45 protein-coding genes, 1 pseudogene and 1 riboswitch (1 of these 47 running past the window's edge) are annotated in these 57671 nt (G+C 64.9%); of the genes and pseudogenes, 22 read left to right on the plus strand and 24 right to left on the minus strand.

All coding sequences use genetic code 11. From position 1 onward, the window contains the following. Positions 1 to 52: 52 nt before the first annotated feature. Positions 53 to 149: riboswitch (TPP riboswitch) on the plus strand. A gap of 58 nt (positions 150 to 207) precedes the next feature. Continuing rightward, complete coding sequence (locus tag SR858_RS17465) at positions 208 to 2343, plus strand: TonB-dependent siderophore receptor (RefSeq protein WP_019920275.1); 2136 nt, start codon at positions 208 to 210, stop codon at positions 2341 to 2343. 114 nt (positions 2344 to 2457) lie between these two features. Here the strand turns inward: SR858_RS17465 and SR858_RS17470 are convergent, their stop codons facing one another. From SR858_RS17470 to SR858_RS17510, 9 genes are all read right to left on the minus strand, one after another. Beyond that, a complete protein-coding gene (locus SR858_RS17470) occupies positions 2458 to 2997 on the minus strand; it encodes an AAA family ATPase (protein ID WP_019920276.1) in 540 nt (179 codons plus the stop codon). Continuing rightward, complete coding sequence (gene pnuC / locus SR858_RS17475; protein ID WP_019920277.1) at positions 2994 to 3638, minus strand: nicotinamide riboside transporter PnuC; 645 nt, start codon at positions 3636 to 3638, stop codon at positions 2994 to 2996. The genes SR858_RS17470 and pnuC overlap by 4 nt, the downstream gene beginning before the upstream one ends. Positions 3639 to 3671: 33 nt before the next feature. Then, the gene (locus tag SR858_RS17480; RefSeq protein ID WP_154819725.1) at positions 3672 to 5804 is read right to left on the minus strand and encodes a S46 family peptidase; all 2133 of its coding nucleotides are present in this window, start codon (positions 5802 to 5804) and stop codon (positions 3672 to 3674) included. Positions 5805 to 5871: 67 nt separating this feature from the next. Beyond that, positions 5872 to 7641: a PAS domain-containing sensor histidine kinase gene (locus SR858_RS17485; protein ID WP_019920279.1), complete on the minus strand. Its 1770-nt coding sequence runs from the start codon at positions 7639 to 7641 to the stop codon at positions 5872 to 5874. Then, a complete protein-coding gene (locus SR858_RS17490; protein ID WP_084669794.1) occupies positions 7628 to 10213 on the minus strand; it encodes a CheR family methyltransferase in 2586 nt (861 codons plus the stop codon). Before SR858_RS17490 ends, SR858_RS17485 begins: the two co-directional genes overlap by 14 nt. Before the next feature lie 122 nt (positions 10214 to 10335). Next, complete coding sequence (locus SR858_RS17495) at positions 10336 to 11772, minus strand: efflux transporter outer membrane subunit (protein WP_019920281.1); 1437 nt, start codon at positions 11770 to 11772, stop codon at positions 10336 to 10338. Then, a complete protein-coding gene (locus SR858_RS17500; protein ID WP_019920282.1) occupies positions 11769 to 15065 on the minus strand; it encodes an efflux RND transporter permease subunit in 3297 nt (1098 codons plus the stop codon). The genes SR858_RS17495 and SR858_RS17500 overlap by 4 nt, the downstream gene beginning before the upstream one ends. Further along, the gene (locus tag SR858_RS17505; RefSeq protein ID WP_019920283.1) at positions 15062 to 18193 is read right to left on the minus strand and encodes an efflux RND transporter permease subunit; all 3132 of its coding nucleotides are present in this window, start codon (positions 18191 to 18193) and stop codon (positions 15062 to 15064) included. The genes SR858_RS17500 and SR858_RS17505 overlap by 4 nt, the downstream gene beginning before the upstream one ends. A gap of 10 nt (positions 18194 to 18203) precedes the next feature. After that, complete coding sequence (locus tag SR858_RS17510; RefSeq protein WP_019920284.1) at positions 18204 to 19541, minus strand: MdtA/MuxA family multidrug efflux RND transporter periplasmic adaptor subunit; 1338 nt, start codon at positions 19539 to 19541, stop codon at positions 18204 to 18206. Between the two features lie 247 nt (positions 19542 to 19788). Between SR858_RS17510 and SR858_RS17515 the strand changes: the two genes are divergently transcribed. Both SR858_RS17515 and SR858_RS17520 read left to right on the plus strand, forming a co-directional pair. After that, on the plus strand, positions 19789 to 20532 hold the full coding sequence (locus SR858_RS17515; RefSeq protein WP_019920285.1) for a response regulator: 744 nt from the start codon (positions 19789 to 19791) through the stop codon (positions 20530 to 20532). Next, positions 20529 to 21848 carry a sensor histidine kinase gene (locus SR858_RS17520; RefSeq protein ID WP_019920286.1) on the plus strand — a complete coding sequence of 440 codons (1320 nt, stop codon included), beginning with the start codon at positions 20529 to 20531 and terminating at the stop codon, positions 21846 to 21848. The genes SR858_RS17515 and SR858_RS17520 overlap by 4 nt, the downstream gene beginning before the upstream one ends. A gap of 55 nt (positions 21849 to 21903) precedes the next feature. On the opposite strand, the gene sppA is transcribed toward SR858_RS17520, so the two are convergent. The 3 genes from sppA to SR858_RS17535 all read right to left on the minus strand — a co-directional run bounded on the left by sppA (position 21904) and on the right by SR858_RS17535 (position 28469). Further along, a complete protein-coding gene (sppA, locus tag SR858_RS17525) occupies positions 21904 to 23787 on the minus strand; it encodes a signal peptide peptidase SppA (RefSeq protein WP_019920287.1) in 1884 nt (627 codons plus the stop codon). 24 nt (positions 23788 to 23811) lie between these two features. Beyond that, positions 23812 to 25284, minus strand: a complete 1473-nt coding sequence (locus SR858_RS17530; RefSeq protein WP_019920288.1) for a sodium:solute symporter — start codon at positions 25282 to 25284, stop codon at positions 23812 to 23814. Positions 25285 to 25370: 86 nt separating this feature from the next. Then, positions 25371 to 28469, minus strand: a complete 3099-nt coding sequence (locus SR858_RS17535) for a TonB-dependent receptor (RefSeq protein ID WP_019920289.1) — start codon at positions 28467 to 28469, stop codon at positions 25371 to 25373. Positions 28470 to 28855: 386 nt separating this feature from the next. On the opposite strand from SR858_RS17535, the gene SR858_RS17540 reads away from it, so the two are divergent. The 4 genes from SR858_RS17540 to SR858_RS17555 are packed head-to-tail and all read left to right on the plus strand — an operon-like array spanning position 28856 to position 36081. Continuing rightward, on the plus strand, positions 28856 to 30334 hold the full coding sequence (locus SR858_RS17540) for a hypothetical protein (protein WP_019920290.1): 1479 nt from the start codon (positions 28856 to 28858) through the stop codon (positions 30332 to 30334). Beyond that, on the plus strand, positions 30331 to 31806 hold the full coding sequence (locus SR858_RS17545; RefSeq protein WP_026636995.1) for a hypothetical protein: 1476 nt from the start codon (positions 30331 to 30333) through the stop codon (positions 31804 to 31806). The genes SR858_RS17540 and SR858_RS17545 overlap by 4 nt, the downstream gene beginning before the upstream one ends. 39 nt (positions 31807 to 31845) lie before the next feature. Further along, the gene (locus SR858_RS17550; protein ID WP_019920292.1) at positions 31846 to 32283 is read left to right on the plus strand and encodes a hypothetical protein; all 438 of its coding nucleotides are present in this window, start codon (positions 31846 to 31848) and stop codon (positions 32281 to 32283) included. A 33-nt stretch (positions 32284 to 32316) separates the two neighbouring features. Then, positions 32317 to 36081 carry a tubulin-like doman-containing protein gene (locus tag SR858_RS17555; protein WP_019920293.1) on the plus strand — a complete coding sequence of 1255 codons (3765 nt, stop codon included), beginning with the start codon at positions 32317 to 32319 and terminating at the stop codon, positions 36079 to 36081. A 39-nt stretch (positions 36082 to 36120) separates the two neighbouring features. Here SR858_RS17555 and SR858_RS17560 read toward each other — a convergent pair whose 3' ends face one another. Beyond that, positions 36121 to 36261 carry a hypothetical protein gene (locus SR858_RS17560; protein WP_157094822.1) on the minus strand — a complete coding sequence of 47 codons (141 nt, stop codon included), beginning with the start codon at positions 36259 to 36261 and terminating at the stop codon, positions 36121 to 36123. Positions 36262 to 36291: 30 nt separating this feature from the next. Between SR858_RS17560 and SR858_RS17565 the strand changes: the two genes are divergently transcribed. Then, a complete protein-coding gene (locus SR858_RS17565; protein ID WP_019920294.1) occupies positions 36292 to 37749 on the plus strand; it encodes a hypothetical protein in 1458 nt (485 codons plus the stop codon). Positions 37750 to 37780: 31 nt separating this feature from the next. Here SR858_RS17565 and SR858_RS17570 read toward each other — a convergent pair whose 3' ends face one another. Together SR858_RS17570 and SR858_RS17575 are read right to left on the minus strand one after the other, a co-directional pair. Continuing rightward, a complete protein-coding gene (locus tag SR858_RS17570) occupies positions 37781 to 39415 on the minus strand; it encodes an ATP-binding domain-containing protein (RefSeq protein ID WP_019920295.1) in 1635 nt (544 codons plus the stop codon). An 83-nt stretch (positions 39416 to 39498) separates the two neighbouring features. Further along, positions 39499 to 40710, minus strand: coding sequence for an MFS transporter (locus tag SR858_RS17575; protein ID WP_019920296.1), 1212 nt, complete (start codon positions 40708 to 40710; stop codon positions 39499 to 39501). 21 nt (positions 40711 to 40731) lie between these two features. Between SR858_RS17575 and SR858_RS17580 the strand changes: the two genes are divergently transcribed. The 3 genes from SR858_RS17580 to SR858_RS17590 are packed head-to-tail and all read left to right on the plus strand — an operon-like array spanning position 40732 to position 43322. Beyond that, complete coding sequence (locus tag SR858_RS17580; protein ID WP_154819726.1) at positions 40732 to 40917, plus strand: hypothetical protein; 186 nt, start codon at positions 40732 to 40734, stop codon at positions 40915 to 40917. A gap of 3 nt (positions 40918 to 40920) precedes the next feature. Continuing rightward, positions 40921 to 43080 carry a TonB-dependent siderophore receptor gene (locus SR858_RS17585; RefSeq protein WP_019920297.1) on the plus strand — a complete coding sequence of 720 codons (2160 nt, stop codon included), beginning with the start codon at positions 40921 to 40923 and terminating at the stop codon, positions 43078 to 43080. Between the two features lie 29 nt (positions 43081 to 43109). Next, positions 43110 to 43322 carry a DUF3820 family protein gene (locus SR858_RS17590; protein WP_026636996.1) on the plus strand — a complete coding sequence of 71 codons (213 nt, stop codon included), beginning with the start codon at positions 43110 to 43112 and terminating at the stop codon, positions 43320 to 43322. A 4-nt stretch (positions 43323 to 43326) separates the two neighbouring features. Here SR858_RS17590 and SR858_RS17595 read toward each other — a convergent pair whose 3' ends face one another. From SR858_RS17595 to SR858_RS17605, 3 genes are all read right to left on the minus strand, one after another. Next, on the minus strand, positions 43327 to 43692 hold the full coding sequence (locus SR858_RS17595; protein WP_019920299.1) for a glutaredoxin: 366 nt from the start codon (positions 43690 to 43692) through the stop codon (positions 43327 to 43329). Between the two features lie 63 nt (positions 43693 to 43755). Continuing rightward, entirely contained in the window at positions 43756 to 44352 is a 597-nt protein-coding gene (locus SR858_RS17600) for a BPSL1445 family SYLF domain-containing lipoprotein (RefSeq protein ID WP_019920300.1), read from the minus strand. Positions 44353 to 44488: 136 nt separating this feature from the next. After that, on the minus strand, positions 44489 to 45421 hold the full coding sequence (locus SR858_RS17605; RefSeq protein ID WP_019920301.1) for a LysR family transcriptional regulator: 933 nt from the start codon (positions 45419 to 45421) through the stop codon (positions 44489 to 44491). A gap of 172 nt (positions 45422 to 45593) precedes the next feature. On the opposite strand from SR858_RS17605, the gene SR858_RS17610 reads away from it, so the two are divergent. The 7 genes and pseudogenes from SR858_RS17610 to SR858_RS17640 all read left to right on the plus strand — a co-directional run bounded on the left by SR858_RS17610 (position 45594) and on the right by SR858_RS17640 (position 50995). Further along, positions 45594 to 46295, plus strand: coding sequence for a pirin family protein (locus SR858_RS17610; protein ID WP_019920302.1), 702 nt, complete (start codon positions 45594 to 45596; stop codon positions 46293 to 46295). Between the two features lie 121 nt (positions 46296 to 46416). Next, the gene (gene ribA, locus SR858_RS17615; RefSeq protein ID WP_019920303.1) at positions 46417 to 47070 is read left to right on the plus strand and encodes a GTP cyclohydrolase II; all 654 of its coding nucleotides are present in this window, start codon (positions 46417 to 46419) and stop codon (positions 47068 to 47070) included. A 28-nt stretch (positions 47071 to 47098) separates the two neighbouring features. After that, positions 47099 to 48604: a S1 family peptidase gene (locus SR858_RS17620; RefSeq protein ID WP_026636997.1), complete on the plus strand. Its 1506-nt coding sequence runs from the start codon at positions 47099 to 47101 to the stop codon at positions 48602 to 48604. Continuing rightward, complete coding sequence (locus tag SR858_RS17625) at positions 48601 to 49605, plus strand: FHA domain-containing protein (RefSeq protein WP_019920305.1); 1005 nt, start codon at positions 48601 to 48603, stop codon at positions 49603 to 49605. Before SR858_RS17620 ends, SR858_RS17625 begins: the two co-directional genes overlap by 4 nt. A gap of 92 nt (positions 49606 to 49697) precedes the next feature. Further along, positions 49698 to 50171, plus strand: coding sequence for a hypothetical protein (locus SR858_RS17630; RefSeq protein ID WP_019920306.1), 474 nt, complete (start codon positions 49698 to 49700; stop codon positions 50169 to 50171). Positions 50172 to 50315: 144 nt separating this feature from the next. Continuing rightward, positions 50316 to 50570, plus strand: coding sequence for a type II toxin-antitoxin system Phd/YefM family antitoxin (locus SR858_RS17635; protein WP_019920307.1), 255 nt, complete (start codon positions 50316 to 50318; stop codon positions 50568 to 50570). Beyond that, positions 50567 to 50995, plus strand: a pseudogene (locus SR858_RS17640) (PIN domain-containing protein). Before SR858_RS17635 ends, SR858_RS17640 begins: the two are co-directional and overlap by 4 nt. 45 nt (positions 50996 to 51040) lie before the next feature. Here the strand turns inward: SR858_RS17640 and SR858_RS17645 are convergent. Beyond that, positions 51041 to 52030, minus strand: coding sequence for a diacylglycerol/lipid kinase family protein (locus tag SR858_RS17645; protein WP_019920309.1), 990 nt, complete (start codon positions 52028 to 52030; stop codon positions 51041 to 51043). A gap of 143 nt (positions 52031 to 52173) precedes the next feature. On the opposite strand from SR858_RS17645, the gene SR858_RS17650 reads away from it, so the two are divergent. Genes SR858_RS17650 through SR858_RS17660 form a run of 3 tightly spaced genes read left to right on the plus strand, consistent with a single transcriptional unit; the run spans position 52174 to position 53637 of the window. Further along, positions 52174 to 52659: a GNAT family N-acetyltransferase gene (locus tag SR858_RS17650; protein ID WP_322533683.1), complete on the plus strand. Its 486-nt coding sequence runs from the start codon at positions 52174 to 52176 to the stop codon at positions 52657 to 52659. Positions 52660 to 52669: 10 nt separating this feature from the next. Further along, positions 52670 to 53146: a DUF695 domain-containing protein gene (locus SR858_RS17655; protein ID WP_019920311.1), complete on the plus strand. Its 477-nt coding sequence runs from the start codon at positions 52670 to 52672 to the stop codon at positions 53144 to 53146. Then, positions 53143 to 53637 (plus strand): hypothetical protein, encoded by a 495-nt coding sequence (locus SR858_RS17660; RefSeq protein ID WP_026636998.1) that lies wholly within the window; start codon positions 53143 to 53145, stop codon positions 53635 to 53637. Before SR858_RS17655 ends, SR858_RS17660 begins: the two co-directional genes overlap by 4 nt. On the opposite strand, the gene SR858_RS17665 is transcribed toward SR858_RS17660, so the two are convergent. Next, complete coding sequence (locus tag SR858_RS17665; protein WP_019920312.1) at positions 53577 to 54221, minus strand: TetR/AcrR family transcriptional regulator; 645 nt, start codon at positions 54219 to 54221, stop codon at positions 53577 to 53579. The genes SR858_RS17660 and SR858_RS17665 overlap by 61 nt on opposite strands. A 114-nt stretch (positions 54222 to 54335) precedes the next feature. Between SR858_RS17665 and SR858_RS17670 the strand changes: the two genes are divergently transcribed. Then, on the plus strand, positions 54336 to 55580 hold the full coding sequence (locus tag SR858_RS17670) for an MFS transporter (RefSeq protein ID WP_026636999.1): 1245 nt from the start codon (positions 54336 to 54338) through the stop codon (positions 55578 to 55580). Positions 55581 to 55812: 232 nt separating this feature from the next. On the opposite strand, the gene SR858_RS17675 is transcribed toward SR858_RS17670, so the two are convergent. The 4 genes in view from SR858_RS17675 to SR858_RS17690 are tightly spaced (at most 16 nt apart) and all read right to left on the minus strand, a layout consistent with a single transcriptional unit that may run on beyond the window. Next, positions 55813 to 56112, minus strand: a complete 300-nt coding sequence (locus SR858_RS17675; protein ID WP_019920314.1) for a hypothetical protein — start codon at positions 56110 to 56112, stop codon at positions 55813 to 55815. Then, complete coding sequence (gene ispF / locus SR858_RS17680) at positions 56112 to 56609, minus strand: 2-C-methyl-D-erythritol 2,4-cyclodiphosphate synthase (protein WP_019920315.1); 498 nt, start codon at positions 56607 to 56609, stop codon at positions 56112 to 56114. Before ispF ends, SR858_RS17675 begins: the two co-directional genes overlap by 1 nt. A gap of 16 nt (positions 56610 to 56625) precedes the next feature. Beyond that, entirely contained in the window at positions 56626 to 57339 is a 714-nt protein-coding gene (gene ispD, locus SR858_RS17685; RefSeq protein WP_019920316.1) for a 2-C-methyl-D-erythritol 4-phosphate cytidylyltransferase, read from the minus strand. Positions 57340 to 57345: 6 nt separating this feature from the next. After that, on the minus strand, positions 57346 to 57671 hold the 3' portion of the coding sequence (locus SR858_RS17690) for a hypothetical protein (RefSeq protein WP_322533686.1). The gene runs 376 nt beyond the window's last position; 326 of the gene's 702 nt are visible here — the last part of the coding sequence; its start codon lies beyond the right edge, outside the window — the gene reads right to left on this strand; the stop codon is at positions 57346 to 57348.

A 57671-nucleotide genomic window follows, 5' to 3' on the forward strand; every position in this document is an offset into this window, starting at 1 on the left:
CGCTTGCGGTCCCATGATGCGGCCTTTCAATGATGACGTTTGTGTTACACTCGCGGTTCGCTAGGGGTCCTGGAATTGTTTCCGGGTGAGAGATACCCTTCGTACCTGATCTGGATAATGCCAGCGAAGGAAAGCGCAAAAGTCGGTCTCCTCCCCTCCTTTGATGGCTCTCTTCGCGGCTTCCGGCCGAACAAGTAGAGAGCAGACATGTACAAACCCAACCTTGCCGTATCCGTCATCGCCGTGGCGGTGTTCAACTCCTTTGCCGGCGCCGCCATGGCCGAAGAAGCCGACCAGGCGCTGCCCGAAGTCGTCGTCAGCGCCACCAAGGCCCGCGCCAGCACCGCCTCGATCGGCGGCTTTTCCAATGCGTCGCTGCTGAGCACCCCGGCCTCGCTCAACGTGATCACGTCGCAGCAGATGCTGGACCTGCAGATCCGCTCGACCACCGACGCCGCCCGCTACGACGCCAGCCTGTCCGACGCCTACAACGCGGTCGGGTATGCCGAGCAGTTCTCGATCCGCGGCTTCAAGCTCGATAACGGCACCAGCTACCGCAAGGACGGCATGACGATTGCCGGCGATACCCAGATCGCGCTGGAAAACAAGGATCGGCTGGAAGTACTGAAAGGCCTGTCCGGCTTGCAGGCCGGCGTGTCCGCACCCGGCGGTGTGCTCAACTACGTGACCAAGCGCCCCACCGACAACCCGATCCGCATGGTGGTGCTCGAAACCCGCGAGCGCGGCACGCTGTACGGCGCTGCCGACGTCGGCGGCCGCTTCGAGGACACCCGCTTCGGCTATCGCGTCAACGTCGCTGCCGAGCGCCTGCGCTCGATCGTCAAGGGCGCCGACGGCAACCGCAAGTTCATCTCGGGCGCGTTCGACTGGCGCATCTCGCCGCAGGCGCTGCTGCAAATCGACGCCGACTACCAGCGCAAGTCGCAGCTGACCGCCCCCGGCTTCCAGCTGCTGGGCAACACCACGCTGCCGGCAATCGATGCCGACACCATGCTCAACGACCAGCCGTGGGCGCGGCCGGTCGAAACCATCAGCAGCAATATCGGCGCACGCTTCGAGTACACCTTCTCGCCCGAATGGAAAACCACCGTCAGCGCCAACCAGAACACCTTCAAGCGCGATGACTACACGGCCTTCCCTTACGGCTGCGGCGCGCAGGACCTGTACCCTGGCTTCTGCGGCAATGGCGACTACGACGTGTATAACTACATCAGCGAAGGCGAAAAGAAGTCGCCATTGACGGTGCAGGCGCTGTTGCAGGGCCGCTTTGCCGCCGGCGCGATCGAACACGAGGTCACGTTCGGCAGCTCGCTGATGCGCAACCGCGAAAAATGGGGCGACGACCTGTACGATTACTCGGGTACCAGCAATATCTACCACCCGGTGATCGTGCCGCCGGCGCCCGGCACCAGCGGCCCGGTGTCCGAGCGCCGCTACACCAACGAGCGCTCGCTGTTCGCCCAGGATATCGTCAGCCTCACCGAACAACTGAAGCTGCATGCCGGGGCGCGCTACGTGCAGGTGCGCCGCAACCAGTACGTCGGTGAAAACGAGGCCGGCGTGATCCAGCCCAACGCCCTGACCGATGCCGGCTTCTGGCTGCCCAGCGTGGCGCTGGTGTACAGCCTGCGTCCCAACGTCTCGCTCTACACGTCGTACGCGCAAGGCCTCGAGCATGGCGGCGTGGCGCCCAAGGGATCATTGAACGAACGGCAGGCGCTGGAACCGGCAAAGTCGAAACAGGTGGAGCTGGGCGTCAAGGCCGACATCCGCACCGACCTCAGCGCCACGGTGGCGCTGTTCCAGATCCGCAAGGGCCTGGAATACGTCGACAATGCGTCCAATATGTTCGTGCGCAGCGGCGAAGCGGAAAACCGTGGCCTGGAAATGGGCCTCAGTGGCCGCGCCTCGCGCGAACTCACCGTCGGTATCACCGCCACAGGGCTGAGCACCAAGCAAAGCGGCACCGGCTCGGCCAGCCTGGACGGCAAGCGCGTGACCAACGTGGCGGCGTTCAAGTCGTCCGTGTATGCCGACTACGCGGTGCCGCAGGTACAGGGACTCAATGTGAGCGCCAACTGGCAGTATTCGGGCAAGAAGGCCTTCGATGCCGAGAACACGGTGTTCGTGCCCAAGTACCACCTGGTGAACTTTGCGGCGGCCTACTCCACCCGCATCGGCGGCGTGGCCACCACGCTGCGCGCCGGCATCGACAACGCTTTCGACAAGTTCTACTGGCGCGATGTCACGCCAGACCTGGGCGGCTACCTGATCCCGGGCGCGTCCCGCACCGGCCGCATCTCGGCACAGTTCGACTTCTAATACTTCGGGGTCAGTGCCGACATTCGGACATTTTTGAACTTAATCCACCGGTATTGGTCATCATATTGATGGGCTCGTGTCCAAATGTCGGCACTGACCCCGAAGTGGGAAATGCTAAGGTAGGTGGCGGCTGGCTTGGGCAAGGCGTTCTGCGAGGGTGCCGGTGAGTAGCAGGTAGGGAATGGCGCGCCTTTTCAATTCTTCCATCAACATCGCGTTGATGGTCACGCTCACCTGCTCCGATTCGCGCTGCAGGCCGTCCGCTTCCCACGGAATGTCGGGCGCAGTCACCAGCGTAACGGCGTAGTCGCGCTGGTGGCGGTCGGCCAGCAGCGCCAGCTCGGCGTCGATCCCCTGAAAATAATGGCGGCTGTACACGGCCGTCATCAATGGCGTGGTGTCACAGAACAGGTAGCGGTGCGCCAGCGGCGCCGCGATGGCTTCGCGCGCCAGCTGGGTGCGGGCGATATGGATCTGGTCCTGCGCAACCGGAATGCGCTGCTCGGTATCGACAAACTCCCGCAGGTATTCCGGCACCCACACGGTACCGTAGTCGCGCGCCAGGGCCGCCGCCAGCGTGGTCTTGCCCGACGATGCCGTGCCCAGGATGGCCACTTTTACCGGCAACGCTTGCTCCACCACGCCGACAGTCACTCCAGCACCAACCGGCGTCCGCCACCGCCGTCACTGCCACCGCCGCCGGTGGGCATGCCGGCCGACTGCTGCCAGGTGCGCAGGCCCACGATTGCCATGCCCACGAAAATCGCGTACAGGATCGCGGTGAGCATCAGGTTCTTGTGCAGGTACAGACCCACGTACAGCACATCGACAATGATCCACACGTGCCAGTTCTCCACCTTTTTGCGCGACAGCAGCAACTGTCCGACCAGGCTGCCGGCGGTGAGAAAACCGTCCGAGTGCGGCACGTCGGTATCGGTCCAGGTCTTGAGGAACATGGCCAGCAGCACGAAACCGGCAAACCAGCCGCCCACCGCCAGCCAGCGCCCGCGCGCATCGAGCGCGGTGACCGGCAATGCGGCATGATGGCCATCGCCACGCAGCCACTGGCGCCAGCCATAGATCGATACCGCGATGAACACGAACTGCAAGCCCATATCGCCGTACAGGCGCGAGCCGAAGAACACCATCGCGTAGGTGGCCGACGAGACGATCGCAAACAGCCAGGCCCAGTGGCTCTGGCGGATGTTGAGCCACACCGTGACCACCGCCAGCACGAACGACAGCAGCTCGAGCGGCGTCGTGACGAACACCGCCAGGTGCAATGGCAGGTTCATATACCCGAGCAGGTCTGTCAGTGCGTGCATGGCTTACTTCGCGGCCTTGGTTGGATACTTGATGGTCATTTCCTGCAGCAGGTTGTCGGCATGGTCCACCTCCGTCATGATCCACAGCATATACCGGATATCCATGTGAATGGCGCGGGTGATCTCCGTATCGAAATACCAGTCCTTGGTGATCGACTCGTAGGTGGAGTCGAAATTCAGACCGATCAGCTCACCCTTGCGGTTCATCACCGCCGAGCCGGAATTGCCGCCCGTGGTGTCTGCGCTGGTGAGGAAGTCCACCGGCACCGTGCCCAGCACCGGATCCTTGAACTGGCCGTAGCGCTTGGCCTTGATCGCGTCGAGCAGCTTTTGCGGCGCGTTGAACGGATCCTTGCCCGTATGCTTCTGGACGATGCCTTCCACCGTGGTAAACGGGCCCTTGGTGATGCCGTCGGCCGGCGAGTACGGGGCCACGGTGCCGTAGGTCACGCGCAGCGTGGAGTTGGCGTCCGGGTACACCGGCTTGCCCTGCGATTTCTTCCACGCGATCACGGCCGCCATGTACTGCGGGATCACGCGTTCGAGATTGCCGTCCAGTTCAGCGCGGCGATCCTTGAGCGACTGCGTCACGCCGTCGAGCTTTAACGCCAGTTGCAGGAAGGCGTCGTTCGAGGCCTTCACGGCGGCGGCGTCCTTGCCCATCCAGCCCACCCGCTTGGCGGTGTCGCCCAATTCCGTGTTGGCGTACAGCGCGGCCACGGCGTCCGGCGCCGGCAGCAAGGCGTCCAGTCCCTGCACGTGCAGGGACTTCGGCAGCTTGGCGTAGCGTTGCAGGGCGGCGGTGAAGCGCGCCTGGTCCACGCCTGCCACGTACGATTGCTCGAGGCGGTTCAGGCGCGCGCGGATCATGTTCTGGTCGCGCTGCTGATAACCCACTTCGCGCTCGGCATCGGGCTTGGCGCCTTCGTTGGCCAGGCGTACCAGGGTGGTAGCGCTCTTCAGCAGGTCGCTGGTGAACGCCACGCCGTGGCCGAATTCTTCGTCGGACAGGGCGATATCGGCAGCGATCACGCTATCGAGTTCGGCCAGCAGTTGCGGCGACTTGCCCGGCTGTTTGGCGTACCACGCGCGGAACTCGGCATCCTGCGCATCCTTGATGGCGGCGATGTCCTTGCGCGCGAAACCGTCGGACAGGCCCTGCGCCTTTTTCATCACGTTGTTGAGACTCTTGGCCACGCTGGCATAGCGCACTTCGTTGGCGGGGCTGCCTTTGGTGGACGCGGCAATGACGTCGAGATCAGCCTGGATCTCGGCCACGCGCTGCGGGAACGTCACGTCGCGCGCGGCGCGCACTTCGGACGGCAGCTTGTAGCGGCTGGTGCGGCCCGGGTAGCCGGCCAACAGCACCGGGTCGCCATTTTTCAGGCCGGCGGCCGACACCACCAGGAAGTCCTTCGACTGGTACGGCACGTTGTCCGGCGACGGATCGGCCGGGCGGCCATCCTTGCCCACGTAGGCGCGCAGGAACGAGTAGTCGCCGCCCTGGCGTGGCCATTCGTAGTTGTCGATGTCGCCGCCGAAGTTGCCGATCATGTCGGCCGGCGCGTACACCAGGCGCACGTCGCGGATCATCATCTGGCGGATGCGATAGTATTCGAGACCGCGATGGAAGGCCGGCACCGAGCAGCGATAGGCTTTGTCGCTTTCACATTCGGCGATCAATACCTTGATGGCTTTTTCAACCGCGTCGTGGCGCTGCTTGCCGGTCATGGCCGGCGTGACGTTTTTCAGTACGCGCGCGGTGACGTTTTCCACCTTGTCGGTGACGTACACCAGCGTATTCGGACCGCCCGGCAGCTCTTCCGCGCGGGTCTTGGCGAGGAAGCCGTTTTCGATGTAATTATGTTCAGGGCTCGAATTGCGCTGGATGGCGCCATACGCGCAGTGGTGGTTGGTGACCACCAGGCCGGCGCTGGAGACGAACGACGCCGAGCAGCCGCCCAGCGAAACGATGGCGCTCATCGGGTGCTTCGACAGGTCGGCCAGTTTTTCGGCGGGGATGGCGATACCGATCTTTTTGAGTTCGGATTTCAGCTGCGGCAGCTGGTATGGCTGCCATTGGCCTTCGTCGGCCCACGCCGACGTGGCTGCCGCGCAGATCATGGCGACAGACATTGCGAGTTTTTTTAACAAGATTGAGCCCCTGGTTGAAAGTCAGCGGCAGTATATTCCTTTTCCCGCGTCAGCTCCATACCAGGTCGATGCACAACGTGAGCCGGCAACCGCCGCCGGCCAGGTACGGCGCCACCTCGAGGTGACCGCCCAGCGCCTGCACCCGCTGCGCCATGCCGATCAGGCCGAACGAGTCGCTCTTGGCGCGTTTTTCCGGCGCCAGACCGATGCCGTTGTCGGCCACGGTGAAAGTGAGCCGCCCTTCGCGCACCGTGAGCGCAATCGCCACATGGGTGGCCCTGGCGTGGCGCCGCACGTTGGACAGCGCCTCCTGCAGGCTGCGGAACAGCACGATCTCCACTTCCGGACCGATGGCGGCGAAATCGGCTTCGGGCGGCAACGACAGGTCGCAGACCATGCCGCTGCGCTTGCGGAACTCGGCCGCCTGCCATTCGAGCGCTGCCTGCAAGCCCAGGTCCAGCACGGCCGGGCGCAGGTCGTTCATGATGCCGCGCACGCTGCGGATGATGGCGTCCACCTGGTCGAGCGCGCCCTGGGTGCGCTGGTGCAGGCGCGGATGGCGGCTGCCGGTACGCACGGCCAGCAGCGAGATGTCGATGCGCAGCGCCAGCAGGTTCTGTCCCAGTTCGTCGTGGACGTCGCGCGCAATGCGCTTGCGCTCCTCCTCCTTGACCGACTCCAGGTGCGCGGCGAGCTTGCGCAGCTGTTCGCGCGACTGGAACAGCGCGGCCTCGGTGCGCTTGCGCTCGGCGATTTCCATGGTCAGCAGGCGATTGGCGGCGGTCAGCTCGGCAGTGCGCGCCGCCACCCGCGCATCGAGGTCGCGCGACAGCGCCAGCAAGTCGGCATCGGCGCGCCGCCGCGCCGTCACATCGGAAAACACGCCAATGTAGCGGCTGATGGCGCCCTGCTCGTCGTGGATCACGGTGAGCGACATGCTGGCCACCCACGGCGTGCCGTCGCGCCGGCGGTTGTGCACGTCGCCTTCCCATTTGCCGTCCGTGCGCAGGCGCTGCAACGCGTCCGCGTGATAGCCGGGAGCATGAGCGCCGGGGCGGCCGAGGAAACGCGGATTGCGCCCCAGCGCTTCTTCCACCGCATAGCCGGTAATTGCGGTAAAGGCGCGGTTGACGGCGACGATATCGCAATTGGCATCGCACACCAGGACGCCCTCGCCCATGTGGTCGAGCACCTGGAACGCGCGCTGGCGCGCCGCCTCGCGCGCGCGGTCGCTGCCGATGTCGGTAAGGATCACGCGGAACTTGCGGGCGCCGGGGTCGAGGTTGACGTCCAGGTGGACCTGGCGGCCCTCCCCACTGCCATTGCCGGAATTGCGCTGATCGAACAGCGGCAGCTCCAGTGTGCCGCGCTGGCCGTGTTCGAGCACCCCGGACAGGAAGCGCCGCAGGATGGCTTGCGCCGGCGCCGCCACGAACTGCTCGAAGCGCCGGCCCGGCAGCGCATCGCGCGGCAGTCCGAGCAGCTCACCGGCGGCCAGGTTGGCGCGCGTGATGCCGCCGTCGGCATCGAGCGACAGGTAGCCCACCGGGGCCTGGTCGTACAGCACGGCATAGCGCTCGCGCCCCTCCTCGGCCTCATCGCGTTCGGACTGCAGCTCGGCCAGGGCAAGGGTTTGCATGTCCAGCTCGATCTGGCTCACCTGCAGCTCGTGCCAGTGGCGCAGTGCGTCGCTGTCGGCGCCCGGCGGCGCCTGCATGCCGCTCGATGCCATCGCCGTCACCGCCTGCTCGGCAGCTTCGCGCAACTGATCGGCCGCCAGCGGCTGGCGCGGCGATTTTTTCAGGTCACGCCGCGCCATTTTGCATGGACCGCAACTGTGCCTCCAGCTGCTTCGCCTCGGTGATGTTGATGAAGGTGACCACCACGCCGTCGATCACGTTGTCCACCGTCCGGTAAGGCATGATGCGCACCGTGTACCAGCCGCCGCTGCGGGTAGGCACGTGCTTCTCGCACACCACCAGCGTGCGCAGCACACCCTCGGCATCCGCTTCCAGGCCCGGGTAATCGAGGTCGCTGGCGATGTCGCTGAGCAGGCGCTGCACATCGCCGGGAATCAGTTTGTAGATGCGCGTGGCCTGGTCGGTGTAGCGGCGGATACGCAAGGCGTTGTCGAGGAAGATGGTGGCGATGTCGGTGCTGTTGAGCAGGTTCTTCATGTCGCCGTTGATCAGCGACAGGTCGTCCACCTTAGACTGCAACTCGGCGTTGACCGTGTACAGCTCCTCGTTCAGCGACTGCATTTCTTCCTTGGAGGTAGTCAGTTCCTCGTTGGTCGATTGCAGCTCCTCGTTGGTCGATTGCAGTTCCTCGTTGGCGGACTTGAGCTCCTCGCGCGAGGCCTGCATTTCGTCGCGCACGGCCTGGATTTCCAGCCGCGCCTGCGCCAGTTGCTGTTCCAGTTCCAGCACCAGCGGCTGGGCCGGACGCGGACGGCGTTTTTGCGGCGGCAGCGCGCAACTGGTGAAAGTCACCAGGACGGTACCGGCCAGCGGCCCGTTGCGCGGCATCGCTTCCGCCGTGATGTCGAGCGAACGCGCGGGGCGGCCGTTGGCGTCTTGCTGGATCAGGCCACGCGTTTCCACCTTCTGCTCGGTCTGCGCGGCGTTTTGCACCAACGCGGCCAATTCGTGGCGCAGGCCATCGCGTGCCATGGCGTGAATATTCCAGTTGGCCTTGCCGGCCGCCGGCTCCAGGAACTCGCCGGTACGCCCGTGGATATAAAGAATATCGCCGTCAGCATTAAGCAGCACGGCTGCCGGCGAGTGCTTGCGCAACAGCTGTTGCTCGACCTGGGTTTGCAGGTTTTCTTTCATGATGGCCTGGCCGCTCTGAGGTGTGGCGGGCAGCGCCGCATTGGCGGCCCGTGTAGGGAAGTAGCTGGAAACGCGCCCGGGTTCTGCATAGAGCCGGCGGTACACGCGGCTGGTGCCGGGCAACGGCGCGAACAGCTCGTGGAAGCGACCCGGCGTGTCGGCACTGCCCAGCACCAGCAGGGCGTTGCGCTTGAGCGCGTAATGGAATAACGGAATCAGTTGCCTCTGCAGCCGCGGCGTGAAATAGATCAGCAGGTTGCGGCAGCACAGGATATCGAGCTTGGTAAACGGCGGATCGGAAATCAGGTTCTGGCGCGCGAAGATGATGGAACTGCGCAAGTCCTTGCGGATACGGAAGCCGCCGTTGTCGGCCGGCGTGAAATAGCGGCGCAGCCGTTCCGGCGCGATGTCGCCGGCAACAGCGGCGTGGAACTGTCCCTGGCGCGCGCGGTCGATGGCGTCACCATCGAGGTCGGTGGCGAAGATTTGCAGCGTGTAGCGCGCGGCCGGGCGTAACCGTTCGAGCATTTCGTCGAAGACGATGGCCAGCGAATACGCCTCCTCGCCGGTGGAGCAGGCCGGTACCCAGGCCTTGAACGCGGCGCCGTCCGGGTGCTCGGCCAGCAAGCGTGGCAGCGCCTGACTGCCGAGGTAATCCCACACGGCAGCATCGCGAAAAAAGCTGGTCACGCCGATCAGCAGTTCCTTGAACAGCAACTCGATTTCCGCCGGGTTGTCCGCCATCCAGCGCACGTAGTCGGGCAAGGTGGCGAACTGGCGCAGCTTCATGCGGCGGTCGATGCGGCGCATCACGGTACTGAGCTTGTAGTCGGCAAAGCTGGCGCCGGTGTGCTGGAGCAGCAACTGGTACATCTGCTGCAAGGCCGCGCGCTGGTCGTCTGCCTGCGTCAGCAGCGTGCCCGCCTGTTCGTTGGCGCGGCGGCGGCGCCAGTTGGCCACCTGCGCCGCCATCTCGGCCGGCAGCGCCACGATGTCCACCGCCTTCGCGGCAATCGCGCTGGCCGGCATGGGGTCGAAGCGCGCCGACGCCGGCAACTGCGCCATGGTCAGGCCGCCGGCATCGCGGATCGCTGCCAGGCCGATGGTGCCGTCGGCGCCGGCGCCGGACAGCGTAATGCCCACGGCATGCTCACCGCAGCAAGCGGCGAGCGCGCGGAAAAAACTGTCGATCGGATGGTGCCCCTCGGCCGGCCGGACGGTAAAGCAACCGCTGTCGAAACCGCAAACGCCGCTGGCCGGCGCCACGTACACCTGGTCGGCTTGCACCGCCATACCGTGCGCCAGCTCGGCCACCGGCATGCGCGTCACGCGTTGCAGCAACTGCGGCAGGATCGACTGCTGCGACGGATCGCGGTGCTGCACCACCACGTAGGCGAAGCCGCTGGCGGGCGCCACGCTGGCCAGGAATTCGCAGATGGGATCGAAACCGCCGGCAGAAGCGCCGATGCCCACGACCGGCACCTGTCCGGCTTGAACGCACCCCTGCCCGCTGCCTGGTGCAGCCGGGACTTCGGTGGCAGTGCTGGGTGAATTCATGGTGGCGTCCGGGCGCGGTGGCGTGGCGAAAAAGGATAGCTTGCCAGATTATTATAGCAAAGCGCCTTGCTTTTCCACCCCTGCCCTACGGCAGTCGCCGCGCCCGCAACGCTGGCAAACTGCTACTGCGCCGCCACGTGCCAGCCGCCGCCGAGCGACTGGATCAGCGCCACCGCCGTGGTCTGGCGGTCGCCCTGGGCCTGGATCAAAGCGCGGCGCGCGTTGAGCGCGGTAGTCTGGGCGGTTACCACCTCGGTGTAGTTGACCTGGCCGGCGCGGTAGCGGTTGAGCATTTGCGCCTCCACCTGGTCGGCCGCTTCCGATGCGGCACGACGCAATTCGAGCTGCAGCGCCAGCGCGCGCGTGGCCGACAACTGGTTTTCCACGTCCGCAAACGCGGTCAGCACGGTCTGGCGGTAGCTGGCAATGGCCGCGTCGCGCGAGGCTTCGGCGCCGGCCACGCGGGCCTTGATGGCGCCGGCGTCGAACAGCGTTTGCGCCGCCGACAGGCCCAGCGACCACAGGCTGTTCGACGCATTGAACAAGCCGCCGGTCGCGTTCGACCCGAAACCGTACGAACCGCTCAGCGTCAGGCTCGGGAAGTACGCGGCGCGCGAAATGCCGATCTGCTCGTTCGCCACGGCCACCCGGCGCTCGGCGGCGGCAATGTCGGGCCGCCGTTGCAGCAAGGTCGAAGGCACGCCGGTCGGCACATCGGGCACCACCACCGCCCACTTGGCGGGAGCGATGGCGAAGTCGCTGGCGGCGCGGCCCAGCAGGACCGCGATCGCATGTTCGAGCACGGCGCGCTGGCGCACCAGGCTCACCTGGTCGATGCGGGCGTTGGCCAGCTGGGTTTGCGCCTGCAACAGGTCCGACTTGGCGGTGACGCCGGCATCAAAACGGTTCTGGGTAATTTGCAGCACCCGCTCGTAGCCCTCGGTGGTGGCGTCGAGCAGCTCCTTCTGGGCGTCGGTCATGCGCAGCGACAGGTAATTGGTGGCCAGCTCGCCTTGCGCGGACAGGCGCGCGGCGGCCAGGTCGGCAGCGCTCACCTGCAAGCTCGCCTCGGCGCTGTTGGCGCCGGCGCGCAGCTTGCCCCACACGTCCGGCTCCCAGCTGGCGCCGATGCTGGTGCGGTAGGCATTGGTGGCGCGGGTGTCGCCGCCACCGCCGGAGCGGTTGGCGGTGGCGGACAAATCCACCACCGGGAACAGCGCCGCGCGCTGCTCGGCCACCAGCGCCCGGGCCTGCGCGTAGTTGGCGGCGGCCACCGCCACGTTCTGGTTGGTCACTTCCAGGCTGGCGGCCATCTGGTTCAATTGCTCATCGCCGAACAGCTGCCACCACGGGCCGCGCTCGAGCATGTCGGCCGGCGCGGCCTCGGTCCAGCCGGCGGCCACTTTCTCGGCGGCGGGCGCGGCTTCCTTGAAAGCGGCAGGGCTCGGGGTGGCCGGCACCTGGTAGGCGGGACCGACCGCGCAGCCGCTCGCCAGCAGCGCAGACGCCAAGGTCAGGACGATGGTCGCAGGACGAAAAACAGGTACGTGTGTGCTCATGGTGTGGTCGGCGCCGCAGTTGCCTGCTCGCCGTGGATTCTGCTCAGTTGTTGTTCGGACGGGCTGCGGCGACGCAGCTTGTCCATCAGGATGTACACCACCGGCGTGGTGAAAAGGGTCAGCAGCTGGCTGGCGATCAGGCCGCCGACGATGGTCACGCCCAGCGGGCGGCGCAACTCGGAACCTTCGCCGAAGCCGATCGCCAGCGGCAGCGCGCCCAGCGCGGCAGCCACGGTGGTCATCAGGATCGGGCGGAAGCGCAGCAGGCATGCCTCGCGCACTGCCTCCAGCGGTGACAGCCCGCGCGAACGCTCTGCCTCCAGCGCGAAGTCGATGATCAGAATGGCGTTCTTCTTGACGATGCCGATCAACAGGAAAATCCCGATCAGGGCGATGGTCGAGAACTCCATCTTGAACAGCAGCAGCGCCAGCACCGCGCCCACGCCCGCCGACGGCAAGGTGGTCAGCACGGTCACCGGGTGCACCAGGCTTTCGTACAGGATGCCCAGCACGATGTAGATGACCACGATGGCGGCCAGGATCAGCAGCGGCAGCGCCTTGTTGCTGTCCTGGGCGTTCTTGGCCGAGCCCTGGAAGCTGCCGCGCACATTGTTCGGCAGGCCGATCGCCGCTTCGGCGGCGGCAATCTGCACCGTTGCGTCGGACAGGCTCACGCCTTCCACCAGGTTGAAGGCGATGGTGGTGGCCAGCTCGCCGTCCTGGTGGTTGATCGAGGTGGCCGTGGAACTCTCGGCAAACGTGGCCACCGACGACAGCGGCACCATGGTGGTGGCCGAGGTGCTCAGCGCAGAACCGGATGAGGCGTCGCGCACCGCCGGCGCCGACACGTTGGCCGCCAGGCCGGTGCTGCTCGCGGTGGTGGTGGTGCCGCTGGCGGTGGTCGTGGTGGTGGTCGCAGCGGGCGCGCCGCTCGGATTGGACGCCGTGGGCGACGGCAGCCCTTTCGACGGCACATACACATCCTTGAGCGACTCGGGACTGCGGCTGTATTCGCGCGCCACTTCCATGATCACGTGATACTGGTTGACCTCATCGTAGATGGTGGCCACCTGGCGCTGGCCGAAGCTGTTGTATAGCGCATTGTCGATGTCCCTGGACGTGATGCCCAGGCGCGACGCGCTGTCCTTGTCCACGGTGACATAGGTCTCCACGCCGTTCTCGGCCTGGTCGCTATCGACGTCGATCATGCCGGGCTGGCCTTTCATGGCCTCGGCCAGGCGCGTGGCCCATTTTTTCAGATCGGCCTCGTTGTCGCTCTTGAGCGTGTACTGGTAGTTGGCGTTGGCCGAACGGCCGCCCGAACGCAAGTCCTGCACGGGACTGAGGAACAGGCTCACGCCGGTCACCTTGGCCAGCTTCGGCCGCAGGCGCGCCAGCACGGCGTTGCCGGCGACGGTGCGCTCGTTGGCGGGTTTGAGGTTGATGAACATGAAGCCGCCGCCGGCACGCCGCCCGCCGGTAAAGCCCACCACCGTGGCGACATCGGGATCGTCCTTGATGATGTTCACCAGTTGGCGCAGCTTGCCCTGCATGGCCTGGAACGAGATGCTCTGGTCGGCGCGGATACCGCCGTTGATCTGGCCCGTATCCTGCTGCGGGAAGCCGCCCTTGGGAATAGCCGCGAACAGGTAAAAATTCAGGCCCACCACGAACAGCAATCCCAGCATCACCAGCCACACGCTCGACAAGGCCCAGTCCAGGCCATGCTCGTAGCCTTTCAGGATGCGGTCGAAACCGCGTTCGAACACGCGCGCAATGCGGCCCGGCTTGGCGGTGTGCTGGTCGGCCTTGAGCAGCCAGGCGCACATCATCGGCGTGGTGGTGAGCGACACCACCAGCGAAATCATCACCGCCGCCGACAGGGTGACGGCAAACTCCTTGAACAGCGCGCCGAACTGGCCGCCCATGAACAACAGCGGAATGAACACGGCGATCAGCGACAGGCTGATGGACAGCACGGTGAAACCCACCTCGCGCGCACCGAGCAATGCCGCCGTCATGCGGTCCATGCCGGCCTCGATGTGGCGCGTGGTGTTTTCCAGCACCACGATGGCGTCATCGACCACGAAGCCGGTGGCCACCGTCAGCGCCATCAGCGACAGGTTGTTGAGCGAGAAGCCGAGCAGGTACATCACGCCGAAGGTACCGAGCAGCGAGACGATGGTGGCCACGGCAGGAATGATGGTGGCGCGCAGATTGCGCAGGAAGGCGCTCACCACCAGCACCACCAGCAGGATCGAGATGATCAGTGTAATCTCGATCTCGTGCAGCGAGGAGCGGATGGAATTGGTGCTGTCGCTGGCAACCGACACCGTCACATCGGGCGGCAACTGGGCCTGCAAGGCAGGCAGTTGCGCGCGCACGCTGTCCACGGTCTCGATCACGTTGGCGCCGGCCTGGGGCCGCAGCAGCACGATGATGGCCGGCTGGCCGTTGAACAGGCCCAGGTTGTTCTGGTCTTCCACGCCATCGACCACTTCGGCCACGTCCTGCAGCCGGATGGCGGTGCCGTCGCGCCAGCCCACCACCAGGTTGCGGTAGTTGGCGGCGCTGCGGCCGCCCTCCCCGTTCACCGATTCGGTATAGATTTGCAGCCGGCGGCCGTCGCCCTGCAGGGCGCCGCGCGGGCGGTTGGCGTTGGTGGCCTGGATGGCGGCGCGTACGTCCTCCATCGACAGTCCTACCTTGTTGAGCGTGTACGGGTTCAGTTCCACCCGCACCGCCGGCAGCGAACCGCCGCCCAGCTCCACGTCGCCGATGCCGCTCACCTGCGACAGGCGCTGCACCACCACGTTGGAGACGGCATCGTAGATCTGACCCGGTGTGCGCGTCTTGGACGTGAGCGCCAGGATCATCACCGGCGAGCCGGACGTATTGGCCTTGCGGTAGGTGGGGTTGCTGCGCAGCGTGGCCGGCAGATCGACGCGGCTGGCGTTGATTGCCGCCTGCACCTCGCGCGCCACCGCATCGACGTTACGATTGAGATCGAACTGCAAGGTGACGTTGGCGCTGCCCGTGTTCGAGCTCGAGGTCATTTCGTTGACCCCGGCGATGACGCCCAAATGCCGTTCGAGCGGCGTGGCCACGCTCGACGCCATGGTCGAGGGGCTGGCGCCCGGCAGGCTGGCCGACACCGAGATGACCGGGAAGTCCACCTGCGGCAGCGGCGCCACCGGCAGCACGAAGAACGCGCCGATGCCAGCCAGCGCCAGGCCGATCGTCAGCAGGACGGTGGCGATCGGCCGCTTGACGAAGGGCGACGACAGGTTCACAGCGCACCGCCTTCGACCGGATACGCATCATCGTGCTTGCGGGCCGGCTGGCCTCCGCCAAAGCGGCGTCCCAGGCTGTCGAAGGCAAGATAGATCACCGGCGTGGTAAACAGCGTGAGCAGCTGGCTGACGATCAGGCCACCGAAGATGGCCAGGCCCAGGGGCCGGCGCAGCTCGGCGCCCTCGCCCCAGCCCAGCATCAGCGGTACCGCCGCAAACAGCGCCGCCAGCGTGGTCATGATGATGGGGCGGAAGCGCAGCAGCGCGGCCTGGTGAATGGCGTCGCGCGGCGACTTGCCCCCTTCGCGCTCGGCCTCGATGGCAAAGTCGATCATCATGATGGCGTTCTTCTTGACGATGCCGATCAGGAGGATGATGCCGATAATGCCGATCACCCCCAGGTCCTGGCCCGTGATCATCAGCGCCAGCAGCGCGCCCACGCCGGCCGACGGCAGGGTGGACAGGATGGTCAGCGGATGCACATAGCTCTCGTACAGCACACCGAGCACGATGTACACGCACACCACCGCCGCCAGGATCAGCCATAGCTGGTTGGACAGCGAATTCTGGTACGCACCGGAGGCGCCGAGGAAGGTCAGCGTGACCGACTGCGGGAACTTGATGTCCACGGCGGCCTGGCGGATCGCATCCACGGCCGTACCGAGCGAGACGCCGCTGGCGGTGTCGAAACCGAGCGTGGTGGCCGGATACTGCGCCACGTGCGTGACCTGCAACGGCGCCGGACGCTCGCTGATGGTGGCCACCGCCGACAGCGGCGTGGCCTTGCCCGAGCCGGTACGCAATTGCAGGTTGATCAGATCCTGCGGCGACGTGATGGAATCGTTCTTCGCTTCCAGGATCACGCGGTACTGGTTGGTCTCGGTGAAGATGGTGGAAACGATGCGCTGGCCGAAGGCGCTGTACAGCGCATCGTCGATCGACGCAGCGGTGACTGACAGGCGCGACGCCGTATCGCGGTCGATCGAGATGTATGCGGCATTGGCGCTGGCGCCCACGTCGGACACCACGTTGCGCAGCTCCTTCTTGGTACGCATCTGGTCGGCCAGCTTGGTGGCCCACTCGTTGACGGTGGCGTTATCGGCCCCCTCGATCGACACGCGGAACTGGGTAGGTCCCGATTCGGCGTCGATGGTCAGATCCTGGGTGGGTTGCAGGTACAAGGTCATGCCCGGAATCTGCGCCACGCGTGAACGCAGGCGGTCCATGATGTCCTGCTGGTTGCCGGAGCGGTCGTGTTTCAGGTTGATCAGCATGCTGCCGGTGTGGAGCATGCTGTTGTTGGCGGCGTCCACGCCGACCACGGAGCTGAGCGTGCCCACGGCCGGATCGTCGAGGATGGCGCGCGCAGCCTGCTGCTGCAGTTCGGCCATGCGCGCATACGAGACGGCCTTGCCGGTTTCCAGGCGCGCCTGCAACTGGCCCGTGTCCTGCGTCGGGAACAGGCCTTTCGGGATGGCGATATACAGCAGCACCGTCAGCAGCATGGTGCCCAGCGCCACCAGCAAGGTCAGGCCGCTGCGCGCAATCACCCAGGTGAGCGACCGGTCGTAGTGGCCCACCACCCAGTCGAAGAAATGCTGGAACTTGATGGCGAAACGGCTCGGCTTTTCCTCGCCATGGGGTTTGAGCCAGCGCGCCGACATCATCGGCACCAGCGTCAGCGACACCACGGCCGAAATCAAAATGGTGATCGCCAGCGCCATCGCGAATTCGCGGAACAGCCGGCCCACCACGTCGCCCATGAACAGCAGCGGAATCAGCACCGCGATCAGCGACACGGTCAGCGAAATGATGGTAAAGCCGATCTGCTTGGCGCCGCGCAGCGCGGCCGGCATCGGCGCGTCCCCCTCTTCGATATAGCGGGCGATGTTTTCGATCATGACGATGGCATCATCGACCACGAAGCCGGTGGCAATGGTGAGCGCCATCAGCGACAGGTTGTTCAGGCTGTAGCCGAGCAAGTACATCACGCCGCAGGTACCGATCAGCGAGATCGGCACCGACAGGCTGGCGATGATGGTCGCGCGCATGCTGTGCAAAAAGGCGAAGATCACCAGCACCACCAGCACCACGGCCAGCAGCAGCTCCATGCCCACGTGCTTGACCGAGGCGCGGATGCCGGTGGTGCGGTCGCTCAGCACCTCGACCTTGATCGCGCCCGGCAGGCCCGCTTCCAGTTCCGGCAGGCGTGCCTTGATGGCGTCCACGGTGGCGATCACGTTGGCGCCAGGCTGGCGCTGGACGTTGAGGATGATGGCCTGTTTGAGGTCGTTCTGCGAGCCGGCCCAGGCGCCCAGTTCCACGTTTTCGGCGCTATCGACCACCTGCGCCACGTCGGACAGGCGCACCGGGGCACCGTTCTTATAGGTCAGCACCAGGTCGCGGTAGTCCTTGGCGGTGACCAGCTGGTCGTTGGCGTTGATGGTATAGGCGCGCGTGGGGCCGTCGAAACTGCCCTTGGCGCCGTTGGAGTTGGACGACGTGATCACCGTGCGCAGCGTATCGAGCCCCAGCCCGTACGATGCCAGCAGGTTCGTGTCGGCCTGGATGCGCACGGCCGGGCGCTGGCCGCCGGACAGGGTCACCAGGCCCACGCCCGAAACTTGCGAAATTTTCAGCGCCAGGCGCGTGTTGACGATGTTCTGCACTTCCGTCAGCGGCATGGTGTCGGACGTGATCGCCAATGTGAGCACCGGCGCATCGGCCGGGTTGACCTTGGCGTACACGGGCGGCGCCGGCAAATCGGTAGGCAGCAGCGACGTGCCGGCGTTGATGGCGGCCTGCACTTCCTGCTCGGCCACTTCCAGCGTCTGGCCCAGGCCGAACTGCAAGGTGATGATGGACACGCCGGCGGCGCTGGTGGAACTCATGCGCTGCAAGCCCGACATCTGGCCGAACTGGCGTTCCAGCGGCGCGGTCACGGTCTGGCCCATTACCTCCGGGCTGCCGCCCGGGTAAAGCGTTTGCACCTGGATGGTGGGGAAATCGACTTGCGGCAGCGCCGACAGCGGCAGGAACTTGAAGCCTACCAGGCCGGCCAGCACGATCGCCAGCATCAGCAGCGAGGTCGCTACCGGCCGCTGGATAAAGGGAGCGGATGGACTCATGAATGGTCCCTCACTGCGCCGCGGCCTGATCTTTGCGGCGGCGCTGCTCGCCGGCCGGCGCGGCGCCGTCGCCGGCCTTGGCGCCGGCAGCACCCTGGCGGTTGCCGGAACCAGGCAACGTGACCTTGGCGCCCTCTTTCAGGCGGTCGGCGCCTTCGGTGATGACTTTTTCGCCGGCCTGCAAACCGCTGGCGATCTGCACCTTGTCTACCGTCGCTTCGCCGCGCGTAATGCTGCGCATGGTGACGGTCTTGTCTTCCTTGAGCACCCAGACGAAATCGCCCTTGGCGCCGTGGCGCACGGCGTTCACCGGCACCATGATGGCGTCCTTGATGGTACGCAGTTCGAGCCGCACGTTGACGAACTGGCTCGGGAACAGCGTCGATTTGTCATTGGCGAAGCGGGCCTTGGCCTTGACGGTGCCGGTCTGGGTATCGACCTGGTTGTCCAGCGCCGCGAACTTGCCGCTGTCAAGCGTGTTGGTGCGGGTGCGGTCGAGCGCCAGCGCCGGCAGCGCGGCATTCTCGTTAATGCGCTGCATCAGGTTCGGCACGCTGTCCTGCGGGATCGAGAACTCGACATCGATCGGCGACATCTGCGTGATCACGGCAATGCCGGTGGAGTCGCCGGAACTGACCAGGTTACCGATATCGACCACGCGCAAGCCCACGCGGCCAGTGATCGGAGCGATCACCTTGGTGTAGCCGAGATTGAGCTTGGCCGTGCCTTCGGCTGCGCGGTCGGTCATCACGGTGCCTTCGAGCTGCTTGACCAGCGCGGCCTGGGTATCGACGTCCTGGCGCGCGATCGAGTCCTGTTTCAACAGGGTGTTGTAGCGTTCGAGCGTGAGCTTGGCGTTTTCCAGTTGCGCCTCGTCGCGCTGGCGCTGGCCGCTGGCCTGCAGCAGCGACATTTCGAACTGGCGCGGATCGATCTGCGCCAGCACCTGGCCGGCCTTGACCATCTGGCCTTCCTTGAACAGCACTTTTTGCAGGATGCCGGTCACTTGCGGGCGCACCGTGGTGGTGGCGGCAGCGGTGACCGTGCCAAGCGCTTCGAGCGTGACCGGGATGTCGGCCTTTTCCGCCGTGGCCACGCCCACCGTGGTGGCGGGCATGCCGCGCCGGTTGCCGCCACCGGGGCCGCCGGGGCCAGGGCCACCAGGACCACCAGGACCGCCGGCAGCGCCCGGCGCACCGGGCACGGGCGCCGCCGGCTGGTGCGTCAGATACCAGGCCAGCCCTCCCAGCCCTGCCATCGCCGCGACGGCGATCACGCCGCCGATGATTTTTGAACGGCGGCTTTTGGGGCGGTTGAGATTCGAATTTGGCTTGGCTGGTGTTTCCATTATTGTCCCTGTTTGTATGCTGGCGAATCAGAATGCGTGGACTCTAGCACAAGGCCCCTGCCCTGTCAGTTGCCCATGCACAGCCGATACAAACTCGCTACAAAGTCGTGGACAATCAAGGACTTCAGCCACACTTCCTTCAACTAGCTTTACATTTCTTTACCGGCGTGACATCGGCCCGATACCGCCGCCCGCGACAATCTCCCCCATCGCTTAAACTGCGGCGGCAACGCTGTAAAATGTTCTGATGACTACCGACCTTGCCCACATCTCCAACCGCATCCTGCTGGTGGAAGACGATCCCCGCCTGGCAGACATGCTCACCGAATACCTGACCCAGGCCGGCTTTCGCGTCACCCACGCCCCCAACGGCCGCGAAGCCGTGGTGCACATCGCCGCCGGCCAGGCCGACGCCGTGATCCTCGACCTGATGCTGCCCGACATGGACGGCCTCGACGTGTGCCGCCAGGCGCGCGCCGTCTCCGACGTGCCGGTGCTGATGCTTACCGCGCGCGGCGACGCCATCGACCGCATCGTCGGCCTGGAAATGGGCGCCGACGACTACCTGCCCAAGCCGTTCGAACCGCGCGAACTGCTGGCCCGCCTGCGCGCCATCCTGCGCCGCCGCGTGGACGTCGGCCTGGGCCGCGCCGACCAGCGCGGCGGCCCGTCCGGATCCGACGACTTCCTGCGCTTCGGCCGGCTGGAAATCGATTCGGCCTCGCATTCGGCAAAGCTCGACGGCGTGCCGTGCGAGCTGACGGCGTACCAGTTCGACCTGCTGCTGGTGCTGGCCCGCCACGCCGGCCGCGTACTCTCGCGCGACAGCCTGATGGAACTGCTCAAGGGGGAACCAATCGAAGCGTTCGACCGCTCGATCGACGTCCACATGTCGCGCATCCGCGCCGCCGTCGAGGACGACCCCAAAAAGCCGCGCCGCATCATCACCGTGCGCGGCGCCGGCTACCTGTTCGCCAAGGTGCAGGATTGAGCGCAATACAGCCTGCGCCTGCGGCGCCCAAAGCGGGACTGTTCCAGCGCTTTTCGCGTGGCCTGCCGCGGCTCTACTTCAGCTTTTACGTGGCGCTGCTGGTGGTGCTGCTGCTGTTCGCCATGGCGGTGCTGCAATCGTGGGGCCGCTCGGGCGGGCCGCTCGAGCGCTCCAACGCCACGCTGTCGCGGGTAATGATGAATGTGCTGGCGCCGCTTGACGCCCCGCACGCCCAGCAGCAGGCCGCGCTGGAAAAGGTGGCGGCCGGCCTGAACGCCCACATGACGCTCTACACGCGCGACTGGCGGCCGCTGGCCGTGGTCGGCGACCTGATTCCGGCGCGCCACTGGCGCCAGCGCGGCATCACCGGCCCGCCGCCGGAATCGTACGTGCGCCTGCCCGACGGCCGGCGCCTGCTGTCGAGCGAGCCGCTCGGCTTCATCCGGCCCAAGGCGGCGCTGCAAAACACCATGCTGATGCTGGCGCTGGTGATCGGCGTGGCGGCGTTTCCGCTGGTGCGGCGACTGACCAAGCGCCTCGAACGCCTGCAGCAAGGCGTGGAATCGCTGGGCGCCGGCGACCTGACGGCGCGCGTCAAGGTGGAAGGCAACGACGAAGTGGCGCGCCTGGCGCAAAGTTTTAACGGCGCCGCCGACAAGATCGAGCAGTTGGTGGGCGCCCATAAAACCCTGCTGGCCAATGCCTCGCACGAACTGCGCACGCCGCTGGCGCGCATCCGACTGGCGCTGGAACTGGTGAAGGACAACGTCGATCCCAAGCGCCGCGCCGGCCTGGAACAGGACATCGCGGAGCTCAACGACCTGCTCGACGAAATCCTGCTGGCCAGCCGCCTCGGTGCGCTCACCGACACCACCCAGTACGAAGAGATCGACCTGCTGGCGCTGGCGGCCGAAGAATGCGCGCGCTACGACGAGGCGCTGCTCGACGGCCAATCGGCCGTGCTGCAAGGCGACCCGCGCCTGCTGCGCCGCCTGCTGCGCAACCTGCTGGAAAACGCCTATCGCCACGGCGTGCCGCCGGTGCATGTGACCATCGCTGCTCAAGCGGGGGAAAAGCACGGCATGGCGCGCTTGTTGGTGTGGGACCAGGGGCCGGGAATACCGGAAGAGGAATTCGAACGCGTGTTCGAACCGTTTTACCGCCGCCGCAACACCCGCGACAACAGCGGCGCGGGATTGGGCCTGGCGTTGATCAGGCAAATCGCGCGCCGCCATGGCGGCGAGGCGCGCTGCGTGCTGCGCGGGGACGGGGGCAGCAGCTTCGAGATTACCTTGCCGCTGCCATCGAACCGTTGAGCCGTCATCCTCGCGCACGCGGGGATGATCGAGCCAAGGCAGCGGGTGTTTCTACTTACGGCACCTCGCACAAGCAGTGCGTAATCACGGTAAATGGCTTGCGCGACGCCTTGATATCGGCCAACCACGCCATATCCTGCGCGACGCCGTTGGCCGCGCCGGGCGGCAGGCCGGTAGCAGCCGTCACACCCAGATTGAGCTTGGCCGATACCGCGTTGGCGACCGATTGCCCCACCGCTTGCGCCGCCGTGCCGCCCACCATGCCCAGCACCCGCTCGAACTTGCTGATCTCGCGCTCGATGTACACGGTGCGATAACCGGTCAGCTTGGCGCGCTTGGCGGCCGACGCCAGGGCGTCGCCGTAGCTGCCCAGGGTATCGACCAGCCCGCGTTCCTTGGCCTGGGCGCCGGTCCAGACGCGGCCTTGCGCCACGGCGTCGATTTTCTCGGGCGTGGTTTTGCGGGCTTTCGCCGCGCGCGCGGTAAAGTCAGCGTAGATGTGGTTGACGCTGCCCTGCATCACCTGCACGAAGCGCGGATCGAGCGGACGCAGTGGATTGTAGGCGTCGCCGAGCCACGTGGTTGGCTGGCCGGCCGAATGGATGCCCAGCTTGTCGGCCACTTTCTCGGCGGTGGGCAGGATGGCGAACACGCCGATCGAACCGGTGATCGTGTTCGGTTCGGCGATCACTTCGTCGGCCGACATCGAAATCCAGTAACCGCCCGACGCAGCCACGTTGCCCATCGAGACCACCACCGGCTTGCCGGCCGCGCGCGTGAGTTCCAGTTCACGGCGGATCAATTCGGAGGCGAACGCGCTGCCGCCCGGCGAATCGACGCGCAGCACCACCGCCTTGATGTTCTTGTCTTCGCGCGCGGCGCGGATCAGTTTGGAGGTGGAATCACCGCCGATGCTGCCCGGACCGGCCGTGCCGTCGCTGATAGAACCCTGGGCAATGACCACGCCAATGGCGTCGCCGGTCATCGGCTCGGACTGGCGCGCCAGGTAGTCTTCGAAGCCGACCTGGCGGAAGCTCTTGCCTTCGTCGTCGGCAGCGCCGCGCTTGATCATCAGGTCGCGGATTTCATCGCGGGTTTTCAGGCCGTCCACCAGCTTGGCCGCCAGCGTGATTTTCGCCAGGTCGCCGTTGAACTCGGCCACCTTGGCCGGCAGTTCGTCGATCGATTTCATGATCTGGCCCTTGGGCAGCTTGCGCGCCTTTTCCACGTTGTCGGTGTAAGACGTCCACAGGGCGTTGTTCAGGTAGGCGTCCGCCTCGGCCGCTGCCGGCGACGGGCCGTTGGCGATGTACGGTTCCGCAAAGCTCTTGTAGGTACCCACGCGCATCAGGTTGACGGTCACGCCCAGTTTGTCGAGCGCGTCGCGGTAGTAATTGCGATAGCGGCCGTAGCCTTCGATCATCACCACGCCCATCGGGTGCACATACACCTCGTTGGCGTGCGCGGCGACCAGGTACTGGTTCTGGTCGTAGTTGGTGCCCCAGGCCACCACGGTTTTGCCGGACGCCTTGAAGCGGTCGATGGCGGACGCCACTTCACGCAGCATGGCCGGACCGCCGCCCTGCATTTCGTCGGTAAGCAGCACGGCACCGCTGATGTTGGCATCCTTGGCGGCGGCGTCGAGCACCTTGAGCACGTCGCGCAGCTGCAGCATGCGCAGCGTTTCGCCACCCTGCACGCCGGTAAGCAGCGCGTCGCGCGGGCTGGCGCTGGTCTGCTCGACCAGTTGGCCCTTGAGGTCCAGCACCAGCGTGGTCTTCGCTGCGATCGGCTTGGCGCCGCCGCCGAAGATGGCAATCGCCAGCACGATCAGCAGCGCCAGGAACAGCAGGTTCAGGATCGTGCGGCGGCCGGCGTCGAGCGCGCGCCAGAAAAAGCCAAAGCCACTACGAATATAGGAAAACGGTGAACGGGCCATCAAGACTCCATGTGATTGCGAAATTTACAAGGATGATACTGCAAGTTCGGGCGCTTGCCGAGGGGTGGAAATGAGCAGCAGTCCGATAAATACCAGGACGCCGTTCAATACCAGCAGTTCGAGCCCCAAACGATAATGTTCGAACAACGCCGTTTGGTTGACATCGACAGCGTAGCAAAGCGCGGGGCCAGCCAGCGCCACCCACGGCACCCAGCGGTCGCGCACCGCGCGCTGCGTCAGCAGCCCGAAGGCGAAAAGACCCAGCAGCGGCCCATAGGTATAGCCGGTGAGCTTGAGCACCAGGCCCACCATGCTGGCGTTGGCTATCCATTTGAACAGCAGCACCAGCACCAGGAACAGTGCGCAAAACCCCAGGTGCACGCGGTGGCGGATGCGCACCCGGTCCGCCTCGACCAGGTCTGTCCGGCGCTCGATGCCGAGGATGTCAAGGCTGAACGTGGCCGTGAGCGCGGTCATGGCGCCGTCCGCGCTGGGGAACAGCGCCGACACCAGGCCGATGAAGAACAGCAGTTGCAGCGCGGCCGGCATGTGTCCCATCACCACCGCCGGGAACAGCTTGTCGCCGGTGGCGGCAACGCCCACGGTCGGCGCATACAGCGACAGCAAGCCGCCGAGGAACATGAACAGCACCAGTACCGCCGTCAGGATCACGGTCAGCACCAGCATGTTCTTTTGCGAGTCGCGCAGGGTCTTGATCGAGATATTCTTTTGCATGGTCTCCTGGTCCATGCCGGTCATGGCCAGCACGATGAAGAAGCCCGCCAGCACCTGCTTCCAGAAGTTGGCCGGGCTGTCGATATCGCTGGTGATCCAGCGCGTCAGACCCGCGTCGTGCAGGCGCGCCAGGCTCTCGATCGGCCCGATCTCCATTTCATGCAGCAGCCAGCCCACGCATGCCAGCAGGCCGATGACCATGCCGGCCGTTTGCAGGGTGTCGGTCCAGACGATGGTTTTCACGCCCCCTTCGTAGGTGTACAGCAGGATCATCGCCAGGATCACGACGGTGGTGAGCCAGAACGGCACACCGAGGCTGTCGAGAATGGTGATTTGCAGGATATTGACCACCAGGTACAGCCGCGCCGACGCGCTGAGCAGGCGCGAAAGAATGAAGAACGCCGCCCCGCTGCGATACGCACCGCCACCGAGCCGCACGTCGAGGTAATGATAGATCGAGGTCAGTTTCAGGCGGTAGTACAGCGGCAGCAGGATGAAGGCCACGGCGACATAGCCAAGCACATAGCCGAGAATCACCTGCAAATACCCGAAACCACCGGCCCCCACCGCCCCCGGCACGCTGATAAAAGTCACGCCCGACAGCGTGGTGCCCACCATGCCAAACGCCACCACCATCCAGTTGCTGCGCTTGTTACCGATGAAGAAGCTGGCGTTATTGGCATGACGCGAGGTGCGCCACGCCACGGCCAGCAGCAGGGCGAAATATGCAAACACCAGGCAGAACAGGGATACGGCAGACATGGAGACATCCAGCAAAATTCGACAGGGCGACAATATACACTGCTGTCGGCCTGCCGTTGCCCACTACCTCTCCCCGCCCTCACGCATCAAAACTTGTACGTCGCCCCCACAAAATACCGCCGCCCCGACCACGCCAGCTCATTCCTCCGCTCCTTCGAGCCCGAGTTCAGGTACTGCGCCTCGTCCGTCAGGTTCTTGCCCTCCACCGACAAGGTCAGGTTCTCGGTGACGCGCAATTGCAGCTTGGCGTCCAGGTAGCCGACCGCTTCCGCGTACACGGGCAGCGAGGCGTTGGCGTCCACGGTGCCGGTGTAGTAGCTGTCGCGGTAGTTGTAGGCCAGGCGGGCATTCCATTTGCCCAGGTCGTACCACACGCCCACGTTGTAGCTGTTGCGCGACATGCCCGGGTAAGGCAGCACGGTGTTGTCGAGCGGGTTGAGCAGTTCCTTGCCGGTGGCGTACGAGAACGTCATGCGGGTGTAGTTGGCGTCCAGGCCCAGGCCGCCGAAAGCGCCCGGCAGCATGGTCAGCGCGGTGCGGCCGGCCAGTTCCCAGCCCTTGGTCACCGCGCCTTCGCTGTTGATCGACGTTTTCAAGTCCCAGCGCTGGCCGTTGTTGAACACGTCCACGCCGGGCAGGATGACGTCGTTCTGGATGTAGCTGCTGATGTCCTTGCGGAAGAACGCCAGCGACAACTGCGAATCGCGCGACGGATACCATTCCACGCTCACGTCCTTGTTGGTGGCGCGGAACGGTTTCAGGTTGACGTTGCCGCCAACGCAATCATCGGCGCTGCCGTCACCGCCGAACTGCGACTGGCCGCTGTTGGCGATGCAGTTGACGGTGGGCGTCAGGCGGTCGATGAACGGCCGCGCCATCACCTTGCCCCAGCCCAGGCGGGCGACCAGCGTGTTGGGCACGAACCAGGCGGCCAGGTTGAAGCTTGGCAGCGTGTCGCTGTACTTGTTGCGCACGGTGACGATGTCGTTGGCCAGCACGGTTTCCACGCGGGCGTTGGTGGCGGGGTTGGCTGAATAGGCGCGGTATGAACGCAAGCCGGTGGCGCGGGCTTCGGTGCCGGCGTAGCGCAGGCCGATATTGCCGTCCAGCGCCACGCCGTACAGCTCGTGCTCGAAGTCGGCACGCACGTAGAACGCCTTGATTTTCTCTTCGACGGCAAACTGCGGCGGCATCGGGTAGGACTTGCCGTCGCTGCCGATCGAGTTGCGCAGCAGGTCATGGTTGTAGCGGGTCAGATCGAAATACTGGGCCGAGTTGGCAAAGCTGGGTGCGGTCCAGCCGTTCGGGTAGCCGGACAGGCCGTCGTAGCCGCTCAGGAACGAGCCCGGCGTGTTGGTGCGGATCGCATCGACCAGTTGCTGCATCTGGGTGCCGCTGACGTAACGCGTGGTGTTGTTGGCGGTCAGGCCGGTGCCATAGACGGTGTTGCCGCCGTTGCGCAGCACGCCGGACGTGTTGAGCGGATCGAAAATGATTTCGTGGCGCACCTCGGGGCTGCGCACGGTGACGTCGTCGGCCGTGGTGCTGGGATCGCCGCCGGCCAGGTAGCCGGTCCAGCGGTATTGCTCGGACGTGGACTTGCGGCCCTGCCCGCCGAAGTGCAAGGTGGTCAAAAACGGCATGTCGGGCCGGTACTTGAGGTCGAGCTTGACCTGGTCCTCGCCGTTATCGGTAAACGATGGCTGGTACTGCGAGATGATGCGGGTATAGACGTTGCTGTTGTTGGGATCGAAGCCGGCCGGGAAGATAAACTTGGGCAAGCCCTGCTGGTCGAAATTGACCTTCAAGCCGGGAACATTGGCCTCCATCACGATGTTGTTGGTATTGAGCTCGTAGTACGAGCTGGTCTTGGCCACCAGGCCTTCGGCCGACCAGTCGCCGCTTTTCCAGTTGAAGCCGCCCGAGCGGTAGTCGGACTTGATGTTGAGCGCAAAGTCGCGCGCGGCCGTGCTGAAGTTGTACGAGGCGCCCTCTCCCGGCACGTTCTGGCAGGTACCGGACGTAAACGACGTCATCACGTGGTTGGTGAAACTCATGCCGGCCGGGGTCACGCCGGCGGTTGGCTCCGCGCACGATGCCGCCGGGGTGGCCAGCGGTGCGCCGTTGGCGCCGTAGACGGGCGCCACGCCCGAGGTCGAGAACCGCTTGATGGAACCGAAATCGGTCACATAGTTACGGTCGTTGAGCATCTGCTTCTGGTTATTCTTGTTGTAGCGCCCCCAGACATTGAGGTTGTTGTCGATCTTGTACTGGGCGGTGAGCTCGGCGCTGGAACGGTTGTGGTCGCGGGTCCAGATGCCATAGCGTGGCACGCCGGGAGAATAGTCGAACCACTGGCTGTCGCAGGCGGTCTTGTCGGCGCCGGACAGGGCTGCGCAACCGCCCTTGGCAGTGACGGCCGCCGCGCGCGGGTTGAGGCTGGTATTGGTTTTCTCGGGCGACTGGTCCCAGTCGCGGAAGTAGCGCCAGTTACTGTTGCGCACGTAATCGTTTTGGGTATACACCTTGTCATAGACCAGGTTGGCCATCAGGCCCAGCCGGCCGTCGAGGAATTTGTCGGCCAGCAGCAGGCTGCCGCGCGGCTGGGCGCCGCCCCGGCTGCTGCTTTGTTCACCCTCGAGCTTGACCACGACGGTGCGGGTTTTAAAGTCGAGCGGCAGGTTGGTCTTGATGCTGACGGTGCCGCCGATGCCGCCCTCGGTCTGGTCGGCGGTCACGCCCTTGTACACGTCGATCGACTTGATCAGCTCGGCCGGCAGCTCGCGCAGCTCGGCGCCGCGCCCGGCCGTGCCATTGGTGCTGAGCACCGACAGGCCATTGATCTCGATGCGGTTGAGGTTGGCCTCCACGCCACGGATATTGACTTGCGAACCCTCGCCAAAGTCGCGCGAGAGCTGCACGCCGGTCACGCGCGACAGCGCCTCGCCCACGTTCTTGTCGGGGAATTCCCCGATATCCTCGGCGACGATGGAATCGACCACGGTGGACGCATTCTTCTTGCGGTCGATGGCGCCAGCCACCGATTGACGGGTGCCGGACACCACCACCACGTTGTCGGGTTCGGCATTGGCGGGTTTGGTTTGGGCCAATACGGTCGGAGTGGCCAGGAGGGCAAGCGCGCCGGCGACTGCGGCGGAGATGACGGTGGAACGAGGCAAAGGCATGATGTCTCCCAAAATCGTTGTTGTTTTGGATATTTGACCTGCCTGATCATCTTAGGAGAAGAAACTTTCTAAAAATCCTGGACCTTGCAAACAGTCATCGACATGACTTTTTGAAAAGCTGCACGTTGGGAGCATGCAACATGAAACGCGCCGGTCGCGGCCGGGCTTTGGTGTTATTCTGTCCGCATCTGTGACAAGTTAATAAGATAAACATCGTGACAATTCGATAGATTGCTGGTGCAATCCTTCGCCCTCATGGTATTGCGCGGCAGTGCTTGCAAATGGTGGTGTTTCCACAAGGCTAAAAAATCGCTAATATAGCCGCGATAATTTGCATCAAACATGCCATCAACAGTAGCAATCCGCAGCAACGCGTTGGAAATACAATGACTTTAGAAAAGACTGGGGAATGGCATCTGGGGTCGGGCACCTGGCAGGTCCAGGATCTTGCCGACCGCAACCACGGTCCACAACTGGTGCGCACGCGCCTGGGCCATGACATCGCGCCCGACCTGCTGCCTGCCGATATCGCCAGCCTGATGCAGGCGCGCGCCGCCGATGGCGCGGCAGCGCTCTACCCGCCCGAGTTCCATTACTCGCCCGTCAACGGCGCCAGGCTGGCGACGCCGCCAGCGTCCGGCGCGCCGTGGGTGCCGCCAGCGGGCGCCTACCCGGTGCGCCAGGTCACGCAAGGCCACGTGGTGGGCCTGCGCCAGACCTCGGTCCCCCTGCACTTGCAGGACAAGGCCGGGTTCCACGCCGAGAGCGAGCCGGCCGCACGCATCAAGCTGCCGCCCAGCGGCGACTACCAGTTCATCTCCGCCCCGTTCGGCACCCACGCCAACGCGCTGCTGGCTGTGAATCCCGAAAAGGGAAGCCTGTTCGCGTGGCTGCCGGCCAGCGCGCGCTGGGCGCCGCTGCATGGCGTCGGTGGCGTGTTCTTGGCGGAATCGAATTTGCCCTACGCCGCCTGGCGTGCCGAGCTGCACTACAACTTCAACAGCCGCGTGTTTGTCGCCACCGATGCGGGCCTGGCCTGCGTCACGCCCGACCTGGCGGCCCTCCAGTACGAAGTGCGCTATGCCGGCGACGGGCCGGCCGTCGGCGCCCCGTTGACCTTCCAGGGCCTGGTGTGGGCGCCGGTGCAGCAAGGCCCCGGCCAGGTGGCGCTGGTGAGCCTGGACGCCAACGGCCAGCCCGGCGCGCCGGTACTGCTCAACGATGCGCCGCCGCTGTTCGGCATGGGCGCGCCGGTCGGCTATGGCCGCACGGCGATCTGGCCGTGCATGACCGGCCAACTGGTCTTGCAGCGCAAGCCCGATGGCGGTTTTGCTGCGCAATTTTTCCCGTGGCCGGCCGGCATGGCGCCGCAGTTCGCGTTCGGCAGTCCGTACCTGGCCAAGGACGGCGACCTGTGGCAGTTGTGCTTTGACAGCAACAACCACAGCTACGCCTACGTGGCGCTGGGCAAGCCCCTGCCCGAGATCGAACCGGCGCTGGGTCCGCGTCTGTCGTCCGGCGCCATGAACTACCGCTTCGCCACCAAGCACCACCAGGCGCCGTGGACCGAACCCGAGCACGGCGACGACGGCGCCACCAACGCGGTGGTGATTCCCCTGCTCGAGGTCGGTCCGCGCAGCACCATCGGCATCAAGCTGGCCAGCACGGTGGCTGTCGCGCAAACGCTGGCCTCCACCGACCGCCTGCGCTTCCAGCTGGTGTGGGACGACCACGACGGCGAAACCACGTTCAACACCAGCGTGCTGCCGCAACCGTGGACCTTGCGCCTGTTCACCCACGACGGCAAGGTGTGGGCCTACCACCCCGAGCTCAAAGACATCCTCGGCTGGAACCTGACAGCATGAACCTCACCCGACTCCTGGCCGCCATAGTAATGTTGTTGGCGGCGCCGGCCCATGCCGCCATCCAGCAAGCTTTCCTGGTACAAAACTCGGGCTGGGTGGAACCGTTTTACCTCGATCCCGCCTCGCAACTCAAACCCTTGGTCGCGGCCGTGGCGCAGGCGGCGGCCGAGTCTGACGATACCGTCCACGTGCTGGCATTCAGCCAGGGCACGGTAGGCAATGTTTCGCCGCGCGTATTGGGTACGTCGCGTGGCGCGGCCAGTGTCGCGCAGTTGCTCGCCCCACTGACGCTGGCGCGCAAGACCACGGCGCCTGGCGCGGCGCTGGCCGATACCGATTTCCAGGAAGCAGTGACCAAGACCATCACTGGTTCGTTCAAGGCCGCGCCCGGCATCGTCTGGATTTTCACCAACAACAAGAACAGCCCCGGCAACGATCCGGCCACCGCCGCCCGCAACCGCGACTTTTATCGCCTGCTGCACCTGGAACCGTCGATCACCAAGACCGTGGTGTTCCCGCTCAAGATGCCGGTGCAGGGCAAGCTGTATGCGGCCAAGGGCTTGATGGTGTACGCGCTGGCCTACGGCCAGCCGGCGGCCGACGCCCTCACCCGCATCCTCGCCAACGACCGCCTGCAGAAAGTGCTCACCCGTCCGCCGCTGCGTTTGAAGCCGGTGGACCAGGACGCGCTGCGCATCGTGCCGGAGCGCCTGCTTGATGCGCCCAATATGCGCGCCAGCCTGGGCAGCGATGGCCGCACCCTGGTGCTCGACGTCGATGCCGCCGCGCTGGCGCCCACCGTGCACCTGAAGGCGTCGCTGCAAAACCTGTTTTACCCGTACGTGATCGCCCTCGCCGATGTGGGCGCCACCCTGGCTGCCGGCAAGCACAGCGTGCCGGTGCAGGTGGCGCCGGCCGCGATTGCCAACCTGGCGCCCGGCGCGCGCCAGGCGGTGGACGTGCAGTTCCACCTGCCGGTCGAGCAAGTGCCATCGCCATGGTCGAGCCAGGCGATTGCCGCCATGGGCAAGCAGGTGCTGCTGCCGATGCGCGTCACGCTCGGCCTCGAGCGCCAGAAGCTGACCTTGCCGGACTCGTTCAATGCCGACATGCAGGCGCTGTTCCCGGGCGACCCGATTTCCGAAGTGCTTCTGCCGCCCGAGAGCGTGAACAGCTCGCGCGCCGTGGTGCCGCTGCTGGTGCGCGTGCAATATCCGCTGTTGCCGGTGCTGGTGATCATGGGCTCGGTGCTGGCGCTGCTCGGCGGCGGCGCGGCGTTTGCCGTGCTGGCCACGCGCAGCAAGCGCTACGCGGTGCAGGTCGATGGCGCACTGCGCCACGTGGTCATCAAACCGTACCAGACCACCGAGGTGCGCGACCTCGACGGCAACGTGGTGGGCACGCTGCGGCGCGGCCTCGGCAAGCCGGTCGTGGCGCGCGTGGCCGATGGCCACAGCTTGCGCCTGGCCTGATTTTTACTTTTACTTTTACCCGCCAAGGAGGCACACCAGATGGCCCAGGATAACAAAGACACCGGCTTCGCACTGCCAGCGCCGGACGCCGGCAAGACGCCGCCAGCCGCAACGGAACAGCCGGCAACCCCGGCAACCACCACTGACACTACCACCACCGAGATGCCGGTGCTGGCCGGCGCCGCCGACACGTCGTCGCGCGACCTGCTGGTGGGCGGCGGCATCCTGCTGGTGCTGTTCATCGCCTTCTTCTTCGCCCGGGGCGCGTATGCCAACGCGCTGGTGGTCAAGCGCGTGCCGCCGAACAAGGCCAACGCCGCCGGCTGGTGGCTGTTCGTGTTCCTGGCCAGTATTTCGACCGGCGTGGTGCTCGCTGCAGTCAACGCCGCCAAGTTCATGGCGCCGCTGATCATCGGCCCGATCCTGGCCGTGGCGCTGCTGGCGCTGGTGCTGACGTTCGTGTCGGGCCGCAGGTAAAACAGGTACAGAAGCACACAACGAGAGTCGATCATGGAAAATATTCACCAGGCACCGGGCGCCGGCGAGCGCAAGCAGGAACAGACCATCGAGCTGCGTCCCACGCTGTTCATCGGCATCGGCGGCACCGGCATGGAAGTGCTGATGCGCGTGCGCCGCCGCATCCTTAACACCATGTGGGGCGGCAATGGCGCGCGTACCCGGGTGGACAGCCTGGTCGATTTTCCGGTGGCACAGTTTATCCAGTTCGACCTCGACACCGGCGCCGTGATCGACAGCGGCCGCGCCCAGACCGAAGACCTGCAATTCGAGCAGGTGAAGTTCACCGACGAAGACAAGATCGTCGAACCGTTCGACATGGACAAGTACAGCCGGGACGACGACGCGCTGGAACGCTATCCGCACATCAAGGAATGGCTGTCGCTCACGCCCAAGAAAATCCGCGAGCTTGGCATCGACCCGTCCAAGGGCGCCGGCCAGATCCGCGCCGTCTCGCGCCTGTACCTGTTCGACAAGTATGCCAAGGTGCGCGACAAGATCCGCCTGAAACTCAAGACCCTCAAGGCCAGCCTGTCGCACGAGCAGCAACTGAGCCAGCTGGGCCTGAAAATGGAAACCAGCAAGTTCCGCATCGTGGTGGTCGGGTCGGTGGCGGGCGGCACCGGTTCCGGCGCCTTCCTCGACATGGGCTTGCTGGCGCGCTGGCTGGCCAAGAACGAAGTGGGCAATGCCGACGTGGAACTGATGCTGTTCCTGCCGACCGGCTACTCCGGCGCCAACAAGGACCGCACCGAGGCCAATGGCTACGCCGCGCTGATGGAACTGGAATCGGCCATGCTCGGCAACAAGGGCTACGTGGGTCGCTGGGATACCCACGACCAGCCCGAACTGCCGCGCGAGCCGTACAACGAGGTGTACCTGATCGACTCGGGCAACCTGGCGCAGCAGCACACCAAGGACATCAAGGACGTCTACCACATGGTGGCCGACGCCCTGTTCGAAGATTTCGCGTCCGGCGACTTTGCCCGCCGCAAGCGCTCGGTGGCCGTCAACCAGGCCCAGCACAAGAATTACCTGTTCGATGCGCTGGTGCCCAAGGCCCGCTTTGCCGACATGCGGCTGTCGTACGCGCGGCGCTATTCCGCCTTCGGCCAGGCCACGCTCGATACGCGCCAGGAAGCGCGCCACGACGAGCAGGCCCACCGCTGGGCCGGCGCCATGCTCAGGGCCTTTTTCGGCGTGGGCGGCAACGACCTCGGCGTCAATCGCGCCACCGACCGCCAGCGCGACGAATTCATGGGCGCGCACATGGCGCTGCGCCCGTTCACGTTCAGCGACTTCCCGCAGTTTTCCGACCGCGGCGTGGAACTGCGCCGCTCGAACGGCGACTTCCTCGACTACCAAGTGGTCGAAGACCTGCTGCAAGACAAGAGCGGTCTGCTGCTGGCCGGCGTGGAGCAGCGCGTCAACGCCCGCATCGACGCCATCCGCACCGGTTTCGACCGCAAGGAATGGCCGCAGCAGGTGCGCGATGCGGTCAAACTGATGGAGCGCGATGCCGTGCGCGACCAGGACTCCACCGCCGACACCACTGAAGATCGCGTGGCCAAGCGCCGCCGCGAGCTGCTGGAAAAAATCAAGCAGAGCGTGCGCGACCAGCTGTACGCCTACCTCGACAACAAGGAATTCGGCGGGCTCGAATACGTGCTGTCGCTGGTCGAGCAGATCAAGGATCGGCTGGAAGCGCCAGGCTCGGGCCTGATGCCGGCGCTGGCCGTCAATGGCGAACGCTACCGCGAAATCAAGGAAGCCGTGCGCACCCGCGAATACGAGCGCTTGCTGAACAACCTCGAACAGACCCGTGGCGGCCTGTTCGGCGGCGGCGAAAAGCAGGCGGTGGCCGTGATGGACCACCTGCGCGTGGAAATTGCCAACGCGCTCAAATTCCACCTGCGCGCCAAGGCGGCCGAAGAAGCCGTGATCCTGATGCAGGACCTGTCGCACTGGCTGGGGCGCAAGACCGGCGTCGATGCCAAGGGCCGCGCCGTCTGGAGCGGACTGGTCGGTGAACTGCAGGCCGGCCGCGAGGCGGTGCTGGACATGCTGTCGCAACTGCAACTGGCCAACACCATCCTGCAGCAGGATCTCAATAGCGACCACGCCACCCTGATCGCCATCCCCAGCAACACGCCCAATCAACCGCTGCCCGGGGCGCTGCAACTGCGCGAGTGGGCCGACGAAGCGTTCCGCGACCTGGGCGGCTCCAAGACCCTGTTCCCGATGCTGGCCGACGCGGGCGAGCGCACCGTCATCCTGGTCAAGGTCAAGCGCATGGCCGAGCGCCAGTTGTCGCTCGCGACCGCCGTCGAAGGCGAGGCCATGCGCACCGACCCGCTGATCGAGTCGCTCGAGCAAATGTCGATCACCGAGCGGCTCGACCGCTTCCGCAAGCTGCTGGCCTGTGCCATGCCGTGGATCGACGCCAACCTGTCGGGCGACTTCACGGTGCGCGCCGACCAGTTCAAGTGTTTTATCGGCGTGGCCAATGCCGAACTGTTCAGCCGCAAGTTCCGCGCCGAGCTCGAATCTTGCGTGCCTACCCAGGCCGGCATCACGGCTGGGCAATTGTCGATCGTGGAGACCGGCATCCCGGGCCGCGCGGTGTGCTATTGCGAACTGTCGGGCGTGCCGATGACGGTGCTGCGCGGGCTGGAAGGCTGGCGCACCAGCTACCGCAAGGAAGCGGAAAAGAGCCCCACTCACACCCACATCGACTCCACCCAGTTCAGCCACCCGATGGTGCCCACCACCGACGAACTCAATCGCCTGGCCGAAGACTTCAAGCAATTCCTGCTGGCCGTGATGCTGGGCGTGCTCACGCGCTCGAGCCAGCGCATCGTGCCGCCGGGCCAATACCAGTTCGCGGTGGCGGCCGGCGACTTGCGCCGCATCGGTAACGAACGGGCGATGCGCCAGAACGGCTTGCCGGCCAATTACCGCGACGCCATCGTGGCCCGCGTGCAGGAGCGCCTGGCCGAACTGGACGGCATGCAGACCGTGGCGCTGGCCGCCCTGGCCAGCTACTACGAAAGCGCCGTCTATACGTCCAAGCTGGTCGATGACGCCACCGGCAACCAGCACGAGCGAAAAGGCTTTGCCAGTGCGCTGGCCGGCGAAGCGAAACGCGAACTGATCGAAAAAGCGCGCCGCAAGGGCCTGACCGACAGCGAAATCGACAAGTGCATCACCCGGCTGCTGGCCCAGCACAAGACCTGGGCCAACGTGGTGCCCGATTCCGACGAAGACGCCTACGACTGGGAAGTGCGCGAACCGGGCGAAGGCCTGCCACGCCTGAAGTATGCGCTCAAGCCGGAGATGCTGGTTGCTGGCCGTATCGATGCCTTGCTGGGTATTGGCGCGGCGTCGGCAGGCACGGCTGGTGGCGGGTTTTCCGCTTCGGCATCCATGGCAGGTGGCGGGTTTGACGCGCCGGGTGCGATGGGCGCCATGCCCGCTCCCGGCACCATGCTCGGCGGCGCGCCGATCGGCGGCGTGGGCCTGGCCAAGGTGGAAGCGCCGGTCGTCCACGAGTATCACCTGAAGGTAAACGGCCAGAAGTTCGGTCCGTTCACCGCGCTGCAAGTAGGCCAGATGGCGCAGGCGCAGCAACTGCAGCCGGCCCACACGCAAGTCTGGCGCGCCGGCATGACGGACTGGGTAGCGATGCCGTTGATGCTGGAACTGGCGCACGTGCTGGCGCCACCGGCGCAACAGTCGTCGGCCATGCCACCCGATTAAGGACATGCAGCAATGAATTGCAAGAGTTGTCAGAAGCCGTTATTTACGCTGGTGCCGCACTGCCCGTTTTGTGGCGTGGCGGTGGCCGGTGGTGGTGTGCCTGGGCCAGCGGCAGGTGCTGGTCCAGCGATAGTTACGGGTGCGGGGGCGGCTGCTGGCGGTGCGCCGGGTAGTGCTCATGGTGCTGGTGCTGGTGCGCCGCCGCCAGTCATGGCCGCGTCCATCGCGACACCGGGCGCCGGGCCAGTGTTGGGCAAAAATTCAATTCCGCCACCGGCGGCGGCCGGTGCTTCTGCTTACCGCGCTGATACTGCGGCATCGTCCGGCGCCGGTGGCAGCGCTGCTGGTGGCAATGCCGCTCGCGGCAACGCGGCCGGGATCGGCGCGGCGGCGGCTGGTGTCGGTTCCGGCGCTGGCGGCAACACGGCTGGCGCCGGCGCGACGGCTGCTGGCTTCGGTTCCGGCGCTGGCGGCAATGCAGCTGGCGCTGCGGCTGGCAGCGGCAATGCCGCTTCTTCCGCTCAAGCTTCGGCGGCGAAAGCTGCTGCGCGTCCGGAACCGGTTGCTGCCAGCACCAACGCGCGCACCGGCAAAGCCAGTAACGCTCCGACCGGTGCGGGCACGCCGCCAGGCCGGGGCAAGCCCAAATTCAAGTTGGGCTGGTTCAAGGTGCTGCTGATCCTGATCGGGCTGCTGGTCATCCTGTCGCGCTGCGGCGGCGGTTCGCCCGAGGATAAAAAGGCGTGCCTGACTGCGCTCGGCCAGGGCAACAAGCTGCTGGCCAGAGGCGACGTGGCCGGCGCCGGCATCCAGAGCGCCAATGCCAACGCCTACTGCCGTGGCGACACGCGGGCCAAGGCGGACGAATTGCAAACAGCGGTGGCCAAGGCGGAAAACTCGGGCACGGCCTGCTCGCGCGCGCTCAAGACCATCGACGGCCTGCTCGACAACCATCAACTCGACAGCGCCCGCAACCGCCTCGACAAGCTCGACAAGAAGTGCGCCGCCGATGCCGGCGCCAAAAAACTGCGCCAGCGCCTGTCCACCGCCCAAAGCGCCGCCAACAGCACCACTGACGCGGTACGGCGCGCGCTGAACCAGCGCGATGCCGGCGCCGCTGCCAAGGCCCTCGATCGCCTGAACGGCCTGTACCGCGATTCGGCCGACCTGCCCGGCTTGCGCGCGATGCTGGCGTCGCTGCAGGCCGAGATGGCGGCGGCGGTGGCAGCTGCACCCGCACGTACATCAGCACAGGTACAGGCGCCAGCACCCGCGCAAGTCTCCGCGCAATCGCAATCGCCGGCAATAACGCGAACAACGACTCCAGCGCTAACCCGCGCAGCAACGGCAGCAGCCCAGGTGTCCACGGCCACGCCGCAAATCGCCAACGCCACGCCACAGCTAACGACTGCGGCGCCAGGCACCGCAACCCGGTCGCAGCCAGCGCCAGCCGTCCGCCAGGAAGTCCACAACGCCAAGGCCGAAATGGCAGTGAGCTTCATTCAGGACGCTGAAAAGGCGCTGTCGCAGAGCCGCTTCGACGCTGCCCGCACCTACCTCGACAGCGCCCGCCGCATGGACCCGAACAGCCCGCGCCTGGACACCGTGGGCCGCCAGATCCGCGACCGCGAGCGGCAGATGATGCAGCAGGAAACCACGATCCGCTGACCCACGCAGCCGGGGCTGAGCGAGTCGGCCTCTACATCCGGTCCAGCAACTGCTGCTCGGCCCGCTCACTGAGCACCAGCACCAGCTTCAGTCGCGCCCGTGTCATGCCGACGAACAGCTTGCGCAGCACGCGTTCGTCGATGCGTTCGAAATCGATTTCCGTAAAAATGATGGCTGGCGCCGATTGCCCCTTGAAGCGGTACACGGTCTCGGCCAGCAGGCCGCCAGGCCGGTACTCGGGTGTGCCGAACAGGTCGTATTCGCCGGTGAAAGACTTCAGGGTATGCGCATCGCTCAACTGGTCCAGGTGCAGGATCACCGAGTTGTCGCGGCCCCGGAACGAGGCAATCGCAATATCGTGGCGGGCGAAGCCAGCGGCCAGGCAGCTGGTCACCGCGCGCCGGGTTTGCGCCAGCATGGCGTCGGTGTCGCCGTCGGGGTAGATCAGCTCCTCGATGTCGGCGCCCCGGAACGGGCTGCCCGCTTCCACCGGCTCGCGCACGGCGCCGATCGACGTCAGCATGTCGATGATCTGGCGCGGGCTGCGGTAGTTGGTGTCCGAATGCAGCGTTACCCAGCCCGGCAGCGGCACCGGTTCGCGGCCGTACAGGTTCTGGTTGGGGTCCTCCAGCCAGATGGCGCGGCCCTCGGGTTTGAGCATGCGCAGCAGGATGTCGCGCCAGGCCGGCGAAAAATCCTGGCCTTCGTCCACGATCAGCACGTCGTACTGCCATTCGGGCGGCAGCTCGGACGTGGTCATGCGCGCTTCGATCTTGTCCCAGACGTCGGGCGCGGTGTAGTCGGGAATCTGGCCCTGCGCCCGCGCGAACGCGTCGCTCATCATGTGGAAAGATGTTACCCGCCCGCCGGCCGGCACCAGTTTTTCGATGTGGTCCGACAGCGGCCGGTTATAGCAGACGTACAGGGGTTTCAAGCCGGCGTCGATGGCGTCGCTGTATTCCGCCAGCGCCAGCTGGGTTTTGCCGCTGCCGGCCGTGCCCTTTACATGCAGGCGGAACGGCGAGAAGTCCAGCCGCCGCGCCCAGGTGGACAGGCCGCCCGACAAGCGCGCCACCAGGCCGGCGGCGTTGCCGATCATCGAGCTGGGGTCGGGGCGCAGGCTGAGCATGTTGGAGAGGAAGCGTGTGACCTTGTCGAACTTGTCGCCGGGCGGCGCGCCATCGACCGGCAAGGTTTCGCGGATCACCTGCGCCAGCTTGCCCTTGTTGCTGGCGTCGATGATGTGGCGCGGGTCGATGCCGGCCTGGTTAGGGTTGCGTACCGTGTAGTCGGGGCAGTACAGCAGGTAATCGATAGCCATCTCGCTGCCGAAGCGCTCGGACAGGCCCTTGATCGAACGCATGATGTGGTTGGCCACCTTGCGCGGCTTGCCTTCGTAATTGCGGATCAGGCCGTCCGGCGTTTCGCTGAGGAAGCCCGACTTCTGTTCGATCAGCAGCAGCCGGCCATTGGGCGCCACCAGGATGAAGTCGATTTCGCCGTACACCGAAAAGCCCTGCTCCACGTTGGTCCAGTGCACGCCGTGATACACGCGGTACGGCAGGTCGGCCAGCGTGGCTTCGAGATAGGTGAGGGTTTCGATTTCGCGCGCGGCGGTGCCGGTGACGGACATTTCCTGCCAGCCGGTCGGGTGGATGTGGGCCATGGTGGGAGCGGTGTAGGGAAAAACTCATTGTATGCCAGCGCACGACTGGCAACGGCCCGCTCCCCCGCAAAAAATCCGCGCTATCAGTGCGCTGCCACACGCGCCCGCTTCTCGGCGCCCGCTACCGCCGGGCGCGGGTTGCGGGCATCGAGCCGGCCGCTGAGCACGGTCAGGCCGAACGCACCGAGCACCACCAGCGCACCGATCCACCCCGTGTGCACCAGGCCCAGGTGTTCGACGATCAAGCCGCCGCCCCACGCGCCACCGGCAATGCCGAGGTTGAAGGCGGCAATGTTCAGGCCCGAGGCCACATCGACCGCGCGCGGCGTGTAGTGCTCGGCCTGCTGCACGACGTACACCTGCAAGCCGGCCACGTTACCGAAGGCAAACGCGCCCCACGCCAGCACCACCGCCAGCATCAGCCACTTGAACGGCGCCGCGAACGTCACCGCCAGCAGCACCACGGCCAGCCCCATAAAAATGATCTTGAGCGCGCCGACCGGGCCGCGACGGTCGGCCAGCTTGCCGCCCCAGATATTGCCCACCGCGACCGACACGCCATACACCAGCATCACCAGCCCCACCGCGCCGGCCGTAAAGCCCGACACCTGTTGCAGCAGCGGCGCCAGGAACGTAAAGGCGATAAAGCTGCCGCCGTAGCCGACCGCTGTCATCGCATAGACCAGCAGCAGGCGCGGCTCGCCCAGCACCTTGACCTGTTGCAGCAGCGAGGCCGGCGCGCTGTGGGCGATATTTTTCGGCACATACAGCAGGCTGCCGATGAAGGCCACCAGGCCCAGCGCGGAGACGGCCAGGAAGGTCTCGCGCCAGCCAAAGTGCTGTCCGATGAACGTTCCTAGCGGCACACCGGTCACCAGCGCCACGGTCAGGCCGGTGAACATGATGGCGATCGCGCTGGCCGCTTTTTCGCGCGGCACCAGCGAGGTGGCGATGGTGGAACCGATCGAGAAGAACACGCCGTGCGCCAGACCGGTCAGAATGCGCGCCACCACCAGCGACGTGTAGCCGGGCGCCTGCCAGGCCAGCAGGTTACCGAGCGTGAACAACACCATCAGCGCCAGCAGCAGCGCCTTGCGCGGCAGCTTGCCGGTCAAGGCGGTCAAGACCGGCGCGCCGATCGCCACGCCCAGCGCGTACAGGCTCACCAGCAGCCCGGCCGAAGGCAGGTTCACGCCGAGGTCGGCGGCAATGGTGGGCAGCAGCCCGACGATGACAAATTCGGTAGTACCGATGGCAAACGCGCTGATGGTCAGCGCAAGCAGGGCAATAGGCATGACATGACTCCATGAAGGTTGATGGCATGCAGTATCGCGGCTGCGCTTGCTGAGAAAAAGACACGAATCCGCACAACATATTTGCCTCAAGAGCAAATATCAGCAAAATTTACGTATTTTTACGCAGTAGATGCTGGACTTTTAGGGTGGGCAGGTCAGTTGTCTGACAAGTATAATGAGAATCATTATCAACAATCAAAAGATTGATCAATGATCCAGTCCGCCTTTGCCCTTCCCCGCCGCACGCTGATTGCCCGCCTGTGCTCGCTCATCGTCTGTTCCGGCGCCCTGCTGCCGGCCGCGCATGCCGACACGCCCGCCGCTGCCGAGGCAGCAGCTGCAGAGGCTGCGCCGCAGGTGGTGGAAATCACCGGCGCCCGCAGCGACGATGCGGGCTTTGCCGCGCGTCACGCCGGCAGCAGCACCAAGTCGGACCTGTCGCTGCTGGAAACGCCGCAATCGGTCACCGTGCTGACCCGCGACCTGCTCGATGCGCGCGCCGTCACCAATCTCAACGAAGCGCTGCAGACCACCGCCGGGGTCGCCTCGGGCAGCTGGGGCCGGCGCGGCTGGGACGACTTCATCATTCGCGGCCAGCGCGCGTCCGAGTCGCTGTACATCGACGGTCTGAAACGCGGCCAGAACCAGTACGTCAGCCAGGACGTCTCCGGCGTGGAACGCATCGAGGTATTGAAAGGGCCGGCATCGATCAACTTCGGCATGGTGCAGCCGGGCGGGCTGGTCAACATGGTCTCCAAGCGTCCGCGCGCGCAGGCCTTCAACACCATCGGCGCCACCTATGGCAGCAACGATTTCAAGCAGCTGGACTTCGACCTGGGACGGCCGATCTCGGACAATGGCAAAGCCGCGTTACGCGTCAACGGCATGTGGTCGGACCAGGACGATCCGATCGACTTCGTGTATTTCAAGAAGCGCTATATCGCGCCGTCGGTCACGCTGGACTTCGGCCCGCGCACCGACTTCACCATCCTGTCGTCGTACATGGAGCGCGAATACCTGCGCAGCCAGGGCGCGCCCACGCGGGGCACCATCCTGCCCAACCGCAACGGAACCTTCAACCGCGACGAATTCACCGGCGAGCCCGGCTTCGGCCCGTACCACTCGCGCCAGGCGGCGGTGGGCTACAGCCTCACGCACCGCTTCGACAACGGCTGGAAGCTGGCGCAGAATTTCCGCTACCAGAAGCTGGACATGGACGGGCGTTTCGTTTCGCTGGGCGCGCTGGCCAATGAACGCCTGCAGGCGCGCAGCGGTTCGATCCAGGACGTGCAAGGCAACAACCGCGCGCTCGACACCTATGCCGAACGCGCGTTCGACCTGGGCGGCCAGCGCCACACCATCATGGCCGGTATCGACCTCAACAGCGACAAGATCCGCAACGGCTCCACCGCCTGCCGCATCGCCTCGCTCGACATCTTCAATCCCGTGTACCACCAGCCCTACAGCTGTAACGCCACGCCGGGCAGCCTGACCACCGCCACCGTCGAATACGCCGCGCTGTACCTGCGCGACCAGGTCGCGCTGACCGACCAGTTGAACCTGAGCCTGGCAGCCCGCCACGACCGCAGCAGCAACAAGTCGTACAACGAATTGCGCGACACCACCACCAAACTGAAGAACAACAAGACCACCGGCAGCGCCGCCCTGCTCTACCGCGCCACGCCCAACATCTCGCCGTACGTCAGCTACGCGACGTCGTTCCTGCCGGTGAGCGGCACCGATTTCTTCGGCGTGCAGTTCAAGCCGGAAGAAGGCAAGCAGGCGGAGGTGGGCGCCAAGTTCGAATACCTGAACGGCCGCATCACCGGCGCATTGGCGCTGTACGACCTGAAACGCCGCAACGTCACCACGGCCGATCCGGACCCGGACCACATCGCCATTCTGCCCGGCGCACAGGTGCAGACCGGCGAGGAACGCACCAAGGGTTTCGAAGCCGAACTGAACGCCGACCTGCGCAACGGCTGGAACGTGCAAACGGCGCTGTCGCTGATCAACGGCGTGATCACGCAAGATAACGGCGGCAACGTCGGCAAGCGCCTGCTCAACGTGCCGCGCCAGAGCGCCAGCGTGCTGGCCAACTACCGCGTGCGCGACGGCGCCCTGGCCGGCCTGGGCGGCGGCCTCGGTGTGCGCTACGAAGCGCAGAAGACGGGACCGGCCGTGTCGTACACGGTCCCCGGCTACACCGCCGTGGACGCCAACCTCAGCTATGAAGCCAAGGCCTACCGGGTGAGCGTCAGCATCAAGAACCTGTTCGACCGCGACTACTACGCGGGCGTACTGAGCAACAACGTGCTGCCGCTGGGCGATCCCCGCACCGTGATGCTGCGCGTCGTCACCAACTTCTGACCCCGGCTGTTACCCCTGTATCATGCGGCATGAACTCTGAAAAACTTGCTTTGCTGGTCACGCGTGAAATGCCGTATGGGAAATACAAGGGGCGCAAGCTGGCGGATTTGCCTGGGCATTATCTGGGCTGGTTTGCGCGCGAGGGATTTCCTGCGGGGGAATTGGGAGCGTTGCTTGCCTTGATGTACGAGCTTGATCACAACGACTTGCGCAGCCTGCTCGATCCGCTGCGCCCGCGCTAGCTGATCAGGCAGTCAGCCGGGCGAACTCGCCGCTGGGCACCAGCGCTTGCAGCTCGCTGGCCCCGCCGATCAGCACGCCGTTGATGAACACCAGCGGAAACGTGGTCCAGCCGCTCCACAGCTTGAGCGCCAGGCGCGGCCGCCACTGCGAAAAATAATTGCCGTAGCTCAGATACTGGTAGGGCACACCGAGGCCATCGAGGATCTTGCGCGCCTTGCGCGGAAACGGATTGAAGCCCATGCCGACCACCACGATCTTGTGGGCGGCCACGGCAGCCTCCACTTCGGCGACCAGTTCGCGGTGGTAATTGTCCACCGTGCCACGGATGGCGGGATGGATGCGGGCTTGGTCCAGGATGTGACGGCTCATTGCAGCTACCTCGGTAGTGGTTCGGGACCACAGGGTAGCCGCAACACGCCGTCTCGCCAAGTGTTATAGATCGAGCTTGCTGATCTTGGTGCCTTCCAGGCTCAAATTGGCCATCAACCCCGCGTTGGTCAGCACCAGCGCCTGCACCGCGCTGTTGATGGCATTGGTAGCCACCTCGCCATTGGCGCCCACGTTGATCACCGCCACCGAGCCATCGACACCGGCGGTCCAGCCGCGGCTGTTGCGGAACTTGTCGAGCGCATCGCGGCTCATGAACAGGATCACCACCGCCTTCGACTGGGCCCCGGCCTGGAAGCCGACCGACAGGGTCGTCAGACTGTAGTAGTTGACGGTCTGGCCGCCCGTGCGCAGCACGCCGCGCCCATATTCGCCGCCCACCACCAGCCCGGCCGCCAGCACGTTGGGGAAGACCAGCACGCCGTTGGCCTTGCGCACCAGCTCGCGCGAGCCCTTGACCTCCTTGTACAGGCGCTCGAGCGTGTCGTAGGCGCCGCGTTCGATATCGGTCTTGACGGCCGCCGGCTCGGTGCGGACGGCGCCGCCCGTTTGCGTGGTGGTGGTGCAACCGCTCAGCGCCAGGCCGACCAGCGCCAGCGTGGCGGTAGCGGTCGCGCGCCTTAGAAAGCTCGATTTTTGCATGGTAGTCTCCTCTGGTAGGCAATACTGCAACAGTGCCTGCCGATTCTGTCACCTTTGCGGCGCCCACGCCAGAAGCACACAAACTGTGCCGCAGCGGTGCGTACCAATGACGCGACGGCTTGCGGGCCATGCCCTGTCAGACCGACAAGGCGTGGTGGGGCAGATGTTGCACCAGGCGCTCGGCCAGCCTGGCGGCGCGCATGCGTGCGATCCACCAGTTGAGAGCGGCGCCATTCTCACCGGTGCGCCAGGCCAGGTAGAACGTTTCGTCCGGCTTCGGTTCGGCCACCTGCTTTTCCACCAGCAAACCGGCCGCAATTGCCGCGCGCGCGCACGGCTCGGGCAGGAAGCCGAATCCCACGCCCGACAACTGGTATTGCAGCTTGGTTCTCATGTCCGGCACGCTCAGGGTGTCCTGCCCCAGCAGCAGGCCGACGGTGCGCGCCGCCATGCGCCGGGCCGAATCGGCCACGCTCACGGCGCGGTACTGCTGCAGGTGCGAGCGGTCGAGCTTTTCGTCGATGGCGGCCAGCGGGTGCGAAGGCGCCACCGCAAACACGAAACCGATCTTGCAGATCGGCTCGGACACATACCCGCCACCGGCCGGCCCGTCGCCGGCCACGCCGACCAGCAAGTCGGCACGGCGGTCGAGCAGCGCTTCCCAGGTACCCGATAACGCTTCCTGCACCACGCGCAGCCGGGTCTGCTGAGCCACCTGGTAAAACGCTGTCACATCCTCGAAGAACATGCAGGCCGAGAACATCGAATCGCTGCCGATGGCCAGCTCGGTTTCCCAGCCCGACGCCACCCGCCGCACCCGGTGTTCGAGGTCTTGCGCAGCCTTGAGCAGGTAGCGCCCTTCCTTGAGCAGCTCGGCGCCGGCCGCGGTAAGCACCACGCGCGGGCCGTTGCGTTCGAACACCTGCACGCCCAGATCATCTTCGAGCTTGCCGACCGTGTACGAGATGGTCGATGGTACGCGGTGCAGTTCCTTGCCGGCGGCGGAAAACGAGCCACGACGGTCGATGGCATCGACGATTTGCAGGGCTTCCAGGCTTAATCTGAGCATTCGATTTTTTCGATAATAGAGGGGTAATTTTTCCGTTTTTTAAATCGGCTTCCGAGGTCTATACTTTGATTCATGGATGCGGCGATAACGAAACGAACCAGCAAAACAGCGTTCAAAATTATCGCACATCACTCAATTAAATGAGTAACTACACAAGAAATGGAGCCCTATCATGTTGCAAATTCGTAAAAGTGAAGCCCGCGGTGCCGCCAACCATGGTTGGCTCGATTCCAAACACAGCTTTTCGTTCGGCAGCTACCATGATCCCGACCACGTCGGCTTCGGTCCCCTGCTGGTGATCAACGAAGACCGTGTGCAAGGCAGCCAGGGCTTCGGTACCCATGGTCACCGCGACATGGAAATCATCTCGTACGTATTGAGCGGCGCGCTCGAGCATAAGGACAGCATGGGCACCGGTTCGGTCCTGCACTACGGCGACGTTCAGCGCATGAGCGCCGGCACCGGTGTGCGCCACAGCGAGTTCAACCACAACGCCGACGAGAAAGTGCATTTCCTGCAAATCTGGATCCAGCCCAACCAGATCGGTATTCCACCGAGCTACGAGGAAAAGAACTTCACCGTCGAAAGCAAACTGGGCAACCTGCGCCTGATCGCTTCCAACGATGGCCGCGAAGGCTCGGTGCTGATCCACCAGGATGCCTCGATCTTCGCCACCATCCTGCGCAGCGGCGACGCCGTGGAGCACAAGCTGGCAGCCGGCCGCATTGCGTATGTCCACGTGATCCGGGGCGACGTGACGGTGAACGGCACCGCGCTCAAAGGCGGCGATGCGCTCAAGCTGACGGCAGAGGCACTGGTCACGCTCGGTAACGCCACCGATGCCGAAGTACTGGTATTCGACCTCCCTAATTAAAGGGCTGGGCTGGCCGGAAATATTTTTCCGCCAGTTTTGGTATGATGAAGGGCGCGCCGGGTCTGTCAGAACAGCCCGGCGCGCCTTTTTTACGTTATTTGAATAAGAATTGAGCATAGCTATGTCGCAGAGCGCAGAAATCCCGGTCCAGGATGAACTGGACTACATGACCTCGTGCGCGCTCCCTACCCCGTGGGCGCAGTTCACCTTGCACGCTTTTGTGGAGAAGGCAACGGGCAAGGAACACCTGGCCATGGTACTGGGCGACATCAGCGACGGCGCGCCCGTGCTGGCGCGTGTGCATTCCGAATGCCTGACCGGCGACGTGCTGTATTCGCAGCGCTGCGATTGCGGCGCCCAGCTCGAAGGCGCCCTCAAGCGCATCGCCGACGAAGGGCGTGGCGTGTTGCTGTACCTGCGCCAGGAAGGCCGTGGCATCGGCCTGGTCAACAAGATCCGCGCCTACCGCCTGCAGGAAGCCGGCGCCGACACGGTGCAGGCAAACGAACAGCTGGGCTTCAAGCCCGACCAGCGCACCTATGGGCTGGTCAAGCCGATGCTCGACCAGTTCGACGTGACAAGCCTGCGCCTGATGACCAATAATCCGCGTAAGATCGACGCCATGACCAAGCTCGGCATCGAAGTGGCCGAACGCGTGCCGCTGCTGGTGAATCGCAATGCCTTCAACCAGCATTACCTGGACACCAAGGCGGCCAAGCTCGGACACATGATGAAGCCGCTCACACCGGCGCCGGTGGAAGACGGCGCGCTGTAGCATCAAGTATCAACCGTCCAGGAACTGCATGAAATTCACCGTAATTGTTGCTTCACTTGCCATGACCTGGGCCAGCGCCGTCGCGCTGGCAGCGCCAGCCAACACGCCAGCGGCTGCGCCGGCGAATGCGCCCGCCGCTGTGCCGGCTGCCCCTGCTGCGAAAGCCGCCCCGGCGGCGCCGCTCGCGCCGGGTGCTGCTGGCAAGCCGGCCGCCGCACCGGGTGCTCCGGGCGAGGTGGCCGCCACTGCCGACTCCGCGCCACTGCCGCCGCCCTCGTCCGCCGCCCAGCACCTGTACGGCTCCGCCAAGAACGACATCCTGCAAGTGCGCTCGCTGCTCAAAAGCGGCCGCACGCAGTCGTCGGTAGGCTCGGGATTCCTGATCGGCACCAGCAACCTGGTGGTGACCAACTACCACGTGGTCTCGCAATTCGCGCTCGACCCGGACACCTATGTCGGCGAATGGGTCGATACCAGCGGCAAGCGCGGCAACGTGGAACTGCTGGCGGTCGATGTGCTGCACGACCTGGCCGTGCTGCGCGTGAGCCGCAACGGCACCGGCTTCTTCAAGATGCCCGAAAAACTGGCCGGCCTGACCCAGGGCCAGTACCTGTATTCGATGGGCAATCCGCTCGACCTCGGCTTTGCCATTTCGGAAGGCGCCTATAACGGCGTGATCGCGCGCAGCTTTTACGACCAGCTGATGTTTACCGGCCCGATCAACTCCGGCATGAGCGGCGGCCCGAGCGTGACGGTCGATGGCTCGGTGGCAGGCATCAACGTGTCCAAGCGCCTCGACGGCGAACTGGTCAGCTTCCTGGTGCCGGCCCGCTTTGCCCAGGACTTGCTGCGGAAAGTCGAGCAGCAACCGAAACCGCCGGCCGACTTCAACGCCGTGGTGGCAAGCCAGTTGCTCAGCCACCAGCGCGCCATGGTCGATCAGTTGCTGGCCACTCCACTGAGCCTGAAACCGATGGGGCCGTACATGGTGCCGGTGCGCGAGTCCGAGCAGATGCGTTGCTGGGGCCGTTCGAGCGTGAAGGCCGACAAGCCGTTCACGGTGGATGATGCCAGTTGCGCGATGGAGTCGGCGATTTTCATCAGCGGCTCCTTGCAGACCGGCCAGATCAACATCCGTCACCAGTTCATGCGCAGTAACGGTCTCGACCAGTTGCGCTTTTCGCAGCTCGCTTCCGCGTCGTTCAAGAACGAGCACTTCGGCAGCTTCAAGGACAGCCGCCTGACCGGCCCCAACTGCACGGAAGACTTCGTCAAGAGCAAGGATGTGCCGCTGCGCGCGGTGCTGTGCGTGCGCGCCTACCGCAAGTTTGCCGGCCTGTACGACTTCGCCCTGCTCACCGCCGCCACCGACCAGGGCGCGATGAGTCTGCAAAGCCGGCTCGATGCGCGCGGCGTCTCCTACGACAACGGCATGCGCCTCACGCAAGTATTCCTCAATTCCTTCTCGGTGTCCCCACCTGCGGCGCCCAGGAAAGCCGTGCCGGCCAAACCGGCAGCCGGAGGTGCACGATGACCTCCCCGTACTTCATCGAAATCCTGGCCCGCAACGGCGACGTGCTGCACCGGCACAAGGTGGCATCGCTGCCGATCCGCATCGGCCGCGGCTACGACAACGACGTCATCCTCGACGATGCCCACAGCGCCGCGTCGCACGCGATCGTGGACCTGGACGAGAACGGCAAGCTGCTGCTGCGCGACCTGGGCAGCAAGAACGGCACGTTCGCCCACGGCAAGCGCGCCGATGGTGCTGGCGTCGCCGTCGAGGGCAACACCGTGGTGCGCCTGGGTCATACGCGCCTGCGCATCCGGTCAGCCGACTTCCCGGTGCCGGCCGAAGTGGCCGACACCACCATGCACGGCTGGGAAGGCACGGTGCCGGCGTCCATCGGCCTGGCGCTGATCGCCGTGTTCAGCTGCCTCGGTACGTGGATTTCCGACATCGAACCGTTCGCCCTGATCCGCTACCTGCTGGTGCTGGCGTCGAGCCTGGGCCTGGGCTTGCTGTGGGCCGGCGCCTGGGGCCTGGCCAACCGCCTGTTCGGCAGCCATGCGCGCATGGGCCGCCACCTGTTCATCCTCGGCAGCGGCATGGCTGCGGTGTTCATCTGGCGCGCGCTCAGCAACGTCATCGCCTACGCCTGGTCGGCCGAAGTGTTCACCCGTTACGGCAGCCTGATCACGCTGGCCATCGTGTGCGCGATGCTGTTCTTCCACCTGATCACCATCAAGCCGCACCACCCGCGCCGCTTCGCCATCACCGCGTGGGTGATGCTGGTGGTCGGTTCGGCGCTGTCGTTGCTCAACAATGCGCAATCGACGGGCCGCACGTCCGACGAGCTGTATATGTCGGTGCTGCTGCCGCCCGAAGTACGGCAAAGCCCCGACCGCAACCTCGAGCAATTCCTCACCAATGCTGCCAAGCTCAAGGAAGGCGCCGATGCAGCACGGGCGCGTTCGGTCAGGGACGGTTTTGGCGACGGCGATGATGACAGCGATGGCGAGGTGACCGACTAATCAGTGTCGGCAAGGCAAGGAGACGGCGCTTGTGCCAGCGGTGGGCTATATTGATGTCGATTCGACCATCATTCAACTCACCGGGAAACCACATGACTATCCGCAGCCTGCTCTCCTCCGTCCTGATCGGCGCTGTCGCCAGCGCCCGTTCGATGACCCCGATGGCCACCATCGCCGCCGCCCGCCTGGCTGGCCGCCGCACCCCGGGCGAGCTGTTCCTGCTTGACCGCCCGATCTTCAAATTCGGCGCGCTGGCCATGGGCGCCGGCGAACTGTACGGCGACAAAATGAAAACCGCGCCCGACCGCACAGTCGCCCTGGGCCTGATCGCCCGCGTGGCCAGTGCCGGCATCGCCGGCGCCGCCCTCGCCCCCAAGGGCCGCGAAGGTGCGGGCGCCGCCGTGGCCGTCGCCACCGCCGTGCCGATGGCCTACCTCACACTTGCCGGCCGCAAGCAAGGCATGGCCCGCATCGGCCAGACCCGCAGCGGCCTGATCGAAGATGCGCTGATCGTCGCGGCCGGGATTGCGATCGTGGCGCTGGCGACGAGTTCCAACAAGGAATAATCGCGGCGGCGGGCGCTGGAGCCTGCCGGTTCGCTGCGATGCATTGTCATTCCGGAAGCACATGGCAATTTCATCGTAATCTACGCTGGAAATCTGCCGCCCATGTAGTAACATGGCTACATTAGCACGGTCTGAGGTATCGCCATGAATATCACCACCATATCCAGTCGCGACTTCAACCAAGGAGTGAGCGCAGCAAAACGTGCCGCGAATGACGGGCCGGTATTCATTACTGATCGTGGCCGGCCGGCCCACGTGCTGCTGAGTTTTGAAGATTACCAAAGACTCACGAAGCAGCGACGCAACATTGCCGATGCGTTGGCGATGCCCGGTATCGCCGACATTGAATTTGATCCGCCGCCCGCAACCATCGATACGCGGCCGGCTGATTTCTCATGATGTTTATTCTCGACACCAATGTGGTATCCGAATTGCGTAAGGTAAGTCATGGCAAAGCCGATACCAATGTGACGGCTTGGATAGAAAGCGTTGATGCGGCCGACCTTTTCGTGTCGGCCATCACCATCTTGGAACTGGAATTTGGCGTATAGTCGATAGAACGTAAGGATGCCATTCAAGGAGCACTGTTGCGCCGCTGGCTGGAGGAGTATGTACTGCCCGAGTTCTCTCGACGTACACTGCCGGTCGACACCGCCGTGGCACTACGCTGCGCTCGACTGCACGTTCCCGACAAGCGAAGCGAACGCGACGCGCTCATCGCCGCAACCGCCCTTGTTCATGGCATGACAGTTGTTACCCGAAACGCCAGCGATTTCAAACCCACAGGGGTGAACGTTTTTAATCCCTGGACTGCATCACAATGACCGTTCGAAGGCAGGCAAGGACCTGGCCGGAATCGCCTGAGACTGTTACTGGGCGGCGGCCGGCTTGGGTTCTGGCTTTAACAACAGCAACTGTTCATCCATCACGTGGATTTCCAGCGGGTTGTCCATCATGGTGATCTCGCCGTCGGTGGCGACCTTGACCTGGCGCCGCCGCGACAGGCTGCGCACTTGCACTTCCATCTGCTTGAAGCTGAAGGTGGTCAGCTCGTCCGCCTGGTTCAGCCGCCCCATCCGGCCCAGCGCGCCGTGCAGCATCAGCCATAACATGCCCAGCTTGCCCTTGGTACGCGGCGCCACAGCCGCCAGGCGGCCGTCTTCGAGCGCGTCGCTCAGCGGGGGAATACCGATCTGCTCCATTTGCAGGCGGTTGTTACCGACGAAAAAAGTGGCGGTACGCAGGCGTTGCGGCTTGCCGTCGATCTGTAGCACCAGCCGCAATCGTTGATGAGGACTGAGCAGCGTCTTCAGGGCCGAGAGCGCCGCTACCAGCCGGCTGCGGCCGAACTGCTTCTTGTCCGCCTCGCGCTCTTCCAGCATTTTCGGATACAGGCCGATGCTGGCGTTGACCAGGAATACGCGGTCGTTGATCACCCCCACCTGCACCGGATGCACGCGCGCGGCCAGCAGCGCGTGCACCGCCTCGCTCAAGTCTTCGGGGATGCCGTGGGTGCGGCCAAAATAATTGAAGGTTCCCTGCGGCAGCACGCCGAACTGGCAACCATGCGCCACCGCCTGCCGCGCCACCGCGTTGATCGTGCCGTCGCCGCCGGCAGCCACCAGCACGCCGCCGCTGTCGGCCGCCTGCTGCGCCAGCCGGGCGGCGATGTCGTCAATGGTGCCGGGCTCGTCGATCATGGTCAGTTCGAATTTGCGGCCGGCCTGACGCAGAACGGTCTCGATGGTGGAGCGGCGTTCGTCGGTCTCCGAATGGCCGGAACCGGCATTGAGGGCGATGAAAAAAGTGGCGTCGGGCGGGGCAGCGGTAGCTGTCATGGCGTGGGTCAGGTTGATCATGCATCACCGGTCTGGTGCGGATGCTCATTGTAACGTTGACATTAACACGGTAGATGTTTCATTGGTGTTTGGAAATAATTAGAGCGCCGTGGTGGGGTTAGCCAGTATTCTTATGGCTTCAATTAAAAATTCGTGGGGGCGATGTGGACATTACTAGCGACAGCCCAGTGCATTCAACACCGTTGGCTACGGCTTATCGCACCATGTTCCGGCAAGCCAACATCAACGATATTGGCGCAATGTCGCAGATCCGCCTGTCCGTTACGGAAAATGTCCTGTCCGACCCGAAGCGTATTACAAGCGCGATGTACGAGGACTTCCTGGAAGCGGCCGGGCGCGGCTGGGTTGCCGAGAGCGACGGAAAAATTATCGCATTCTGCTACGCTGCCAAGGCGGATGGATCCATCTGGGCATTGTTCGTGCGGCCAGGCCACGAGGGGCAAGGTCTGGCCAAATCCTTGCTCGGCCTAGCCGTCAACTGGCTATTCGACAGCGGCCACGAGCGCGTTCATCTGAGCACTGGCGCCAACACCAGGGCAGACCGATTTTACGCGGCTCAGGGGTGGGAGCGCAGCCCTGTTAGCGACACCGAAATCGCTTATTATTTGACCAAGCCCACCTTGATGTGATGACGCCTGAATGATGAACAGCAAAATTGAGACGCCTGGACATATTGTTCGCACCTTAAAGGACGGCCTGCCGATTCTCTGGACGTATGTTCCGGAGATGCCGGATGTCGATACCCGGACCGCCATGCCCTGGCTGACAGTGGTTGGATGGAAATACGACGGCGCGGCCGGACAAGGCATGCCCGGCTCGCAAGAAAACCAGCATATATTAAAGCTCGAGGCGGCGCTTGCGAACGTCGAGCTTGGCGGATTTTGCATGGAAGTCTATCGCCGGATCGGCGCCGGTCTCAGGGAGTTCGTGCTTTATATCCATGATCGTGACCAGTTCATGCACGAATTCAATCGCTGCGTTGCGGGACATCCGCGCTATCCGATCGCGATCAATTTTTACCGGGACGAAGCCTGGTCCGAGCTTCAAGACCTGATCGACGACTTCGAGGCAGCGGCGCCCGCAAATCAGGGTAGCGCCTCCCCAGCGATTGCATGAAGCCCGTTCATCTCTACCTCGCCGCGCTCATCGCCATTCTTCTGCAACCATTGATCGGCCTGTTTACGCTGTTCCCCTTCTGGAGACTCGGGCTGCCGCCGCTTGAGGTTTTCCTTTCTTACTTGATGGCGGTTCTGCTGGTAGCGGGCCTGGCGGTCATGCTGTTTGGCGTGCCCTGCTTCGGCATGTTGTACAGAACCGAAAAGCTCGGGTTTCTGAGCCTGAGCGGTTCCGGCGCCTTGATTGGCGCACTACCCTACCTTGTGCTTGGCTTCCCCCGATCGATCGACGGCTACACGGCAAATAGAACATGGCATGGGGACACGGCGAAACTTCTTGCGAATGGCGAACCGATGGTCATGGCCTGGTTGAACTATGCCGAGTCCGCGCTGAACTTCGGCATTCACGGTTTTTCCTGCGGCGTGGTTTTTTACCTGTTTTGGCGCAGATATGGAATCCCATTACCAGCCGGCCAACCCCGCAACACATGATCCACCACTTCCTGCAACTGCTGGCGCGAGGCGCCGGCGGCAGATTGCACGGCCATGCCGTTCGATACCGTCATCACGTAGCGCGCCATCTGGCCCGGGCAGCAGTCGGCCGGCAAGTCGCCCTCGTCCCGCGCCTGCTCCAGGCGCTGCTTCAACCGCGCTTCGCTCAGGGCCCGGCGCTCGATCAACGAGGCGCGGATCGGTAGCGCGTCGTCACTGCACGCCAGCGCGCCGTTGATCACCAGGCAGCCTTGCGGGTTGTCGGCTTCGGTCTGGGCATCGGCATTGCCGCGTAAAAAATGCTCGACCACGGCGCGCGCGGTCGGCAGCTGCAAGGCGGCGTTGAACAGCGGATCGTGGGTGGCGCCGTAACGCTCCAGCGCCAGGCGAAACAGGTTTTCCTTGTTGCCGAACACGGCATACAGGCTCGGCCGGTTCATACCCATCGCTTCGGTCAGCTCGGGCAAGGAGCTGCCTTCGTAGCCTTTTTCCCAGAATACCTTCATTGCCTTATCGAGCGCCGTATCGGCGTCGAAGGTTCGCGGGCGTCCGGTCTTGCGGGTGGTGGATGCGGATTCTTTCATACCATTCGGTTAAAAATTCGTTGACAGCAAGCAGCAGTGGATTCATTATGAACCGACCAGTAAAAAACTCAAGCGTTTTTACGGACCCGCTCAACCCACCCGGAATCCCATATTATGCAACAGACTTCCACTGCCCAGGCTTTGCCTGCCGATGCCGTAACCGATCCCGCAGCCGTCCCGCCCACCCGCGCCGCCTGGCTGGCCGTGCTGTCGGTCGGCATCGGCTCGTTCGCGCTGGTGACCACCGAGTTTCTGCCGGTCGGCCTGCTGCCGTCGATCGCGGCCGAGCTGCGCATCTCGGAGGGCACGGCCGGCATGATGGTCACCCTGCCCGGCATCATTGCCGCGTTTGCGGCCATCCTGGTCACCATCGGCATCGGCAAGACCGACCGCCGCTACGTGATTGCGGGTCTCACCACCACGCTGATCGTCTCCAACCTGATCGTGGCGTTCAGCGATTCGTTCACCCTGATCCTGCTGGCGCGCGCGTTGCTGGGCGTGGGCGTCGGCGGCTTCTGGGCCATCGGCGGCGCGATCGGCACGCGGCTGGTGTCGGCGCCCTATGCGGCACGGGCGACGTCGATTATTTTTGCCGGCGTCTCGGTCGGCACGGTGGCCGGGGTGCCGGCTGGCGCGCTGCTGGGCGAGATCGCCAGCTGGCGCGCGGCCTTTCTCGCCACCGGCGCGGTCGGCATGGTGGTGCTGGTGCTGCAACTGGCTCTGATGCCCCGCCTGCCGGCGGCCGGCTCGCTGACATTCCGCCAGGTGCCGGAACTATTGCGCATCAAGAAGGCGCGCCTGGGCATGGCGGTGACCTTGCTGGTATTTATCGGCCAGTTCTCGGCCTACACGTATGTGACGCCATTCCTGGTGCAGGTGGCGCAGCTCGGTGCGGGGGTGATCAGCGCGCTGTTCCTGGCCTACGGCGTGGCGGGCTTCATCGGCAACCTGCTCGGCGGCTGGCTGGTGGCGCGCAGCGTGCGGCGCTCGTTGATGGCAGTGGGACTGGTGATCGGACTCTCGACCCTGGCGCTGCCACTGGCGGGCACGTCGCTGGCGGGCGTAGTGCTTCTGATCGTGACCTGGGGACTGGGCTTCGGCATGATGCCGATCTCGGTGCAGAGCTGGATGTTCAAGGCGGCGCCGCATGCGATGGAGAGTGGCGGCGCGGTGTTCGTTTCGACGGCGCAGGTGGCGCTGGCGGGCGGCGCGCTGGTCGGCGGCATCGTGGCCGATCACCTGGGGGTATCGGGCGTGATGATTGCTGGCGGTGCGTTTGCGCTGGCGATGGCGCTGGTGATCTGGCGCTTCGGGGACGAGGATGGCGGGCCGTCGGCGAGGCTGGCGGCGGTACATTGACTGCCGGTGAGACTGCAGCGACTCTCACGTTCCATGGATCGCGGCCTGCGCGGGGATGACGGATTTAGAGCCTGTAGCGTTCGCGAGGGTGACACATTTGGAGCCTGTGGCGTTCGCGAGGATGACGGATTTAAAGCCTGTGGCGTTGACGAGGATGACGGGTTTATGGCCCGAGGCCCGAGCGCCGTCATCCTCGCGAACGCGGGGCGGTCCGCCGCTGCGGTCCAGTTCGTTAAATCCGCCCGCGCCGGAACTCGGCCAGGAACGCCTTGGTCTGCTTCGGCGACAACACCTGCACCGCGTCGCCATGCCACGCATACATGTACTGGTTGCCCCCCCGGTCGGTCAGCTTGGCGTCAAGCAAGAAGCACGTGCCCAGCGGGTACGTGGCCAGGTCTTTCAATCGCTGCGAGCACTGCACCAGCAGTTCCGGCGAAAACGCCTGGCCCGGCACCGGGCGGATTTCGACAGCGCTGCCGCGCTGCACCGAGTGCACCGCCACCTGGCGGTACGCGTAGATGTCGCGGGCCATCAGTCTGCCAGCAGCAAGGCCACCGCTTCGGCGGCGATGCCCTCTTCGCGGCCCAGGTAGCCGAGCTTTTCATTGGTCTTGGCCTTGATGTTCACCTGGCCGATGTCCACGCCCAGGTCCTCGGCGACGTTGGCGCACATGGCGGCGATGTGCGGCGCCATCTTCGGTTTCTGGGCGATGATGGTCGCGTCGATATTGCCGATGCGGTAGCCGGTGGCGGCCACGCGGCGGGCGGCTTCCTTGAGCAAGGTGCGCGAATCGGCGCCCTTGAACTGCTCGTCGGTGTCCGGGAAATGCTTGCCGATGTCGCCCAGCGCGGCCGCACCCAGGATGGCGTCGGTGATCGCGTGCAGCAGCACGTCGGCGTCCGAGTGGCCCAAGAGACCCAGGTGGTGCGGGATGTCGACGCCGCCGATGATCAGCTTGCGGCCTTCGACCAGTGCGTGGCAATCGTAGCCCTGGCCAATGCGGAATGGTAGTTTGGGTAATTTGCTCATGGATTCTTTCAATGGTTTATTCGGCGGCGGCCAGGTACATTTCGGCGATGCGGATGTCGGCCGGCAGCGTGACTTTGAGATTGCGGGGATGGCCTTCGATTAGCCGCGGCGACAGCCCCAGCATCTCGACGGCGCTGGCGTCGTCCGTAATCGCATTGGCATCCGGGGCGCTGCCCAGGGCCCGCAGCAGCAGCGCATAGCTGAACATCTGCGGCGTTTGCGCCAGCCACAGGCCGGTGCGCGGCACGGTGGCAACCTGGTCGCTGCCGCTGCCACCGGCGCGCTTGACGGTATCGACCACCGGCAAGGCCAGCAAGCCTCCTGCCGGATGGTCGCCCACGCCCAGCACCAGTTTTTCGATCAGCGCAGGCGTCAAGCCCGGACGGGCGGCGTCATGCACCATCACCAGGTCGGTATCAGACAGCTGGCCGTGCAGCACGCGCAGGCCGTTCAGCACGGAATCCATGCGGGTGGCGCCGCCGCAGCGCAGCACCGTCACGCCATCGAGGCCCGGTGGCAGCACGCCATCGATCTGGCCGTCGTCGGCGCTGACCACCACGTAGGTGTGGGCGACCAAGGAACTGGCGCGGAAGGCGTCCACCGCGTGGCGCAGCAGCGGTTTGCCGCCGACCGGCAGATATTGCTTGGGGCCGTTGGCGGCCATGCGCGCGCCCACGCCGGCGGCGGGCAGCAAGGCAAAATAGCGAGGTGATTGGTTCGTATCGGTCATGTCGTTCTATTGTTTGCGGCGGCGCTGTTCGATGATGCGGCGGATGTCGCCATTGCAGGTCTCGGCCAGGCGCGCGTATTCCTGCGGGGTGTCGATTTTAGCCTGTTCCACGTTGCCCTTGTCGAATTCCGCCTTGATGAACGGGAACCAGATGCTGTTGATTTCGTGCTGCAGCGCCGATTGCGCCGTGCCCGAGGGCGCGTACAGCGGCCTGGCGTCGAAGCGTTTTTCCAGCGCCGCGCGCACCACTTTTTCCACCCGCACCAGGTTGTCCATATAAGCCTTCAGGTGGCGCTGCTCGTGCTCGAGGATGACGTTGTAGGCGCAGGTGC

The sequence above is a fragment of the Duganella zoogloeoides genome (genome assembly GCF_034479515.1).
GTDB classification, from domain to species: Bacteria; Pseudomonadota; Gammaproteobacteria; order Burkholderiales; family Burkholderiaceae_D; genus Rugamonas; species Rugamonas zoogloeoides.

Bases quoted from the DNA above. Each gene is read 5' to 3' on its own strand.
- SR858_RS17465 (WP_019920275.1), top strand. From the start codon at position 208: ATGTACAAACCCAACCTTGCCGTATCCGTCATCGCCGTGGCGGTGTTC.
- pnuC (WP_019920277.1), bottom strand. From the start codon at position 3,638: ATGAACCTGCCATTGCACCTGGCGGTGTTCGTCACGACGCCGCTCGAG.
- SR858_RS17480 (WP_154819725.1), bottom strand. From the start codon at position 5,804: ATGTCTGTCGCCATGATCTGCGCGGCAGCCACGTCGGCGTGGGCCGAC.
- SR858_RS17485 (WP_019920279.1), bottom strand. From the start codon at position 7,641: ATGGCGCGGCGTGACCTGAAAAAATCGCCGCGCCAGCCGCTGGCGGCC.
- SR858_RS17490 (WP_084669794.1), bottom strand. From the start codon at position 10,213: ATGAATTCACCCAGCACTGCCACCGAAGTCCCGGCTGCACCAGGCAGC.
- SR858_RS17495 (WP_019920281.1), bottom strand. From the start codon at position 11,772: ATGAGCACACACGTACCTGTTTTTCGTCCTGCGACCATCGTCCTGACC.
- SR858_RS17505 (WP_019920283.1), bottom strand. From the start codon at position 18,193: ATGAGTCCATCCGCTCCCTTTATCCAGCGGCCGGTAGCGACCTCGCTG.
- SR858_RS17510 (WP_019920284.1), bottom strand. From the start codon at position 19,541: ATGGAAACACCAGCCAAGCCAAATTCGAATCTCAACCGCCCCAAAAGC.
- SR858_RS17515 (WP_019920285.1), top strand. From the start codon at position 19,789: ATGACTACCGACCTTGCCCACATCTCCAACCGCATCCTGCTGGTGGAA.
- sppA (WP_019920287.1), bottom strand. From the start codon at position 23,787: ATGGCCCGTTCACCGTTTTCCTATATTCGTAGTGGCTTTGGCTTTTTC.
- SR858_RS17530 (WP_019920288.1), bottom strand. From the start codon at position 25,284: ATGTCTGCCGTATCCCTGTTCTGCCTGGTGTTTGCATATTTCGCCCTG.
- SR858_RS17535 (WP_019920289.1), bottom strand. From the start codon at position 28,469: ATGCCTTTGCCTCGTTCCACCGTCATCTCCGCCGCAGTCGCCGGCGCG.
- SR858_RS17540 (WP_019920290.1), top strand. From the start codon at position 28,856: ATGACTTTAGAAAAGACTGGGGAATGGCATCTGGGGTCGGGCACCTGG.
- SR858_RS17545 (WP_026636995.1), top strand. From the start codon at position 30,331: ATGAACCTCACCCGACTCCTGGCCGCCATAGTAATGTTGTTGGCGGCG.
- SR858_RS17550 (WP_019920292.1), top strand. From the start codon at position 31,846: ATGGCCCAGGATAACAAAGACACCGGCTTCGCACTGCCAGCGCCGGAC.
- SR858_RS17555 (WP_019920293.1), top strand. From the start codon at position 32,317: ATGGAAAATATTCACCAGGCACCGGGCGCCGGCGAGCGCAAGCAGGAA.
- SR858_RS17560 (WP_157094822.1), bottom strand. From the start codon at position 36,261: ATGAGCACTACCCGGCGCACCGCCAGCAGCCGCCCCCGCACCCGTAAC.
- SR858_RS17565 (WP_019920294.1), top strand. From the start codon at position 36,292: ATGGCCGCGTCCATCGCGACACCGGGCGCCGGGCCAGTGTTGGGCAAA.
- SR858_RS17570 (WP_019920295.1), bottom strand. From the start codon at position 39,415: ATGGCCCACATCCACCCGACCGGCTGGCAGGAAATGTCCGTCACCGGC.
- SR858_RS17575 (WP_019920296.1), bottom strand. From the start codon at position 40,710: ATGCCTATTGCCCTGCTTGCGCTGACCATCAGCGCGTTTGCCATCGGT.
- SR858_RS17580 (WP_154819726.1), top strand. From the start codon at position 40,732: ATGGCATGCAGTATCGCGGCTGCGCTTGCTGAGAAAAAGACACGAATC.
- SR858_RS17585 (WP_019920297.1), top strand. From the start codon at position 40,921: ATGATCCAGTCCGCCTTTGCCCTTCCCCGCCGCACGCTGATTGCCCGC.
- SR858_RS17590 (WP_026636996.1), top strand. From the start codon at position 43,110: ATGAACTCTGAAAAACTTGCTTTGCTGGTCACGCGTGAAATGCCGTAT.
- SR858_RS17595 (WP_019920299.1), bottom strand. From the start codon at position 43,692: ATGAGCCGTCACATCCTGGACCAAGCCCGCATCCATCCCGCCATCCGT.
- SR858_RS17600 (WP_019920300.1), bottom strand. From the start codon at position 44,352: ATGCAAAAATCGAGCTTTCTAAGGCGCGCGACCGCTACCGCCACGCTG.
- SR858_RS17605 (WP_019920301.1), bottom strand. From the start codon at position 45,421: ATGCTCAGATTAAGCCTGGAAGCCCTGCAAATCGTCGATGCCATCGAC.
- SR858_RS17610 (WP_019920302.1), top strand. From the start codon at position 45,594: ATGTTGCAAATTCGTAAAAGTGAAGCCCGCGGTGCCGCCAACCATGGT.
- ribA (WP_019920303.1), top strand. From the start codon at position 46,417: ATGTCGCAGAGCGCAGAAATCCCGGTCCAGGATGAACTGGACTACATG.
- SR858_RS17620 (WP_026636997.1), top strand. From the start codon at position 47,099: ATGAAATTCACCGTAATTGTTGCTTCACTTGCCATGACCTGGGCCAGC.
- SR858_RS17625 (WP_019920305.1), top strand. From the start codon at position 48,601: ATGACCTCCCCGTACTTCATCGAAATCCTGGCCCGCAACGGCGACGTG.
- SR858_RS17630 (WP_019920306.1), top strand. From the start codon at position 49,698: ATGACTATCCGCAGCCTGCTCTCCTCCGTCCTGATCGGCGCTGTCGCC.
- SR858_RS17635 (WP_019920307.1), top strand. From the start codon at position 50,316: ATGAATATCACCACCATATCCAGTCGCGACTTCAACCAAGGAGTGAGC.
- SR858_RS17645 (WP_019920309.1), bottom strand. From the start codon at position 52,030: ATGATCAACCTGACCCACGCCATGACAGCTACCGCTGCCCCGCCCGAC.
- SR858_RS17655 (WP_019920311.1), top strand. From the start codon at position 52,670: ATGATGAACAGCAAAATTGAGACGCCTGGACATATTGTTCGCACCTTA.
- SR858_RS17660 (WP_026636998.1), top strand. From the start codon at position 53,143: ATGAAGCCCGTTCATCTCTACCTCGCCGCGCTCATCGCCATTCTTCTG.
- SR858_RS17665 (WP_019920312.1), bottom strand. From the start codon at position 54,221: ATGAAAGAATCCGCATCCACCACCCGCAAGACCGGACGCCCGCGAACC.
- SR858_RS17670 (WP_026636999.1), top strand. From the start codon at position 54,336: ATGCAACAGACTTCCACTGCCCAGGCTTTGCCTGCCGATGCCGTAACC.
- SR858_RS17675 (WP_019920314.1), bottom strand. From the start codon at position 56,112: ATGGCCCGCGACATCTACGCGTACCGCCAGGTGGCGGTGCACTCGGTG.
- ispF (WP_019920315.1), bottom strand. From the start codon at position 56,609: ATGAGCAAATTACCCAAACTACCATTCCGCATTGGCCAGGGCTACGAT.
- ispD (WP_019920316.1), bottom strand. From the start codon at position 57,339: ATGACCGATACGAACCAATCACCTCGCTATTTTGCCTTGCTGCCCGCC.